52 protein-coding genes and 1 riboswitch (2 of these 53 cut by a window edge) are annotated in these 57,671 nt (G+C 37.1%); of the genes, 30 read left to right on the top strand and 22 right to left on the bottom strand.

The genetic code is table 11. The features are described 5' to 3' along the window. A protein-coding gene (locus tag N0B48_RS13850; protein WP_259839377.1) for an RDD family protein crosses the window boundary here: on the bottom strand, positions 1-236 show its start. It extends 514 nt beyond the left edge of the window; 236 of the gene's 750 nt are visible here — the first part of the coding sequence; it begins with the start codon at positions 234-236; the stop codon falls past the left edge of the window. Positions 237-263: 27 nt separating this feature from the next. Between N0B48_RS13850 and N0B48_RS13845 the strand changes: the two genes are divergently transcribed. The 8 genes from N0B48_RS13845 to N0B48_RS13810 all read left to right on the top strand — a co-directional run bounded on the left by N0B48_RS13845 (position 264) and on the right by N0B48_RS13810 (position 7,684). Continuing rightward, the gene (locus N0B48_RS13845; protein WP_259839376.1) at positions 264-1,247 is read left to right on the top strand and encodes a stage II sporulation protein M; all 984 of its coding nucleotides are present in this window, start codon (positions 264-266) and stop codon (positions 1,245-1,247) included. Further along, positions 1,231-2,193: a DUF4013 domain-containing protein gene (locus N0B48_RS13840; RefSeq protein WP_259839375.1), complete on the top strand. Its 963-nt coding sequence runs from the start codon at positions 1,231-1,233 to the stop codon at positions 2,191-2,193. Before N0B48_RS13845 ends, N0B48_RS13840 begins: the two co-directional genes overlap by 17 nt. Then, complete coding sequence (locus N0B48_RS13835) at positions 2,186-2,983, top strand: DUF4129 domain-containing protein (RefSeq protein WP_259839374.1); 798 nt, start codon at positions 2,186-2,188, stop codon at positions 2,981-2,983. The genes N0B48_RS13840 and N0B48_RS13835 overlap by 8 nt, the downstream gene beginning before the upstream one ends. A 14-nt stretch (positions 2,984-2,997) precedes the next feature. Further along, the gene (locus tag N0B48_RS13830) at positions 2,998-4,155 is read left to right on the top strand and encodes a DUF4350 family protein (RefSeq protein ID WP_259839373.1); all 1,158 of its coding nucleotides are present in this window, start codon (positions 2,998-3,000) and stop codon (positions 4,153-4,155) included. Positions 4,156-4,354: 199 nt separating this feature from the next. Then, the gene (locus N0B48_RS13825; RefSeq protein ID WP_259839372.1) at positions 4,355-5,386 is read left to right on the top strand and encodes an AAA family ATPase; all 1,032 of its coding nucleotides are present in this window, start codon (positions 4,355-4,357) and stop codon (positions 5,384-5,386) included. A gap of 84 nt (positions 5,387-5,470) precedes the next feature. After that, on the top strand, positions 5,471-5,821 hold the full coding sequence (locus N0B48_RS13820; RefSeq protein WP_259839371.1) for a four helix bundle protein: 351 nt from the start codon (positions 5,471-5,473) through the stop codon (positions 5,819-5,821). 49 nt (positions 5,822-5,870) lie between these two features. Next, positions 5,871-7,193, top strand: coding sequence for a DUF58 domain-containing protein (locus N0B48_RS13815; RefSeq protein ID WP_259839370.1), 1,323 nt, complete (start codon positions 5,871-5,873; stop codon positions 7,191-7,193). Between the two features lie 71 nt (positions 7,194-7,264). Further along, the gene (locus tag N0B48_RS13810) at positions 7,265-7,684 is read left to right on the top strand and encodes an OsmC family protein (protein WP_259839369.1); all 420 of its coding nucleotides are present in this window, start codon (positions 7,265-7,267) and stop codon (positions 7,682-7,684) included. A 53-nt stretch (positions 7,685-7,737) separates the two neighbouring features. Here N0B48_RS13810 and N0B48_RS13805 read toward each other — a convergent pair whose 3' ends face one another. Further along, positions 7,738-10,353 (bottom strand): MGH1-like glycoside hydrolase domain-containing protein, encoded by a 2,616-nt coding sequence (locus tag N0B48_RS13805; protein WP_259839368.1) that lies wholly within the window; start codon positions 10,351-10,353, stop codon positions 7,738-7,740. A 187-nt stretch (positions 10,354-10,540) separates the two neighbouring features. Beyond that, positions 10,541-10,647, top strand: a riboswitch (SAM riboswitch). A 61-nt stretch (positions 10,648-10,708) separates the two neighbouring features. Between N0B48_RS13805 and N0B48_RS13800 the strand changes: the two genes are divergently transcribed. The 7 genes from N0B48_RS13800 to metF all read left to right on the top strand — a co-directional run bounded on the left by N0B48_RS13800 (position 10,709) and on the right by metF (position 20,785). Beyond that, positions 10,709-11,701: an alpha/beta fold hydrolase gene (locus tag N0B48_RS13800; protein ID WP_259839367.1), complete on the top strand. Its 993-nt coding sequence runs from the start codon at positions 10,709-10,711 to the stop codon at positions 11,699-11,701. A gap of 5 nt (positions 11,702-11,706) precedes the next feature. Next, positions 11,707-13,245, top strand: coding sequence for an ACT domain-containing protein (locus tag N0B48_RS13795; protein ID WP_259839366.1), 1,539 nt, complete (start codon positions 11,707-11,709; stop codon positions 13,243-13,245). A gap of 131 nt (positions 13,246-13,376) precedes the next feature. After that, positions 13,377-14,537: an O-succinylhomoserine sulfhydrylase gene (locus N0B48_RS13790; protein WP_259839364.1), complete on the top strand. Its 1,161-nt coding sequence runs from the start codon at positions 13,377-13,379 to the stop codon at positions 14,535-14,537. Positions 14,538-14,640: 103 nt separating this feature from the next. Next, a complete protein-coding gene (locus N0B48_RS13785; RefSeq protein WP_259839363.1) occupies positions 14,641-15,651 on the top strand; it encodes a homocysteine S-methyltransferase family protein in 1,011 nt (336 codons plus the stop codon). 118 nt (positions 15,652-15,769) lie between these two features. After that, positions 15,770-18,451 (top strand): methionine synthase, encoded by a 2,682-nt coding sequence (metH, locus tag N0B48_RS13780; RefSeq protein WP_259839643.1) that lies wholly within the window; start codon positions 15,770-15,772, stop codon positions 18,449-18,451. A gap of 28 nt (positions 18,452-18,479) precedes the next feature. Next, entirely contained in the window at positions 18,480-19,826 is a 1,347-nt protein-coding gene (locus N0B48_RS13775) for a Fic family protein (RefSeq protein ID WP_259839362.1), read from the top strand. Beyond that, positions 19,826-20,785 carry a methylenetetrahydrofolate reductase [NAD(P)H] gene (metF, locus tag N0B48_RS13770; RefSeq protein WP_259839361.1) on the top strand — a complete coding sequence of 320 codons (960 nt, stop codon included), beginning with the start codon at positions 19,826-19,828 and terminating at the stop codon, positions 20,783-20,785. Before N0B48_RS13775 ends, metF begins: the two co-directional genes overlap by 1 nt. A gap of 50 nt (positions 20,786-20,835) precedes the next feature. On the opposite strand, the gene N0B48_RS13765 is transcribed toward metF, so the two are convergent. Continuing rightward, positions 20,836-21,990: a hypothetical protein gene (locus N0B48_RS13765; protein ID WP_259839360.1), complete on the bottom strand. Its 1,155-nt coding sequence runs from the start codon at positions 21,988-21,990 to the stop codon at positions 20,836-20,838. A gap of 89 nt (positions 21,991-22,079) precedes the next feature. Here N0B48_RS13765 and folE point away from each other — a divergent pair, with 89 nt between their 5' ends. The 8 genes from folE to N0B48_RS13725 all read left to right on the top strand — a co-directional run bounded on the left by folE (position 22,080) and on the right by N0B48_RS13725 (position 31,672). Next, positions 22,080-22,748 (top strand): GTP cyclohydrolase I FolE, encoded by a 669-nt coding sequence (gene folE, locus N0B48_RS13760; protein ID WP_034725871.1) that lies wholly within the window; start codon positions 22,080-22,082, stop codon positions 22,746-22,748. A gap of 7 nt (positions 22,749-22,755) precedes the next feature. Beyond that, positions 22,756-23,187, top strand: coding sequence for a DinB family protein (locus N0B48_RS13755; protein WP_259839359.1), 432 nt, complete (start codon positions 22,756-22,758; stop codon positions 23,185-23,187). Between the two features lie 121 nt (positions 23,188-23,308). After that, positions 23,309-24,775 carry a cysteine--tRNA ligase gene (cysS, locus tag N0B48_RS13750; RefSeq protein ID WP_259839358.1) on the top strand — a complete coding sequence of 489 codons (1,467 nt, stop codon included), beginning with the start codon at positions 23,309-23,311 and terminating at the stop codon, positions 24,773-24,775. Between the two features lie 551 nt (positions 24,776-25,326). After that, a complete protein-coding gene (locus N0B48_RS13745) occupies positions 25,327-26,493 on the top strand; it encodes a T9SS type A sorting domain-containing protein (protein WP_259839357.1) in 1,167 nt (388 codons plus the stop codon). 149 nt (positions 26,494-26,642) lie between these two features. Then, positions 26,643-29,297 (top strand): 4-alpha-glucanotransferase, encoded by a 2,655-nt coding sequence (locus N0B48_RS13740; protein ID WP_259839356.1) that lies wholly within the window; start codon positions 26,643-26,645, stop codon positions 29,295-29,297. Between the two features lie 139 nt (positions 29,298-29,436). Next, the gene (locus tag N0B48_RS13735; protein WP_259839355.1) at positions 29,437-30,408 is read left to right on the top strand and encodes a hypothetical protein; all 972 of its coding nucleotides are present in this window, start codon (positions 29,437-29,439) and stop codon (positions 30,406-30,408) included. Positions 30,409-30,586: 178 nt separating this feature from the next. Continuing rightward, complete coding sequence (locus N0B48_RS13730) at positions 30,587-31,036, top strand: DUF4890 domain-containing protein (RefSeq protein WP_259839354.1); 450 nt, start codon at positions 30,587-30,589, stop codon at positions 31,034-31,036. A gap of 126 nt (positions 31,037-31,162) precedes the next feature. Then, the gene (locus N0B48_RS13725) at positions 31,163-31,672 is read left to right on the top strand and encodes a ferritin (RefSeq protein WP_259839353.1); all 510 of its coding nucleotides are present in this window, start codon (positions 31,163-31,165) and stop codon (positions 31,670-31,672) included. A gap of 255 nt (positions 31,673-31,927) precedes the next feature. On the opposite strand, the gene N0B48_RS13720 is transcribed toward N0B48_RS13725, so the two are convergent. Further along, a complete protein-coding gene (locus N0B48_RS13720) occupies positions 31,928-32,476 on the bottom strand; it encodes a hypothetical protein (protein WP_259839352.1) in 549 nt (182 codons plus the stop codon). Positions 32,477-32,607: 131 nt separating this feature from the next. Continuing rightward, positions 32,608-35,763 (bottom strand): UvrD-helicase domain-containing protein, encoded by a 3,156-nt coding sequence (locus N0B48_RS13715; protein ID WP_349644558.1) that lies wholly within the window; start codon positions 35,761-35,763, stop codon positions 32,608-32,610. Positions 35,764-35,931: 168 nt separating this feature from the next. Between N0B48_RS13715 and N0B48_RS13710 the strand changes: the two genes are divergently transcribed. From N0B48_RS13710 to N0B48_RS13695, 4 genes are all read left to right on the top strand, one after another. Next, positions 35,932-36,678, top strand: a complete 747-nt coding sequence (locus tag N0B48_RS13710) for a carboxypeptidase-like regulatory domain-containing protein (protein WP_259839350.1) — start codon at positions 35,932-35,934, stop codon at positions 36,676-36,678. Between the two features lie 6 nt (positions 36,679-36,684). Beyond that, a complete protein-coding gene (locus tag N0B48_RS13705; protein WP_259839349.1) occupies positions 36,685-37,491 on the top strand; it encodes a hypothetical protein in 807 nt (268 codons plus the stop codon). Between the two features lie 10 nt (positions 37,492-37,501). Further along, the gene (locus N0B48_RS13700) at positions 37,502-38,341 is read left to right on the top strand and encodes a carboxypeptidase-like regulatory domain-containing protein (protein WP_259839348.1); all 840 of its coding nucleotides are present in this window, start codon (positions 37,502-37,504) and stop codon (positions 38,339-38,341) included. 334 nt (positions 38,342-38,675) lie between these two features. Continuing rightward, positions 38,676-39,410 (top strand): SIMPL domain-containing protein, encoded by a 735-nt coding sequence (locus tag N0B48_RS13695; protein WP_259839347.1) that lies wholly within the window; start codon positions 38,676-38,678, stop codon positions 39,408-39,410. 270 nt (positions 39,411-39,680) lie between these two features. Here N0B48_RS13695 and N0B48_RS13690 read toward each other — a convergent pair whose 3' ends face one another. The 8 genes from N0B48_RS13690 to N0B48_RS13655 form a co-directional block, all read right to left on the bottom strand. Then, a complete protein-coding gene (locus tag N0B48_RS13690; protein ID WP_259839346.1) occupies positions 39,681-40,193 on the bottom strand; it encodes a GNAT family N-acetyltransferase in 513 nt (170 codons plus the stop codon). Between the two features lie 2 nt (positions 40,194-40,195). Beyond that, positions 40,196-40,417 (bottom strand): PspC family transcriptional regulator, encoded by a 222-nt coding sequence (locus tag N0B48_RS13685; protein WP_034725857.1) that lies wholly within the window; start codon positions 40,415-40,417, stop codon positions 40,196-40,198. Between the two features lie 116 nt (positions 40,418-40,533). Continuing rightward, positions 40,534-41,001 carry a hypothetical protein gene (locus tag N0B48_RS13680; protein ID WP_259839345.1) on the bottom strand — a complete coding sequence of 156 codons (468 nt, stop codon included), beginning with the start codon at positions 40,999-41,001 and terminating at the stop codon, positions 40,534-40,536. Positions 41,002-41,225: 224 nt separating this feature from the next. Then, positions 41,226-42,497: a DUF2851 family protein gene (locus tag N0B48_RS13675; protein ID WP_259839344.1), complete on the bottom strand. Its 1,272-nt coding sequence runs from the start codon at positions 42,495-42,497 to the stop codon at positions 41,226-41,228. A gap of 381 nt (positions 42,498-42,878) precedes the next feature. Continuing rightward, positions 42,879-43,526 (bottom strand): HD domain-containing protein, encoded by a 648-nt coding sequence (locus N0B48_RS13670; protein WP_259839343.1) that lies wholly within the window; start codon positions 43,524-43,526, stop codon positions 42,879-42,881. A gap of 65 nt (positions 43,527-43,591) precedes the next feature. Beyond that, a complete protein-coding gene (locus tag N0B48_RS13665; RefSeq protein ID WP_259839342.1) occupies positions 43,592-44,431 on the bottom strand; it encodes a helix-turn-helix domain-containing protein in 840 nt (279 codons plus the stop codon). 47 nt (positions 44,432-44,478) lie between these two features. After that, entirely contained in the window at positions 44,479-45,627 is a 1,149-nt protein-coding gene (gene bshA, locus N0B48_RS13660; protein ID WP_259839341.1) for an N-acetyl-alpha-D-glucosaminyl L-malate synthase BshA, read from the bottom strand. 4 nt (positions 45,628-45,631) lie between these two features. Then, positions 45,632-47,365, bottom strand: a complete 1,734-nt coding sequence (locus tag N0B48_RS13655; RefSeq protein WP_259839340.1) for a glycoside hydrolase family 3 protein — start codon at positions 47,363-47,365, stop codon at positions 45,632-45,634. 115 nt (positions 47,366-47,480) lie between these two features. On the opposite strand from N0B48_RS13655, the gene N0B48_RS13650 reads away from it, so the two are divergent. Together N0B48_RS13650 and N0B48_RS13645 are read left to right on the top strand one after the other, a co-directional pair. Continuing rightward, on the top strand, positions 47,481-47,996 hold the full coding sequence (locus N0B48_RS13650) for a hypothetical protein (RefSeq protein ID WP_259839339.1): 516 nt from the start codon (positions 47,481-47,483) through the stop codon (positions 47,994-47,996). A 141-nt stretch (positions 47,997-48,137) separates the two neighbouring features. Next, entirely contained in the window at positions 48,138-48,527 is a 390-nt protein-coding gene (locus N0B48_RS13645; RefSeq protein ID WP_259839338.1) for a hypothetical protein, read from the top strand. A 62-nt stretch (positions 48,528-48,589) separates the two neighbouring features. Here the strand turns inward: N0B48_RS13645 and ribA are convergent, their stop codons facing one another. The 8 genes from ribA to N0B48_RS13605 all read right to left on the bottom strand — a co-directional run bounded on the left by ribA (position 48,590) and on the right by N0B48_RS13605 (position 55,678). Further along, a complete protein-coding gene (ribA, locus tag N0B48_RS13640; RefSeq protein ID WP_259839337.1) occupies positions 48,590-49,186 on the bottom strand; it encodes a GTP cyclohydrolase II in 597 nt (198 codons plus the stop codon). 16 nt (positions 49,187-49,202) lie between these two features. Further along, complete coding sequence (locus N0B48_RS13635; protein WP_259839336.1) at positions 49,203-49,661, bottom strand: hypothetical protein; 459 nt, start codon at positions 49,659-49,661, stop codon at positions 49,203-49,205. Next, positions 49,658-50,272, bottom strand: coding sequence for a DUF4254 domain-containing protein (locus N0B48_RS13630; RefSeq protein WP_259839335.1), 615 nt, complete (start codon positions 50,270-50,272; stop codon positions 49,658-49,660). The genes N0B48_RS13635 and N0B48_RS13630 overlap by 4 nt, the downstream gene beginning before the upstream one ends. 15 nt (positions 50,273-50,287) lie before the next feature. Then, complete coding sequence (locus N0B48_RS13625) at positions 50,288-50,506, bottom strand: twin-arginine translocase TatA/TatE family subunit (RefSeq protein ID WP_259839334.1); 219 nt, start codon at positions 50,504-50,506, stop codon at positions 50,288-50,290. 32 nt (positions 50,507-50,538) lie between these two features. Further along, entirely contained in the window at positions 50,539-52,101 is a 1,563-nt protein-coding gene (locus tag N0B48_RS13620) for a peptidoglycan DD-metalloendopeptidase family protein (RefSeq protein WP_259839333.1), read from the bottom strand. Beyond that, the gene (gene lolB1 / locus N0B48_RS13615) at positions 52,098-52,943 is read right to left on the bottom strand and encodes a lipoprotein insertase outer membrane protein LolB1 (RefSeq protein WP_259839332.1); all 846 of its coding nucleotides are present in this window, start codon (positions 52,941-52,943) and stop codon (positions 52,098-52,100) included. The genes N0B48_RS13620 and lolB1 overlap by 4 nt, the downstream gene beginning before the upstream one ends. 108 nt (positions 52,944-53,051) lie before the next feature. Beyond that, a complete protein-coding gene (locus N0B48_RS13610; protein ID WP_259839331.1) occupies positions 53,052-54,068 on the bottom strand; it encodes a sugar phosphate nucleotidyltransferase in 1,017 nt (338 codons plus the stop codon). Positions 54,069-54,223: 155 nt separating this feature from the next. Then, entirely contained in the window at positions 54,224-55,678 is a 1,455-nt protein-coding gene (locus N0B48_RS13605) for a lipopolysaccharide biosynthesis protein (RefSeq protein WP_259839330.1), read from the bottom strand. A gap of 217 nt (positions 55,679-55,895) precedes the next feature. On the opposite strand from N0B48_RS13605, the gene N0B48_RS13600 reads away from it, so the two are divergent. After that, the gene (locus N0B48_RS13600) at positions 55,896-57,233 is read left to right on the top strand and encodes a dihydroorotase (protein WP_259839329.1); all 1,338 of its coding nucleotides are present in this window, start codon (positions 55,896-55,898) and stop codon (positions 57,231-57,233) included. Positions 57,234-57,458: 225 nt separating this feature from the next. Here the strand turns inward: N0B48_RS13600 and N0B48_RS13595 are convergent, their stop codons facing one another. Beyond that, positions 57,459-57,671 carry the final stretch of a GH92 family glycosyl hydrolase gene (locus N0B48_RS13595; RefSeq protein ID WP_259839328.1) on the bottom strand. Its footprint extends 2,085 nt past the window's final position, so 213 of the gene's 2,298 nt are visible here — the last part of the coding sequence; its start codon lies beyond the right edge, outside the window; it ends in the stop codon at positions 57,459-57,461.

The raw sequence follows: 57,671 nt of genomic DNA, 5'->3' as shown, positions 1-57,671 counted from the left end.
GGATAAATGTAAACCGGAAAAGTCAGGATAATATAAACAGCCATGATGGACCACTGATCCAGCCCTTCCAATAAATACCCAAGATCCAAAATGTTGAAGAAAAGATAGAGTACAATAATGACATAAGCCACCTTGATAAGGAAATCTATAATAAAGGCAAGCATTCTTTCTCCGACACTTGCAATATTAAAGTTAATATTTACATTTTGTGAGGTATTTATCGCAATTTGAGACATAATTTTTATTATTTTAGCCTTACAATTATGAGAGAAGTTTATTTCATTAAACAAAATAAAGAAAAATGGTTGGGAATTGAACAGGTTATTCAAGGGAAAATAAAAAAAAATCCTGATGACCTGTCTTCGTTGTATATCAACCTGATCAATGATCTTTCATTTGCACAGTCCTATTATCCTAAAAGTAACACTACAGTTTATCTGAATCATTTGTCTTCGCAGATGTTCCAGAAGATTTATAAAACCAAAAGAGTAGAGGAGAACAGGCTTACCTATTTTTTCAAAACAGAAGTTCCTCTGTTGGTATACCAGTACAGGAGATATCTTTTGTATGCTTTTCTATTCTTCATTCTTTTTACGGCGATAGGCGTGCTTTCCGGAGCTTACGATAAAGATTTTGCCAACATCATTCTTGGTGAAGAATACGTAAACGAAACCATCGAAAATATAAAAAAGGGAAATGCTGTAGGAGTTTATCAGAGCGGTTCCACATGGGGAAGTACCATTGGAATTATTTTCAATAACATCAGAGTGGGTGCGAAATTGTACATTTATGGAGTTACCGGAGGCGTAGGAACTTTGTATGCTCTGCTTTCGAACAGCGTTATGCTCGGTTCTTTCCAGTATTTTTTCTATGATTACGGAGCTTTGAAAGACAGTGCAAGAGGAATTTGGCTTCACGGTGTTTTTGAAATCTTTGCGATGGTGGTGGAAGCGATGTGTGGATTGATTTTAGGCGCAAGTATCCTGTTTCCGAGAACTTTTTCAAGATTTAATTCCTTTAAAACAGGCTTTAAAGATTCGTTTAAGATTTTCCTGAGTACCATTCCATTTACCATCTGCGCCGGAATTATTGAAGGATATGTCACAAGACATGCTTTAAGAATGCCACTGGTCATCAATTTAGCATTAATCATCACCTCACTGGCCATTATAGGATTTTACTATTTTGTTTATCCTTCACTGGTTCATAAAAAAATTAATACCCACACCAATGATGCAGTTTTATAAAAAAAGAGAATTTGGAGCTTTCATCAGTGACAGCTTTAATTTTTTCAAATTATACGGAAAAAATTATTTTAAAAATTATATCCTGATCAACGGGCTGCTGTTAATCCTGACAATCGCTGTGGTGATTTTTGGGTTCAGAGAAATTTTCGGACAGTTGATTGGGGGGAATATCAGTGGTGAAAGTTATTATTTTGAAAAATACTTTTCAGATAATGCAGGAATGCTTACCATAGTGGGAATATTGGTTTTTGTACTTTTTGTCCTTCTGGGAATTGTCAATTACCTGTATCCTGTTTTTTATATGAAAAGGATCGCTGAAGGAGCTCAAAAGGTGAAAACAGATGAGATCCTGAGTGATTTCAAAACCAATGCAGGACGAATCTTTAAAATGTGTCTGGGAATGCTGTTGATCGTGTTTCCGGTGACAATGATTGTCCTTGGATTTTCCTATCTGCTGCTGTTAATCGTTATCGGGTTTTTCCTGATCCTGCTTGTGTATCCTACGGCATTCAATGTTTCGGCATTTCTGATGTATGATTATTTTAATACAAAACGAGGCTTTATAGAAAGCTTAAGTTATTCCATAAGATCCCAGTTTTCCTACCCGAATGGAAATGAAAAATCTCCGTACTGGAAGTATTGGGGAGCCTCTATCATTATGTTCATCATTATGTACATGATAACCTCCGTATTTACATTCGTTCCGATGATATTTATGTACGGCTCCATTCTTACCTCTGCTCCGGACGGGAATTTTGAAGAAAATCCTTTTACGGGAGCGATGGGAATTATTTTCTTTTTATTTTATGGCGTTTCCATTTTAGCATACTTAATTCTTTCCAATCTGATGTATATCAATGCGGGGCTAATGTATTATGACAGCAGAACAGACCTTCACACGAAAATTGAACTTGAAGAAATAGAAACTATCGGTATTAATGAATAAAATCTTACTTTTTCTACTGATTTTTTTTTCCATTTGTCCTGTTTATGCACAGGATGACGATGGAGGTGAAACGGTGGAAGATTATATGGTAGATTCTTTAGGAACGGGACATTACAGGAATATGCTCCGTGCGGATTCTGTACTGATCCTAAAGCCTGTTTCAGAAAATATCCTCCACCCGAAAAAGTTTAAAGAAAATATTCAATCCAGATATAAGGGAAACGAATTTGATTATTCGGTATCAAAACCGAAAGAGTCTTTCTTCCAAAAGCTAATGCGCAGGATTGACAGAATTTTACAAAGCTTTTTTGGAGAAACCGTTTTTAACAATTCTGCAAAAATTACCACTGTCCTCATCCGTCTCTTTGCCATTATTCTGGTAGGATTTCTTCTTTATTTTATCATTAAATTCCTACTTGGGAAAGATGGAAATCTCTTCTTCGGAAAGAAAAATAAAAAAATAGACATTAATGCAGAAGAGCTTCATGAGAACATCCATGAAATCAATTTCCCGGAAAGTATCGCTAAATTTGAAAGGGAAGGAGATTACCGCTCGGCAGTCCGTTACCAGTTCCTGTTTATCCTTAAAAAACTGAGTGATAAAAAACAAATCAACTGGAATCCTGAAAAGACAAATAAAGATTATGTTGCAGAACTAAAAGACGGAAATCTGAAAAGTGAATTTTCAGGTCTGTCTTATATTTTCGATTATGTATGGTACGGAGAATTCAGTATTGATGAACAGAGCTATCTGAAATTTAAAAACCAATATCAGGCATTTAAGCCTTAATTAAACTATTAATCATGAAAAAAACCTTCAAAATATATGCTGTGATATTCATCGTTGTGATGGTTATTCTGGCGTTGTTTGAAGTCAATAAAAAGGAAAGAATAAGCTGGCGTAAGAATTTCAGTATTGAGGAGAAATCTCCTTTCGGCCTGTTTGTTTTCAATAATGAAGCCAAAGACCTTTTTAAAAATAACCTGAGAAAAATAGAAGAGGCACCTTACGACTATTACAGCAGGAACAAAAAGGAAGCACACAATATCGTTGTCATTGAAAAGGAACTGGATAAACAGTCCTGGAAAAAGATCCTGGATCAGGTGTCAAACGGTTCGGATGCAATGATTCTGGCGAGCCGTGTACCAAAAGATATTTCAGACACCATCGGTTATCATAGTGCAGATATTTCGTTTGCAGAGGAAAATGTATTGAAGCTTACAGATAAAGAATACCAGAATGATTTTATTAAACTGGATAAATTTCCGTCAGGCAGAGGATTTTCGTACATCAAACCTCAAGTGGAAGTACTGGGGAAAACGGTAGAGAAAGATAATTCGGATCAGGCTAATTTTATTAAAGTAAGCTTTGGAAGAGGAACGATCTATGTTCACAGTGAACCGCTTTTCCTTACCAATTATTATCTGTTGAAACCCGGTAGCATAAAATATGCACAGGATGTTTTTTCGTATCTCCAGGATAGGGAAACCATCTGGTTTGTAGAAAATGACACCAAAGTTTCTCGCTTCTTTATGAGGTTTGTACTTTCCAATCCGGCATTGAAATATGCCTGGTGGGTACTTTTGGGAGGACTTGTCCTGTTCATTTTCTTTAATGCTAAAAGAAAACAACGGATCGTACCTGTTTTAGAGCCTTTGAAAAATACTTCTCTGGATTTTGTAAAAAGTATTGGAAATCTTTATCTTCAGGAAGGAGATTTTCATGATATGATGGCTAAGAAAGGGCAATATTTCCTGAACAAAGTAAGAATGGATTTCCTGATTGATACCCAACACCTGGATGAAGAATTTGCTAAAAAACTTCACCTGAAAACCGGGAAAACAATGGAAATGATCCATGAAGCCATAGTCCTGATCAAAAAAGGTCAGGATCCTTATGCCAACGTCATGAAAGAAGACCTCGCGAGAATGAACAAGCTTCTTGATGAGATTTTGAGATAAGTTATTAATGTAACAATGTAACAATGTAACAATGTAACAATGTAACAATGTATATTGGTAAACTGCCAGACTGATACATTGGTACATTATAAAAGAAATAAAAGTCCCAACGGGACGATTTAACAAAAAATCGGATGAAGTCCGATTAAACTCATACAGATAAGACATACGATAGACTAAAAACCACAAATAGAAAATTATGGACAACCTTGAAAATCAAAACGTAGAAAATCAAAGTTCTATAAATCTAAATAAACAAGAAGATCAGTTTCAGTCGAGAATTGATATGATCGAGCTTCGTGCCAGCTTAGAAAAAGTAAAAGCTGAAATCGCTAAAGTGATTGTTGGGCAGGAAAGCATGATCGAACATCTCATTGCGGCGCTTTTATCAAACGGGCATGTCCTGATTGAAGGAGTTCCTGGAGTGGCAAAGACCATTACGGCAAAGCTCCTCGCCAAAACAATAGATGTAGGTTTCAGCAGAATCCAGTTTACACCGGACCTTATGCCTTCAGATATCCTGGGAACTTCAGTTTTCAGTGTGAAAAACTCTGAATTTGAATTTAAAAAAGGCCCGATTTTTTCCAGTTTTATATTAATTGATGAAATCAACAGATCCCCGGCGAAAACCCAAGCTGCCTTATTTGAGGTCATGGAAGAAAGACAGATCACAATGGATGGAATCCGTTATATAATGGATGAACCATTCTTAGTAGTGGCAACTCAAAACCCAATAGAACATGAAGGAACTTACAGACTTCCTGAAGCACAGCTGGACCGTTTCCTATTCAAAATCAATGTAGGATACCCGACTCTTCAACAGGAGATCACAATCATCAAAAACCAACACGAAAGTCGGAAAGAAGATAAAACAGAAGGAATAAACCGTGTTATTACAGCAGAGCAATTAAAAAGCTATCAGAATCTTGTAAAAGAGATTATTGTAGAAGCTCAATTGATGGAATATATCGCGAAAATCATTGTCAATACAAGAGAAAACCAGTTCTTATATCTGGGAGCTTCTCCAAGAGCTTCTCTGGCATTGCTTACAGCTTCAAAATCTTTCGCAGCCATGAGAGGAAGAGATTTTGTAACGCCTGAAGATATTAAAGAAGCAAGCTACGCTGTATTACGACACAGAGTGATCGTTTCTCCCGAACGCGAAATGGAAGGCTTAACGGCAGATGAAATTATACGTCAGATCTTAGAGGGAATAGAGATTCCTAGGTAGGTTGCAGGTATTAGGTAGCAGGTCGCAGACTATAGCTGCCAGTGATGAGGGATTAATTATTTTCAATAAATTTTGTGTAGTATTATGGCAAATTTTAAGGAACTTTTGGTTTGGCAGAAATCTATTGATTTTGTTACAGAAATTTACAAGATTACCGGATCTTTTCCGAAAGATGAAATGTATGGACTTATTTCACAAATCAGGAGAGCCTCGGTTTCTATACCATCAAATATTGCTGAAGGAAACTCCAGAAGAAGCAAACCTGATTATCTGCAATTCTTAAAGATAGCAAGAGGAAGCTGTGCTGAGGTTGAAACTCAATTAATCATCTCTAAAAACCTTAATTATTTCAGTGAAGAAAATTATAAAAAATTAAATGAGGACATTATCGAAATTTCAAAAATGCTGAACGGTTTAATAAACTCTCTAGAATAAGTATCACCAACAACCTGCAGCCTATCATCTGCAACCTGCTACCTAAAAAATGAAAAACCTATACATCAATACACGATTCTTCTTTTCGCTCATCGGAGTGGGAGTACTGTATGTCCTTGCTTTTTTCTTTCCTGTTCTGATGTGGGCGGCTCACATTGTTCTGCTGATTTGTTTTCTGGCGGCAATGGTAGATTATCTTTTATTGTTTAATCAGAAAAAAGGAGTGCTTGCTCAAAGAATACTTCCGGAAAAATTATCGAATGGGGATGAAAATTTTGTAAAGATTGATATTAAAAATAACTACAGTTTTAAGATCAGCACAAAGATTATCGATGAGATTCCGTTTCAGTTTCAGAAAAGAGATTTTTTAATTACAAAAAATATAGAACCCGGTAGAAATACTTATTTCCAGTACAGTCTGGAACCCAAGGAAAGAGGAGAGTACAGTTTCGGAAACCTGAATGTGTATGTTTCTTCGCCATTAGGGTTCGTTTCAAAGAGATTTAATTTCCAGAAAGATGCAATGCTGCCTGCCTATCCTTCTTTTGTACACCTCAGAAAATATGAATTGATGGCGCTGCAGAGCGAATTTATGCTCGGTGGAATCAAAAAGATCAGAAAACTGGGGCACACCATGGAATTTGAGCAGATCAAAGAATATGTTCCCGGAGATGATATCAGAACGATCAACTGGAAAGCTACATCTAAGACCAATCGATTAATGGTTAATCAGTTTCAGGATGAGAGATCTCAGCGGATTTTTATTCTGATCGATAAAGGAAGGACGATGAAGATGCCTTTCAACGGACTGAGTCTGCTGGATTATTCGATCAATGCTGCAATGGCTCTGTCTCATATTATCCTTAAGAAGGGTGACCGTGCCGGAATGATGACCTTCTCTAAAAAGACAGAGAATAAAGTTGCTGCAGAAAACAAATCCGGGCAGCTGAGAAAGATCTCCGAAGCTTTGTATAACATTAAAACGGACTTCTTTGAAAGTGATTTCAACCGCCTTTATCAGGATGTGAAATATTCTCTGAATCAGCGAAGTCTTGTCCTGTTATTTACTAATTTTGAAACACTTGATGGATTGAACCGTCAGTTGAAATACCTCCGCGGAATAGCGAAAAACCATCTTTTGGTGGTTGTATTTTTCAAAAACTCAGAACTGCAGACCCTTATTCAGAAGAATCCTGAAAATATGCAGGAAATTTACGATGAAATCGTTGCCGAAAAATTTGAATTTGAAAAGAAACTGATCATTCAGGAACTGAGGAAGTATGGGATTTACACGGTGTATACCCTGCCTGAAAATTTAAATATCGACGTTATCAATAAATATCTTGAGATAAAAGCTCGGGGAATTTTATAATTTTGCATTCATAAATCTAATCAGTCCGGTTTTATTCAGAGAGCCGGAAAATCTTACAACAAAATTCGAAAATGAAAATAACACTAAACAGAATTAACGACGATTTTTTATTTGAGTGTACCAATTCCCAGGGGAATTCAATTCTTTTGGACAATACCTCACAGCCCGGGGCCAAGGGCGTTTCTCCAATGGAAAGCGTGTTGATGGCTGTTGCCGGATGCAGTGGAATAGATGTCGTAGCTATTTTGAAAAAACAACGCCAGGAAATCACAGGTTTCAAGGCAGAAGTAGAAGGAGAGAGAGTTCAGGTAGAAGATGCAAAACCTTTTAAATCTATTAAGGTGAGATTTCTTTTAGAAGGAGATATAGATCCTAAAAAAGCATTAAAAGCTGCTCAGCTATCTTTTGAGAAATACTGTTCCGTATCAAAAACTTTAGAGCCGAATGTAGAAATCGGATATGAAGTTCTTGTAAACGGAGAAAAAGTTTAAATATTTTTTTAATTGATTATAAGCGGCCGGCCCATTCGGGCCGGCCGCTACCTTTATACCGTTAATCTTGGTTTCATAAGTTTGGCTACCGTTGCCGTCCATCCTGTCTGATGAGAAGCGCCTACGCCACGTCCGTTGTCTCCATGGAAATATTCAAAGAAAGTAATGTAGTCCCGGAAATGTTCATCATAATTAAACTTTGCATTTCCTCCGTTGAAAGGTCTTTGTCCGTCTTCATCTTTTAAAAATAACGAACAGAGTCTCCGGCTGATATTCTGAGCCACTTCGTCAAGATTCTTCTTCTCACCGCTTCCTGTCGGGAATTCTACTTTTAAGCTGTTGCCATAATAAAAATGGAAACGCTGTAAACTTTCTACAATCAGGAAATTGATTGGGAACCAGATCGGTCCGCGCCAGTTACTGTTTCCTCCGAACATACGGCTGTCGCTCTCGGCAGGTGTGTAGTAAACCACATTTTCAGTACCATGAACCGAGAATACAAATGGGTTTTCCTCATAGACTTTTGACATCGCCCGGATTCCATAAGAACTCAGGAATTCATTTTCATCAAGCATTCGTCTCAAAACCTTTGTTAGTCTGTTCTTACGCAGAATACTCATCAGATGTTTTCTGCCTTGTCCTTCCTCATCCCAGTGGGAAACCAGCTTTGTAAGCTCAGGTTTATTTTTTAAGACCCATTCCATTCTTGCCTGAAAATTGGGCATCTTATCCAGTAATTTGTGATCTATGATTTCAACGGCAAACATAGGGATCAATCCCACAATGCTTCTTAATTTTAAAGAAACGCTCTCTCCGTTACCTAGCTGCAGGACATCATAGAAAAAGCCGTCTTCCTCATTCCATAAACCTTCTTTACCTTCTCCAAGGTTTTCCATGGCTTCCGCGATATACAAATAATGTTCAAAAAACTTGATCGCCATATCCTCATAAACCTGATAATATTGAGCAAGTTCCATAGCGATTCGCATCATATTCAACGCGTACATAGCCATCCAGCTGGTTCCGTCTGCCTGTTCCAGATGCTGTCCGTCTTTTAGTTCCATATTCCGGTCAAAAGCTCCGATATTATCCAGTCCGAGGAAACCGCCACCAAAAATATTATTACCGCTTTGGTCCTTTCGGTTCACCCACCATGTGAAATTCAGGAGAAGCTTCTGGAAAACTTTCTCGAGAAATAAAAGATCGGGTTTGCCGTTTTGTTTTTCATCGATTTTAAAAACCCTGAAGCAAGACCATGCATGTACGGGTGGATTCACATCGCTCAGATTCCATTCATAGGCAGGAAGCTGGCCGTTAGGGTGCATATACCATTCTTTTGTTAACAGTAGAAGCTGTCCCTTGGCAAATTCACCGTCAATGATGGAGAAAGGAACACAATGAAATGCCAGATCCCAGGTTGCATACCATGGATACTCCCATTTATCGGGCATGGAGATGATGTCTTTATTGTGAAGGTGGTTCCATTCCGTGTTTCTTACATAATCATTGAAATTTCTTGGAGCCTGATGATTGGGGTCACCTTTCAGCCATTTTCCAACGTTATAGTGATAGAATTGTTTATTCCAGAGAAGTCCTGCAAACGCCTGTCTTTGTACATTTCTTTCATCCTCGTTCGTGGTCTCACTCTGAATTTCTTCGTAAAACTCATTAGTCTCGGCGGCTCTTGTCGCGAAAATTTCGTCAAATGTTTCAAAAGGTTCATCCACCTCATCAGGACATAATCTGAAATCAAAAGTCTTTGACTGCCCCGCGCCAATGATCTCATCAATAATAAATGAAGCTTTTGTCCCTCTCTTTTCCGGATTTACCGTATTGCTTCCGTAAATAATATGATCATTGATGCCATCCTTAAAATAAGTATTCCCGGTGTAGGGCGTCCCATATAATTTTGGCGTATTCGTTTCATTTTCGCAGAAAGCACTTTTAGCAGCCGAATTTCTTGAATAAAGCTTTTTAATAGAAATACTGTCATGACTGATATCGATACATCCGTCGTAAGAAGCATTCAGCTGTGCTTTGTAGGTATTATAACCCCATTTCCAGTTGTTTCTGAGCCATGCAGTCGGAGCTACAACGATCGGAGCATCCTGCTGACTTCTGTTATGAACCGTTACTCTGGCCAGGATATCATTGTGATCTGCTTTACAGTATTCAATGAAAATATCGAAATATTCATCATTGTCAAAAATTCCCGTGTCAAAAATTTCATACTCAGGTTCATTTTTGCTGCGTCGGCCGTTTTCAGCAACGAGATCATCGTATGGAAATGAATTGATCGGATATTTATACACCATCTTCATAAAGCTGTGAGTAGGTGTATTATCTAGGTAATAAAAGATTTCTTTGATGTCTTCCCCGTGATTCCCCTGAGGGTTGCTCAGTCCGAAGAAACGTTCTTTTACTATTTTATCTTTTTTGTTCCAGAATGAAAAAGCAAAACAGAAGATCTGCTTCACATCAGAGATCCCGGCGATACCTTCTTCTCCCCATCGGTAAGCGTAGCTTTCTGCATTATTGTGATTCGCGTAGTGCCAGGCATTGCCGTTCGGGCTGTAGTCTTCGCGGACGTTTCCCCACTGTCGGTTACTGACGTAGGGCCCCCAGTTTTTCCATTTAGAATCTTGTAATCTTTCTTTCTCAACAGTCATATTTCATCATTTTTTCAATACGAAGTTAGTTTTTTTGAAAAATAATTCCAATTCCTTTCATCTGAAGAATTCTTAACATAGCCCTGAAACACTTATGATTAGAGGCTTTTTTAATATTAAATATTTTTTCTTTTAAAATTTAAAAGAAAAGACATATCTTTGCAGAGCGTTCATTCAAATATTGAAAATGTTATCAAGAAAGGTTGAGGGATTAGACCCTATGAAACCTTAGCAACCCTTTGTGCAAGCAGAGAAGGTGCTACGTTCTACCAATTTATTTTGGACAGATAACTTACTGAAGTTCTTTTCAGCCATTTCCTGTGGCATTTTCAATTGTATTAAAATAATAATAGAATTGAAAACAGAACTAAACTATATAAATCTTTCGTATCAGACTTATTCCCAAAAGGAATACCATATCCCGTTGACTTATCAGATCTTCGGGAAAGACCTGTTTACAGCACCCATTATATTGATCAATCATGCCTTAACCGGAAATTCAAATGTTTCCGGAGAAAAAGGGTGGTGGAAGCATTTGATTGGTGAAAATCAGGTGATTGATACGAATCAGTACACAGTTCTCTGTTTCAATATTCCCGGAAACGGATTTGATCATTTTTTAATTGACGACTACGAAGACTTCATCCCTTCAGATATTGCTGAAATATTTCTGAAAGGCCTTGAAGCTTTACATATCAAAAATATATATGCCATTATTGGAGGCTCTCTCGGAGGAGGAATCGCCTGGGAAATGCTTGCCAAGAAGCCAGAGCTTGCAGAGATTTTCATCCCGATTGCCTGCGACTTCAGAACGCACGACTGGCTTCACGCACAATGTCTGGTTCAGAAATTTCTATTAAATGGAAACGATGAACCCCTGCAGAAAGCGAGAATACACGCCATGTTGTGCTACAGAACTCCACAGTCCCTAAACGACAGATTTCAAAATAGATACCATCAGGAAAACAAACGATTGGAGTCAGAAGACTGGCTCGTTTATCATGGAAATTCATTAAACGATAGATTTAGTTTAAAATCTTACAAGCTGATGAACCATCTCCTGATGAATATCAATACCTATGAAAACCAGCTGGAAAAGATCAGCGCACGAATGCACCTGATCGCTGTAGATACAGATTTATTTTTCCCTGCTTCAGAAATTCGAATGTGCTTTGAACAGCTGAAAGAGAAAAATAAAGAGGTTTTCTATCATGAAATACAGTCAATTCACGGGCACGATGCCTTCTTAATGGAATACGAACAATTAAATAATATCATCAACAATATTTTCAGAATGAAAGGAAGCGAAAGTGAAACTCCATCTGATAATAACAAACAAAAAGTATAGAACAGATGAAAAATGCGAACGAAATAAAGTTTTTAAAAAACAGATCAATCATCAAGTTTGAAGGAGAAGATTTCTTAGGGGAAATAGGAATCGATGGAAGAATTTTTAAGGCGCTTACCTTAGCGCGAATCAGTGTAGGAGTAATTTCCCAGCAGGCTATTGAAAATGGTCTTTCTATTCTGGTCAATGAGGCTGACGCAGAAAAAGCAGTTTCCTGCCTGATTGACGAATTTGAAGCAGAAAGAAAATCAGGAAAAGTGTCACAGATTTATAGCATCAATAATGTTTCCGTACTTGGATTCGTAGCGGAAGATTTCAATAAAGTTTTAACGGAACTAGCAAGAAACAATGTTTTTCCACTTTTATTAAACCAGGTTTCAGGAGAAAACAGAGTCAATATTGTAGTGACCTCCTCCCAGGATGAAAAGACAAAGAATGTTATCGAATCTGAAATTTTCAAAAAGCCTAAGACTGTTCATCTGGCCATCATTGGTCACGGAAATGTAGGAAAGACTTTAATAGAGCAGGTTCTACAGTCTTCAGAAGAGATTAAAAGACGTAAAAAGATAGACCTGAAAGTAGTGGCAGTAGCCAATTCAAGAAAAATTGCTTTCAATAAAAAAGGTTTTAATGCAGACTGGAATGATGAGATTTTAACAGCAGAACATCCGTCAAATGTTGAAGAACTGATCAATTTCTCAAAAGAAAATCAGTTGGAAAACCTGATCGTAGTAGACAACACGGCGAGCAAGGATTTTGTGAAAAACTATCACGCCCTGGCTGAAAATGGTTTTGACCTTGTTTCTTCTAACAAGATTTTCAATACCCTTCCGATAGAAGAATACCGTAAACTAAGATATACGTTGAGTAAAAACAACAGACGTTATCTATATGAAACCAATGTAGGAGCGGGACTGCCGTTAATTGATACCATCAAATTATTACACCTTTCAGGAGAGAATATTACCAGAATCAAAGGGGTGTTCTCCGGTTCATTGAGTTATATCTTCAATAATTTCTCGGTAAGAAACGACAAGTTTTCAACCATCATCGGGGAAGCAATGGAAAAAGGATATACAGAACCGGATCCACGTGAAGACCTTTCTGGAAACGATGTAGCAAGAAAACTTCTGATCCTTGCCAGAGAATTGGACCTGATCAATGAATTCCAGGATATCAATATTCAGAATTTAATTCCTGAAGATCTTTTAGCCGTAGATAAAAATGAATTTATCTCAAGATTGGATGAGCTGGATGAGGAATATAAGAAAATCAAAGAAGGGCAGGAGCCGGGTCACGTGCTTCGTTATGTAGGGGATCTTCATGGAGATCTTCAGAAAGAAAAAGGTCAGCTTGATGTGAAACTGGTTTCTGTACCGGGAAGTTCTGCCTTAGGTCAGCTGAAAGGTTCAGATTCTATCTTTGAAATCTACACAGAAAGCTACGGTGAAAACCCAATTGTGATCATGGGAGCCGGAGCCGGAGCTCAGGTAACAGCGAGAGGCGTTTTCGGCGATATCTTAAGAGTAAGTGAAACTAAATAAAAAATAATTTAACAATGTATCAGTGTAACAGTTTACCAATAAATATTAATACAACTGTCATTCTTAATTCAATGGAGAATTTCATTGGTAGATTGGTATACTGATATATTGGTACATTTTATATTAACTATATGGAAAATTTTGAAACCTCCGCAATAAGAACCCAGACTGAAAGAACGCAGTTTGACGAACATTCCACTCCATTATATCTTACATCCAGCTTTATTTTTCAGGATGCGGAAGATATGAGAGCGAGCTTTGCCGAAGAAAAATCTAAAAACCTGTACAGCCGTTTTTCAAATCCGAATGTAACGGAATTCACAGATAAGATTGTAAAAATGGAAGGTGCAGAAGCAGGATATGCATTTGCAACAGGAATGGCGGCTATTTATTCTACTTTTGCCACTTTATTGGATGCGGGCGATCATATCGTAAGTTGCCAGTCGGTTTTCGGTTCTACCCATACCTTATTTACGAAGTATTTCCCGAAATGGAATATCGAAACAACCTATTTCAAAGCTGAGGATGCGGAGAATGTTGAACAATATATTAAACCTAACACCAAGATCTTATACCTTGAAACACCTACCAATCCGGCTATTGAAATTCTGGATCTAGAGTTTTTCGGAAAGATCGCGAAAAAGCATAATCTTATCTTTATTGTAGATAACTGTTTTGCAACACCTTATCTGCAGCAACCGATAAAATATGGTGCAGATGTTGTTGTACATTCTGCAACGAAATTAATTGACGGACAGGGAAGAGTACTGGGCGGTGTAGCCGTAGGAAAAGAGGACCTGATCAGAGAAATTTATCTTTTTGCAAGAAATACAGGACCCGCGATGTCACCTTTCAATGCATGGGTTTTATCAAAGAGTCTGGAAACATTGGCTATCCGTGTGGAAAAACATTGTGAGAATGCTTTGAAGGTTGCTGAATTTTTAGAAAGCCACCCGAATGTAGAATTGGTGAAATATCCGTTTTTAAAATCACATCCGAGTTATGAAGTTGCGAAAAAGCAGATGAAACTGGGTGGAAATATCGTAGCCTTTGAAATTAAAGGTGGAATAGAGGGCGGAAGAAACTTCCTGGACAAAATAAAAATGTGTTCCCTTTCTGCCAATTTGGGAGACACAAGAACGATCGTGACACATCCTGCATCCACAACCCATTCAAAACTGACTGAGGATGAAAGAAATGAAGTAGGCATTACAGCAGGTCTTGTCCGTTGTTCCGTAGGTCTGGAATATATAGATGACATCATTGCAGATCTGAAACAAGCCCTAGATTAATTCAAGAGAGTTCAGATTATTTGTTTGAAATAAATCAAAGAGTCCCAACGGGACGATTTAACAAAGGATAGGACATCGTCCTATTTATCATAACAAAAAACATATGAAAAATTCAGAACAATTATATAAAGCAATATCCGAGAGAATTTTAATTCTCGATGGTGCAATGGGAACCATGCTTCAGCGTTACAAATTCGAGGAAGAAGATTACCGTGGTGAGCGTTTCAAAAACTGGGAACATCCGGTAAAAGGAAATAATGACCTTCTTTCCCTGACACAACCTCAGGCCATTGAAGAAGTTCACAGGAAATATCTGGAAGCAGGAGCAGACATTCTAGAAACCAATACATTTTCGGGAACTACCATTGCGATGGCAGATTATCACATGGAAGAACTGGTGTATGAGTTGAACTACGAGTCTGCAAAAATTGCCAGAAAAGTATGTGATGAATTTACCGCTCAAAATCCGGATAAACCAAGATTTGTGGCAGGCTCCATCGGACCTACTAACAGAACGGCAAGTTTAAGCCCTGACGTTAATGATCCGGGATACAGAGCAATCACTTTTGAAGAATTGAGAGTGGCTTACAAACAGCAGTGTGAAGCTTTACTGGATGGAGGTTCAGATATTCTTTTGGTAGAAACCATTTTCGATACCTTGAATGCAAAAGCGGCTCTGTTTGCTATTGATGAACTTCAGGATGAAAGAAATATAAAAATTCCGATCATGGTTTCAGGAACCATTACCGATGCTTCAGGAAGAACGTTGAGTGGACAAACTGCAGAAGCTTTTCTGATCTCTGTTTCACACCTGAATTTGTTAAGCGTAGGATTTAACTGTGCTTTAGGTGCAGATCAGCTTACTCCTTATCTGGAAACCCTGGCTCACAATTCAGAATTTTATGTTTCCGCTTACCCGAATGCGGGACTTCCGAATGCTTTCGGGAAATATGACGAGACACCGGAAGATATGGCCAGACAGATCAAAGAATATGTGGAGAAAGGATTGATCAATATTATCGGTGGATGCTGTGGTACAACTCCGGATCATATCAAAGCCATTTCAGACTTGGTCGCACAATATCCGCCAAGAAAAACGAAAGAGTTTGTATAATCAGGGAGTTTTAAATTAAAACAAGAAATAGAAGCTGGTTTATAAAAAGTTTCCGCTGTTTACAACTTGAAGCAGAGCTATTGATCTGCCGGGACAGAACACAAACAGGACTATTATAATTGAGCAGAATAAAAAATTAATGAAATATTTAAGATTATCAGGCCTTGAGCCTCTTATCATAACGCCGGAAAGTAATTTCATCAATGTTGGTGAAAGGACAAACGTTGCCGGTTCCAAAAAGTTTTTAAGACTGATAAAAGAGGAGAAATTCTCTGAAGCACTTGATATTGCCCGAAATCAGGTAGACGGTGGCGCGCAGATCCTTGATGTCAACTTCGATGACGGATTAATCGATGGAAAAGCATCAATGATCAAATTCCTGAATTTAATTGCCTCAGAACCGGATATTGCAAGGATTCCGGTGATGATAGACTCGTCCAAATGGGAGATTCTTGAAGCTGGACTTCAGGTAGCACAGGGTAAATGTGTGGTTAATTCCATTAGTTTAAAAGGGGGTGAAGAAGAATTCATCAAGCAGGCCAAAGCAGTTAAAAGATATGGTGCTGCTGTGATTGTGATGGCCTTTGATGAAGATGGTCAGGCAGACAATTACGATCGCAGGCTTGAGATTTCAAAACGGTCGTATGATATATTGGTAAATCAAGTTGGTTTTCCGGCAGAAGATATTATTTTCGACTTAAATATTTTCCCTGTAGCAACGGGGATGGATGAGCACAGAAGAAATGCCATTGATTTTATTGAAGCTACAAGATGGGTAAGACAGAACCTTCCTTATGCCTCAGTAAGTGGTGGAGTAAGTAATGTTTCCTTCTCCTTCCGTGGAAATGATACCGTGAGAGAAGCGATGCACTCCGTATTCCTTTACCACGCCATTCAGGCCGGAATGAATATCGGGATCGTCAATCCTTCCATGCTGGAAGTGTATGATGAGATCAACAAAGAACTTTTAGGTCTTGTAGAAGATGTAATCCTTGATAAGAGAGAAGACGCTACAGAAAGACTTCTTGATTATTCCGAGAAGCATAAATCTGTCAAGAAAGAAATCGTTGAAGATTTAGAATGGCGTACAAGACCTTTGCAGGATAGAATTACCCATGCTTTGGTTAAAGGAATCGACCGTTTTATTGAAGAAGATGTAGAAGAAGCGAGACAACAGGCAGCGAGACCGCTTCATGTCATTGAAATTAACCTGATGACCGGAATGGGCGTTGTCGGAGATCTTTTCGGCAGCGGAAAAATGTTCCTTCCACAGGTTGTAAAATCCGCGAGGGTAATGAAGAAAGCCGTTGCTTACCTACAACCCTTTATTGAGGATGAAAAAGACGGCGCGAGACCAGCCAATGGAAAAATTCTGATGGCCACAGTAAAAGGTGACGTTCATGATATCGGAAAAAATATTGTGAGTGTTGTTTTGGGTTGTAATAACTACGAAATCGTTGATCTTGGAGTAATGGTTCCAGCTGAAAAAATTATTCAGGCTGCCATAGAACATAAGGTTGATGTCATTGGTTTGAGCGGATTGATTACGCCAAGTCTTGACGAAATGGTATACATTGCTTCTGAATTAGAAAGACAAAATCTCAATTTTCCATTATTGATCGGTGGTGCAACGACTTCAAAAGCACATACCGCTGTGAAAATTGATTTAAAATATAAAAATGCAGTCGTTCACGTGAATGATGCTTCCAGAGCTGTGAATGTAGTGAGTTCGCTCTTAGGTGACAGAAATAAAGAATATGTGGATGATTTAAAAAGTGATTATTCTGATTTCAGAGAAAAATTTTTAAACAGACAAGTTGACAAAGATTATGTTACCATTCAGGAAGCAAGAGAAAGTCACTTCAGTATTGATTGGGAAAATGAAGAGATCTTTACGCCGAATAATTTAGGCGTAACCGTACTGGAAGATCAGGATCTGAGAGAATTGCTTCCGTTTATCGACTGGTCTCCGTTCTTCAGAAGCTGGGATCTGCACGGGAAATACCCGAATATCCTGGAAGATGAGGTCGTGGGAGCTCAGGCTAAAGAATTGTTTAAAGATGCACAGGTTATTTTAAAGAGAATTCTTGATGAGAAATTACTGAAGGCAAAAGCCATCTTCGGAATTTTCAAAGCGAATTCAAATGAGACTGATGATATTTTAATCTTTAACGAAAATAATGAAGAGCAGGCTAAGTTTTTGACCTTAAGACAGCAGGCCCAGAGATCAAAAGGCAAAGAATATTTAGCGTTAAGTGATTTTATAGCACCACAGAGTTCAGGAAAAACTGATTATGTTGGGGCTTTTTGTGTCTGTACCGGATTCGGAACAGATGAACTTTCGGATGAATATGAAAAAGCTAATGATGACTATAATGCCATCATGGTAAAAGCCCTTGCCGACAGATTCGCAGAAGCCTACGCTGAATTTTTACACAAAAAAGTAAGAACGGAATATTGGGGTTATGCCAATCAGGAAAATCTGAGCAACGAAGACCTTATCGCCGAAAAATATAAAGGAGTCCGTCCTGCACCGGGGTATCCGGCATGTCCTGATCATTTGGAAAAGAAAACCATCTGGGATCTATTAAAAGTAGAAGAAAATACAGGTGTATTCCTTACAGAAAGCCTTGCCATGTTTCCGACAGCAGCAGTTTCCGGATATTATTTCGGCAGCCCGCACGCAAAATATTTCGGTCTCGGAAAAATTACAGAAGATCAGCTTAAGGATTATGCAAAAAGGAGAGGATGTACGCTTCAGGAAGCCAGAAAATGGTTATCACCCAATTTAGCAGATTAAAATCTATTTTTGTAAATAAAATAGCATCATGAAAAATATCAAAATATTAGAAAAATTAGACGGAATAAAGACAATTGATAAGCAGAAAAAGTCAATAGATTCCCATCGCCCATTCTCTAAGGAATTGGAGAATAAGATTTTTCAAAAATTAAAATTAGACTGGAATTACAATTCAAATGCAATAGAAGGTAATCAATTAAGCTATGGAGAAACTGTTGCTTTTCTAAATTTCGGATTAACAGCAAAAGGAAAGCCTTTTAAAGATCATTTGGATATCAAAGGACATAATGAAGCTATAGAATTTATGCTACAGCTGATTAAAGAAGACCGTCCACTTTCTGAAAATGATATAAAAGATTTACATAAAATTATTTTAGTAGAACCCTACCTTTCAAAGACTGTTTCTCCTGAAGGTGTTGAATTTCAGAAAGAAATAAAAATCGGACAATACAAAACATCGCCTAATCATGTGAAAACGGTTTCAGGGGATATACATTATTACACAAATCCCGAAGATGTGATTTTTGAAATGAACAATCTTTTGCAATGGTATAAAGATGCTGAAAAAGAAAACCTTCATCCGGTAGTAATTTCCGCAATTTTCCATCATAAGTTTACATCCATTCATCCTTTTGATGATGGTAACGGAAGATTAGCGAGAATCTTAAGCAACTTTATTTTACTGAAACATAATTATCCTGTCATTGTTATCAAAAACAAAGATAAGATTCAGTACTATTCTACATTGAATATTGCGGATAATGGAATTTATGAAGATTTGGTGAATTTATTCGCTGAAAATATAGCTCACAGTTTTGAAACTATGCAAAAGGCAATTAATGGCGAGAATATTAATGAAGTGGATGATTTGGATAAAGAAATTGAGTTATTTGTAAAATCTCAAATTAATTCTTCTAATAGTTTAGATTTAGAAAAAAATCAAGATTCTATAGTTCAAAAGTATGTAATCAATTTACTAAATTATTTGTTACCTAAATTAAATAAGTTTGAGAGTCTTTTTCAAGAGTCTTATTATTCATTTTCTGATTTAAGATTTTCTATTGATGACTATAAATCTTTAACTGATAATATAAAAAATGATAATACATTATTGTTAGGCGAAGAGTTGGATGTACTTATATCTTTTAATGATCACATTAAAGATGAATTTAATCTGAAACTTTTTTTAGTTATAACTATAAAGAAAAGGACTGTTAAATATGAATTGCAAATAAATGATTCTATTTTTAACTCTACTGAATATTCAAAAATGTACTCATATGATTATGATGAAGCCCTAATTTACAATGAAGTAACAACGGAAATTGTTAATTACATCATAGATTTTATAAAAAAGAAAACTAAAAAAGATTAATGAAGATCACTGAACACATTAAGAACGCCAACGGCAAGACCTTATTCTCCCTGGAGGTGGTTCCGCCCCAGAAGGGAATCGGAATTGAAGATCTGTATACCAATATAGATCCGCTCATGGAGTTTAAGCCACCTTTTATTGATGTAACTACTTCCAGAGAAGAATATATTTATCTTGATAAAGGGAACGGGTTAATGGAACGTCGTATCACCAGAATGCGTCCCGGAACCTTAGGAATTTGTTCTGCAATCCAGCATAAATATAATGTAGATACTGTTCCTCACCTTCTTTGCGGAGGTTTTACCAAAGAAGAAACAGAATACCTTCTCGTAGACTGTATGTATCTGGGAATAGAAAATATAATGGCTTTGAGAGGTGATGCGATGAAAGGACATCAATACTTCGAACCAACGCCGGGAGGTCACCCCAGTGCCATGGATCTCGTTCACCAGATTAATGATTTAGGAAGAGGAAAATATCTTCATAATGATCAGGAAGCCTGTGATGAACTCAACAAATTCTGTGTTGGAGTAGCCGGCTACCCTGAAAAGCATATGGAGGCACCTTCCATGAATTATGATCTGAAATGGTTAAAGCAAAAAGTAGATGCCGGAGCAGATTATATTGTAACGCAAATGTTTTTTGACAATAAAAGGTTTATTGAATTTGTGACAAAGGCAAGAGAAATGGGGATTACAGTACCTATTATCCCGGGTATTAAACCTATTGCAACCAAAAAGCATTTAAAAATTCTTCCGCAAATATTCAAAATCGATCTTCCGGAAGAGCTGATCAATGAAGTGGAAAAAGCCAAAAACAACGAAGCCGTAAAACAGATCGGTGTAGAATGGGCCATTAACCAATGCAGAGAACTGTTGGATTTCGGAGTTCCTGTGCTGCACTTTTACTCCATGGGGAAAAGTGATAATATTAAAAAAGTAGCTGGAGAGCTATTCTAATAGAGTATCTAATGAAAGGAGCCCTGTCATTCAATGGCAGGGTTTTTTATTTAAAGGATAGGATGTCTTTCAAATTCTTTAGTGCGGTCAAATAAATACCGGTATGTAGCCAGTTTTCTGGTCACAGTCGTATCAAGACTTTCTGCAATTTTTATCATTTTAGGATTAAAATCTCCGATCCACTGAAGTTCTGTCGTTTTGAAATCCGTATGTTTTCTCAGGTGCTGCGTCCCTTCCCAGATCATATACCCATCAATCCCTTTCTTTTGCCATTCCGGAATAACGCCGAAAACCAGACCAACCATTTTCTCATTCTTTGTGAATTGTTTTATCCACAAAAACTTGAGTTTTTCCACAATCCCAAATCGGCCGTTCAGATATTTGAACCACTGGTTCACATCCGGAAGATTCATCCACATCGCAATAGGTTTTTCATTTTCGTACACAAACCACGAAATATGTTCATTGATGATAGGTTTCATCGTGTTAAACATTTTCAGAACTTTTGTTTCCTCCAGCTGTTTGCCTTCTCCATGACAGGCCCATGCCTGATTATAAATTTCCGTAAAATCTTTAGCGAATTTAGGCAGATCATTCTTTTTCATCGGTCTTGCAGAGATCGCCGGATTTCTGCTGTGCTTGGTATGCATAAGCGTGAAAATCCTTGAAACTTCTGCAAAAATGGGTCTGGAAAAACAAAGTTGTTCGAAATACATTTTGAAACCGTAATTTTCAAACAGATCTTTGTAATAAGAAAAATTATAATTCATTCCAAAGAGAGGTTCAGCAAAACCTTCCGTTAAAAGTCCCCAGAATTTATCCCGTTCTCCAAAATTAATCGGGCCGTCCATGGCTTCCATGCCTCTTTCCTGAAGCCACATCTTGCAGTGATCGAAAATAAAATCAGCGGTTTTCTGATTATTGATACAGTCGAAAAAACCAATTCCTCCTGTAGGCTGGTTCTGTTCGTAAAGGGCTGAGATGAAAACAGCCACTTTTCCTACCGTTTCATTCTGTTTGTTCTTAAATAGAAATCGGGCACATGATCCTTCTTTGAAAGATTTGTTTTTTTTAGGATCAAAAACCTCTTCGATGTCCTGATTTCGGGGTCTTATATAGTTTTTGTCGTGCCGGTAAAGTTGGGCGGGGAATTCTAAAAAGTCCTTTTTCTGTTTTTCGTTCTGTACTTCTTCGACAATAATCATAGGCTAAGTTGAGAATGGACAATGTTTTTCGTTCAAATTGAAATCGATGAACAGATTTTATCCGTATTTTTGTTGCAAATTAAATAAAAATGGTTGATTTTACCGATAACGACGATGATATTTTCACTGGAAAAGAACATACGCCTATTAGGAAAGATGCATTTGATAAATCGCCACAGGAAAAAATAGAAAAAATTACCGAACTTTTCGGTGAAATTATGGAAACACTGGGGATGGATATGACGGATGATTCTTTAAAGGATTCTCCGAAGCGTGTTGCCAAAATGTATGTGAATGAAATTTTTGGAGGTCTTCTTCCCGAAAACAAGCCGGGAATTTCCACATTTTCAAATAAATATAAATACCGCCAGATGCTGGTGGAAAAAGATATTACCGTGTATTCTTTCTGTGAACACCACTTTCTGCCGATCATCGGAAGAGCCCATGTAGCCTATATTTCAAATGGTGAAGTGATTGGTCTTTCGAAGATCAACAGGATTGTGGATTATTATGCAAAAAGACCGCAGGTTCAGGAAAGACTGACGATGCAGATTGTAGATGCCTTAAAAGAAGCACTAGGCACCAAAGATGTAGCCTGTATCATCGATGCAAAACATTTGTGTGTGAACTGCAGAGGAATAAAAGATACGGCAAGTTCTACCATTACGGCAGAATTGAGCGGTATTTTCAGAACCAATCCTATCACAAGACAGGAATTCCTGCATTATGTGGGAAGTCATGCGAAATTAGATTATTAGTAAACAGATGAACTATCAGATTCTTAAAAATATTGTGAATGCCGAACTTCAGAGATTTGAGGCTATTTCTGAAGAAGATTGGAACTATAAAATTTCACCCGAAAAATGGTCGAAAAAAGAAATTTTAGGCCATCTTTGTGATAGCGCACTCAGTAATATCAGACGATTTGTAGTCACTCAGTATAAGGAAAACGATAATATTGTATATGATCAGGATTTTTGGGTAAAAGCACAGAATTATCAGAATATTCCGGTTTCAGAGATCATCGGTCTTTGGAAATCGTTGAATTTTCAGATTGTGCATACCGTAGAAAATATTCCCGATGAAGCTTTGCAGAGAACCTGTGACACCACAAAAACGGTTCCTCAGACTTTCACACTGGAATATATTATCCAGGATTATATTGATCATCTTCAGTATCACTTAAAAGCAATTTAATAATGGTCATATTTAAAAAAGTTTCAAATAAAATTTTTCTCACAACGATTATTTGTTGTGGATAGAATTATTTTAACTAATTTTTAAATCCTTTAATCATTGAATCTTTTAATTTAAAAAAATGCAATTAAAATTATATAACTCTCTTACCGGAGAAAAAGAAATATTTAAACCCATTTTAGAAGGAAACGTAGGAATGTATGTCTGCGGACCTACCGTGTACAGCAATGTGCATTTAGGGAATGTAAGAACCTTCCTTTCCTTTGATTTTATCTATCGTACCTTGATCCACTTAGGGTATAAAGTAAGATATGTGAGAAACATCACTGATGCAGGTCACCTTACAGACGATGGAAATGTCGATAATGACAGATTCGTAAAACAAACCCGTCTGGAAAAGCTGGAACCTATGGAAATCGTACAGAAATATACGGTGGATTTTCATAAAGTTTTGGAAATGTTCAACCTGCTTCCTCCCAATATCGAACCTACAGCTACAGGTCATATCGTAGAGCAGATCGAGCTTACACAGAAGCTTATCGAAAGAGGTTTTGCCTATGAAAGCAATGGTTCTGTCTATTTCGATGTTTTGGAATACAATAACAGAGGACTGAACTACGGTGAACTTTCAAAACGTAATATCGAAGAACTTTTTGCCAATACACGTGATCTTGACGGACAGGGCGAAAAGAAAAATCCACAGGATTTTGCCCTATGGAAAAAAGCATCTCCTGCTCATATTATGAGATGGAATTCCCCTTGGGGCGAAGGTTTCCCGGGATGGCACCTTGAATGTACTGCTATGAGTACAAAATATCTTGGTGAAAAATTTGATATTCACGGTGGAGGAATGGACTTGAAATTCCCACACCACGAATGTGAAATCGCACAAGGGAAAGCCTGCAATGATACGGCTCCGGTGAATTACTGGATGCATGCCAATATGCTGACGATGAATTCCCAGCGTATGAGTAAATCTACAGGAAATTATATCCTTCCGATGCAGTTGGTAACAGGTGAAAATGATTTCTTTGAAAAACCTTTCCATCCTACCATCGTACGTTTCTGCTTCCTGCAGGCGCACTACAGAAGTGTGCTGGATATTTCCAATGATGCGATGATTGCGAGCGAAAAAGGTTTTATCAGATTAATGGAAGCTATTAAAGTATTAAACTCAATCACTCCGGATAATGAAAAACAGTCCGGTTTTGATCTTAAAGAGTGGAAAACTAAAGCTTATGATGCCCTAAATGATGATTTCAATTCTCCGATTCTGATCGCTCATTTATTTGAAGCTGTAAAATATATTTTCGCTTTAAATGATGAGAAAGAAACGATTTCTTCTGAAGATCTTGAAGACTTAAAAACAACGCTGAATGCTTTTGTATTCGATGTTTTGGGACTGCAGAATATTGAGGAAAACAATAACGAGAAGCTTGATCAGACTTTAAAAGTTTTGATTGAACTGAGAAATCAGGCCAGAAAATCAAAAAACTTCGACCTGTCAGACCAGATCAGAGACAAACTGCTTGCTGAAGGCATCGAATTAAAAGACGGAAGAGACGGAACCACCTACGTTCTGAATTAACCTCAAAAATAAATAGTACAGCTCCCGCAGCTCATATAGATTCTACAGCTCATAAAAATCTGTTGTAATCTGTGTGATCTGCGGGAGTTTTTTATGTTCATACTTCAGTAATTTCTTTCTATATCTCTCGCAGATTTAATCCGAAAACCTCACTCACGTCGGCAGAACCGGCCATCTTTGGTAAAACAAAACAGCAAAAATTTTAAGGCTTTATTTTATTCTAAAAATCGTATTTCGGAAATAAGTGAAACGCCTTTGTTTATCTTATTTTAAAGTAATTAAAGTCAATTCTTTGTTTTTCTTTGCGTTAAAAAAGACAAATTCTACTCATCTTTCTCACCAATAACACGAATGTTGCAGTCTTTCAATAGTGGCATTTGTGAAAATATTTGTGCTGTTTGTGTTAAAAAAAAAATTATTTATCGAAATATCAACGTTTAGATTAAATGATTGTAAATGGTATGTAAATACTGCTATTTTTTTATGATTCCATTTTTAAATTATGTAACTTAGTCATACTAAAATCATTACGAATCTAAATTCTACATTGTATGAAAAAACATTTATTCCCTCTTTTCCTGCTTGTGTTAGGTACCAACGCCTATGCACAGCAGGATTTTTTCGCGATTGCCGGAAAAGATACTTCCAGTATTGTTTTCAGTGATTTCCGTGTGATGGATGCGGCCAATGGCACTTCAGGAGATAAACTATTCGCAGCTGATGCTGTGGCAAAAGTATTTTCTCAGGAAAGAAAAGGTAACGTGTCTGAAGATAAAAATTCCTATAATCACTCACAGGCGACTGCCATGGCGGCTCTGGCTTATGATCCGATGAACAATAACCTGGTATATATGCCGATGTTTTCGTCCAATATTTATATTTTGAATGCGAAGACAAAGGAAATTACGCTGGTAGAAAATACTTTTGCCAAAGTAACATCGTGCGATATCAATTCTCATATCACCAGAATGACCGCTGGATATGACGGAAATATTTATGCCCTGAACAACGCTGGATCACAACTTTTGCAAATCAGCAGAAAAGGCAGCCAGTACACCGTTAATGATCTTGGGATTATTAAAGATGATGCTTCCAACGGAAAGAATTCATTCACAGCTCTTGAAACAGGCTTCGGAGGTGATATGATTGCGGATGCTGACAATAATTTCTATGTTTTTTCGGCTTCTGGAAATGTCTTTAAAGTGGTGCCCAAAGAACTGAAAGCGAAATTTGTAGGTAAGATCTCCGGTCTTCCTGAAAATTATTCAGTAAACGGATCTGCAGTTAATGCCAGCGGGAAAGTAGTGGTCGCCAGTGCTAAAGGAGACAGTTTGTATGAAGTAGATTTAAATACCCTTCAGGCCAAAGTGCTTCCTGGTGGAGAAAAACCACATATTTACGACCTGGCGAGTAAATATTTTGCCAATGACAGAGCGACTTCAGCCAATGCATTGGCGAATATCGATATCTATCCGACGAAAGTAGATGAACATTTCATTAACATCAATGTCAATGATCAAAAGATAAAAGGAAATATTCACCTGAATGTTTTCGATATTTCCGGAAAAAATGTGATGAAACAGAAACTGTCCGTAAAAGACGGTTCACTCAATCAGCAGGTCTATTTGAAAAGTCTTGTCAACGGAGCGTACATTGTCAATATTACAGATGAATCCGGTAAAGCTTTACTGAACAAAAAGATCCTGGTTACGAAATAATGGGTTTAAATTAAAGATAAATATTTTATTAAACCTTGTTAAAATTTAAAACCTTTTCAACTTGTTTTGGAAAGGTTTTTTAATGATTATTTGATCTTCAATAAGTTTTATTTTTCGATATTAAAATGTATTTTTATAAAAAAATATAGATGAAGTTATACTTTAATGTAGGATATAATGCAAAGGCCGGGCAGAATCTGCAGCTGTTGATTGTAGATGATAAAGGAGCTGCTGTCCAGACTCATACCCTATTTTATGCAGAAAACGGCATTTGGAAATGTGAGGTAGATTATTTCTCAAAATCAGTTTCATATAAATACCAGGTTTCAGACGAAAAAGGAAATATCCTCAGAGAAGAATTTGTCCTGCATCATCTTAATTTTCCACATAACTACAAGGAGTTTATTATTTTCGATGAATGGAGTAATAAGAATTTTCCTGAAAACTATTTAAACAATAAAATTCTTTATAATAAGCTCAATCAGTTTGTTCCTGAAAAAGCGACGGTTTTAAAAAAGCACACCCATTTATTCAGAATAGAAGCGCCTGTTTATAACCCGGACTGGAAAATTGCACTGTTCGGCAGTACGGCATCTCTGGGAAACTGGAATTACGAAAAAGCGATCCATCTTTCGCAGACCGATTTTGGAATCTGGGAAGCTTCCGTTGAAATTCCTGAGAACGAATTTATTCAGTTTAAATATTGTCTTTACGATTTAAAAGAAGGAAGAGTGATTGATGTGGAGACTGGTGAAAACAGGTTTACCCTTGCCAATCCGCTTCCGGATGTCCTGCAGATTGTTTCCAATCATTATTTTAAGTTCAGGTCCTATCAGATGTATCATGATGCCGGAGTAGCGGTTCCTGTCTTTTCTTTGAGAAGTGAGAATGGTTTAGGAGTTGGAGAATTTTCAGATCTTAAAAACCTCGCTGACTGGACCCGTGAAACCAATCTTGGAATTATCCAGATTCTTCCGATTAACGATACCACGGCCAATTATTCCTGGACGGATTCTTACCCTTACGCGGCTGTTTCTGTTTATGCACTGCATCCGCAGTATATTTCACTGGAAAACCTTGATTTTCCTTTGCCGAAAGAATTAGTTTCTGAGTATCAGTCTGAGAAAGAGGCATTAAATGCTTTGGACTTGATTGATTATGAAAAAGTAATTGCCGGCAAATGGAAATTTTTAAAAACAGTTTTCAATGCAGAAAAAGAAAAAATCTATAAAGACAGAGGCTTCAAAAAATTTATAAAAGATAATGAGCACTGGCTGGTTCCTTATGCCGCTTTTTGTGTGTTGAGGGATAAATATAAAACGCCAAACTTCAACGACTGGAAAACCCACAAGAAATATATTGCTGGTAAAATTTCACAATTCTTTGCCGTAAAAAGTAAAGATTATGATGCTTCGATGCTTCATGCATGGGTGCAATATCAGCTTCACTTACAGCTGAAAGATGCTGTAGATTATACCCACAGTTTAGGTGTTTCATTGAAAGGTGACCTTCCGATTGGTATTTACAGGCATTCTGTAGAAGCCTGGACAGAACCTGAACTTTTCGGAATGGATTTCCAGGCCGGAGCACCGCCGGATCAATTTACAGAACTGGGGCAAAACTGGGAATTCCCGACATACAACTGGGAAGCGATGAAGGAAGACGACTACCGATGGTGGAAAAACAGATTTAAAGCATTGGAACAGTATTTCGATGCGATGAGAATCGATCATATTTTAGGATTTTTCAGGATCTGGAGAATGCCAATATCTGCTACACAGGGGATTTTAGGGTATTTTTATCCTGCTGTTCCGATTGTTGTGGATGAATTTAAAGCCAGACATATTCCGTTTGATTTTAACCGGTATTGCAAGCCTTTCATCAATGATAAAATTCTGTGGAAATATTTCGGTGAAGAGAGTAGCGCTGCGCTTGAATTTATTAACAATAATAATGATGGGACCTATTCATTTAAAGAAGAATTCGATACCCAGAGAAAATTAACCGATTTTTTCAAAAAGAATCCAAAAGGTGCTATTGAAGAAAAACTGGTTTCACTCTGTGCCAATGTTTTATTCCTGGCTGAAGAGAGAAATGGAGAAACGGTCTATCATCCAAGATTTAACGTTTACAATACAGATTCTTATCAATATCTTCCTGAATGGGAGCAAAAAGCAATCTATGACCTATACCACGACTATTTCTTCAGAAGACAGGATCATCTGTGGTATGAAAAAGCAATGGAAAAGCTTCCGGTTATTCTGAATGCTACAAAAATGCTGATCTGTGGGGAAGACCTTGGAATGGTTCCAACATGTGTCCCTGTGGCAATGGATGAGCTGGCGATTATCGCGTTAAAAGTTCAGCGTATGCCGTCAGATAATATTCCGTTTTATAATCCTAAAAATGCAGATTATATGAATGTGGTCACGGCTTCTTCCCATGACAGCTCTACACTGAGACAATGGTGGAAAGAAGATCCGGCTTTGACCCAAAAATATTTTAACCAGCAGCTGATCCAATATGGAAAAGCCCCTGAAGAAATGGATTCTCACTTAGCTGAAATTATCATGAAACAACATCTTTACAATGATGCGATGCTGGCTATTTTCCCGATTCAGGAGTTTCTAGCGACTGATCCGGAACTTACCAATCCGAATGTAGATAATGAAAGGATCAATAATCCTGCGGTTTTTCCACACTACTGGCGTTACAGAATGCATCTGAACCTTGAGGATCTGAAAGGAATGAAAGAATTCAATGAAAAAATCGCTTATTGGATAAAAGATAGTGGAAGAGCGTAAATTTAACATTTGATTATCAATTGGTTAACGATAAATTAAAAGAAGTTTGATCTTAGGATTTAACTTCTTTTTTTTATTTATATCCAAAAGATAGAATAGAGATATTCTACTATATACTAACCAATTAACGACTATAGAGATGAAAAAAATACTTTTGGGATTTGCCTTGGGACTGGCAGCTTTGTCTTCCGCCCAGCAGTATCCAAATAACGGATGGGGAGATGACGGGTATTACCAGAACGGAGGCTATACCGATGAAGATGACAGGAATTATTTCCCGGACGATTATTATTACAACTATCCGCAGGACTATTATCCAGGCGATTACTATCAGGGATATTACAATGATTACAGAAACAGTGTCACCAATATCAACTGGAATGTCTTCTTCAGGGAAAACAGACTGAACCGTTGGCAAATGGACCAGATCATGAGTCTGAATAATTTATATGTGAATTTCTCTACATGGGATAATTTTTACAAATATAACCCGGACAGATGGTATTATGACAGATTCTATGCGTTGGAAAGAATTTTAGGACCAAGGGTATTTGTTGTTTTCCAAAACAATTATTACCGTGGATCAAGCCCGATCGTTTACTTCCAGAATTACAGAAGAACGTATTATGTGCCAAGATATGCCGTAATGCCGAGGTACAGAAATGTAAATATCAATGTGTACAGAGTAGACAGATCAAGATTCCGCAGAATGGATAACCCAACCTTTAATGTGATCCGTACCAGCGATAGACCGAATAACGGATTCAGAGGACCGGTAAGAGATGGCAGTAATTCCGGAGGTTTCAGAAATCAGGCTGGAAATAATGACAGAAGATCTGAAAACTCAGGAGGTTTCCGTAACGAAAACAATAGAGAAAGAAACAATGGTGGTTTCAGAGGAAGTTCTGAAAATAACGGGACAAGAGAATTAGGAAATAATGGAGGCTTCAGAGGAAGCGGTGAAGTGAAAAGAGAAAGTGCTCCACGAAGAGAAAATAACAGCGGAGGATTCAGAGGAAATGGAGGAAGCTCAAGATCTGAAAGTCAGCCTTCGAGATCACAGAACAGCAATGGGGGTGGTTTCAGAGGCAATCTGGTAAGCAATAAATAATTTTCATATATTATATTTAAGTGGTGTGAAGGACAGGTTTTAGGATCTGTCCTTTTTTATTTTTCAATTTTATTATTTTAATAGTATAATTTAACATTTTTTATGAATATTTCGGTTTAACTTATCTTTTAACTAATAATCAAAGATATGTATAACAATTAATTAAATATTTTTTAAGATGAAAAAACTAGTTTTAGCAATAGCATTTATCGGAATAGGAGGTCTTGCCATGGCGCAACAGACAACAACTCCACAGGACAAAGAAGCAAGAAAAGCAGAGATGCACCAGAAAATGGAGCAGAAGCACCAGAAGCACCTTGATGAAATGAAAAAAGATCTGAATCTGAACGACTCTCAGGTTGCACAGATAAAAAGCCTTCATGAAAAAAGAAAGTCTGAAATGAAAGCCGACTTCGATAAGAACAAAGAAGCAAGACAGGCAAAAATGGAGGATATGAAAACTAAAAGAGCTCAAATGGATGCCGATATGAAGAAGATTCTTACTCCTGATCAGTATGATAAATGGCAGGCCGACAGAAAAGCTAAAATGGAGCAGAGAAAGACGGCAATGAAGGATGGGAAAATGATGAAGAAGCCAATGAACACTGCAGCTCCGGAAGCTAAATAACAGTTCGTAATTTTGATTTTTTAATGTGAGAAGGATGGGGAAATACCCGTCCTTTTTGTATTAAATTTCATTAAAACTTTTGATTTCGGGCTTTTATTCCTTATTTTTGAATATAAATTTATACTTATGATCAGCGAAAAAATTGCAACGTTAATTAACGAACAGATAGCTCACGAACAATATGCTGCACAATATTACCTTTCAATGTCTGCCTGGTTTTCAGGAAAAGATCTTGACGGGATTGCGAATTACTTCAGAGTTCAGAGCAAAGAAGAATTGATGCACGCAGATAAAATGTTTGACTTTTTAAATGACGTAGGCGGAGACATCATCATCGGAGAGATTGCAAAACCTCCTCATGAATTCGAAAATGCAACAGATATCTTCGAAAAAGCTCTGGAGCACGAGAAAAAAGTAACAAGAAGCATCTTTAACATCGTAAAAAATGCAAACGACGAAGGTGATTTTGCGACAACTTCTTTCATGCAGTGGTTCATCAACGAGCAGGTAGAAGAAGAAGCCAGCGCTTCACAGTACGTTACAAAAATCAAGATGGTTTGCGACAATCCATCTGCATTATATCTTTTTGACCAGGAATTGTCTCAGAGAGTTTTTGTACCGGCTGCAACAGCTTAAGTACATATAAGGTAAAAAGCCGCCCGGCCGTTCGAAGAACGGCCGGGCGGCTTTTATCTTGATGGATATCCTGATTTCGAAGTTATCCACAAATATGGGTGAAATTTTCTTCTGATTGTTGGTAATATCTGTAGTTTTAAATCTTATAATTACCTTTTGTTACAGATGTTTAACAGGTGTTTTAAAAGTTATCAACATTACTTTGTGGAAAACTATTGACAAGTAGTATCTTTCTATGATGTTCCTTTTTTTTTATCAGAGATCTGACTGTTTCTCTATAAAAGCTTCTCTCCATTCCTGCTCTTTTTGACTCTCTGAAGAATTCTTAATACTCATGGAGTCTATTAATTCCCATTGATTTCCCTTATATGTAAATAGCTTTTCCTTATAAATCTTATTTTGATAGTATACAGGATCTCCAGTAGCATTATAATTTAGAAATTCTTTTGGGATTAAATAAACATAGATTTCAAAATTCTCTTTGAATTTTTCAATATTTAAATGATTTATTCTGTCTACTTCCTTATCTATTTCACTGTCCTTAAGATTTAATTTCTTTTTTGGGAGTAAATAAATGATAAGATTTCCAAAAGTATTTTTCTCTTTAGGGTTGTAAATACAGCCATAGTCTGCGGTTAGAAAATATTTTTCACCGTAAGAATAATCACTGCATTTTAATAAATGATCAAAGCTAACTTTAGTGTTTTTTCCTATTGTATTCTGTGATGTACTGCTTTCAATTTTTTTTTGAGCGGACATAAAAAGAGCTTGGCTCAGCGCAATTAGGGTTAATATTTTTTTCATCTTATTGTTTTATTGAGTTGAAGTTGCTTTATGGTCTTCCTACTGTTAGTAATATTTAAAAGTAGATTTTTTTTTGAAAATATTGAGTTATTTGTTGTTAATTCTTGTTCAATTCGAGCTCTTCTGGAAAACTATAAATAAATAAGCTGCGTCTTTAAAACCTTTCTTCCCAGGCTTTCCAGGATATTTTTATACCTTTCGATCTGGTATTCATTTTTTTCCGTTTGTTCACCGGTTTTAAAATCAACAATGATATAGCCTTCATCACTCTTTAGAATACGGTCCGGTCTGAAAATATGACTTTGACCTCTGTCCGAGATCATGATGTCTTTTTCATTGATCACTTCCCACTTCTCGTCAAAAAATTCGGCATATTTCTGAATAATTTGAGTCAGGGTTTCCTGAATCTCATCTTTCTCCTCCCTCGTAATCTGTCCATCCAGCACGTAGCTCTCCAGAACTTTTTCTGTATCTTTTTCTGTATTGATTTTCGACAGTAATTCATGCACAAAAAGCCCGATTCTTACCTTTTCATTCCGTACCTGATAGTTTTTGGATGGCGTAGCAATTTTTATAGAAGACCTGTTTTCATTAATATTTTTAAGGTTTTGAATATCCTTGGTTTTAAATAATGAGGTTTTATCTTTAGAATGCTTTTTCAACATTTCAGGATGCACTTCATACAGATCAAATTCATCAGCTCCCTCGATGTTTTTTCCGTTAAAAAATTCCAGCAGTTCAAGATTGTTAGATGTTTTATTCGCTTTCTGAAGATAGAAAAACAGCTGCTCTACAGGACGTGTCGTAGCTACATACTGAAGACATAGCCTGTCGATGAGGTTTTTGTAGGAATTCTTTTTGTTGAATGCTTCAATTTCCTGATCATACACTTCAAGGTTTTTATTGAACTGATTGATGTTGACCGATTTCAGAGCATCGTCATTATTGGTGTCAAACCAATTGGTAAACTCACCGTCCCGGTTTTTATTCATCATCGGGATAAATACAATCGGAAATTCCAGTCCCTTTGATTTGTGAATCGTCATGATCTGAACGGCATCAATATTTTCTGAAGCCTGAATCGTATACGCAGAAGCCTCTTCATCCCAATATTTCAGAAATTCTTTCGTGCTGGCTCCCGCATTTTGTGTAAAATTGAAAAGCATTTCCAGGAAATTCAGAAGGAAATCTGTTTCCTTATTATCTACAGCGAATTCATTGATGTAATACTCTACAAAATTATACAGGTTGAATCTTGGGAAATTTTCCTGCTTCAGCTTTAATGAATATTTGTTCTGGATGAACTGAAGAATTTCTTCATGCGATTCAAGTTCCAGAACTTCTTTCATTTCCAGCGTAAAATCTGCCATATGAATTCTTCCCAATGTATTCAGATAATACATCATCATGATCAGATTGGGTTTATTCTTTGGATTGATTTCCCATCGCAGAAATTCAATAACTGCTTTCAACGTGTTGGAAAGTTCAAGTGTCAGACCTTTGTCGGAAATTGTTTTGATATTGGTTTCTTCTCCGCGGTATTTTACTTTCAGATTTCCCAGTTTTTGAGAATAACTGAAAATATCAAAATTGCCCCGGCATAAAATCGTGATGTCTGAAAATTTAAAACCGTTATCCAGACTTTCCTGAATATCGTTCCGCATTTTCTCAGAAGTATCATTATAAAAATCTTCATTCGTGAGATTTTCGATCAGACTTACTTTTACACGTCCGTCAATCTGGGATCTTGGACTCTGTTCAGCATCTTCCCCGAAAATATTACGGTGCTCTTCCTCCAGATTCAGAGAATGATAACGATACAGCTCATTATTGAACTGTACAATGTTTTTGGCACTTCGCCAGTTATCTTTTAAAACAAGAAGACTTGCCTGCTTGGGAGAAAATTCCTTTTTGTTGATAATATCCAGCATCAGCTTACTTTCTCCACCACGGAATCTGTAAATACTCTGTTTGGGATCACCTACCAGCGTAAAAGAGGTGTATTCCGAGGAAACACTGTGGTCCCGCAACGGAACAAAATTCTGCCACTGCAATTCCGAAGTATCCTGAAATTCATCAAAGAAAAAATGTTGAAACTGCGCACCCACCTTTTCATAAATAAAGGCTGATGGCTCGTTCTTAAGATTTTCATTGATCAGGATATTAAATTTCGAAAGCAGAACCAGATCATTCTCTTCCTCGATTTTTTTTAATTCATCCTGAATATCTTTGTTCACCTTTAGCGGAAGAAGGGCAGATAAAATCTTTTCCTTCTTTTGCGTTTCAATATAAAGAAGAATCAGCTGCATCCTGTTGTCCAGAAGCTGATCAAGTATTTCCAGTATTTCGGGTTCTTTACTTTTAGATTTCGTGGCGGCCCCCTTTCTGTAATTGTTGACTACAGATTCTTCCTGCGTGGTAGGAAACGGAAAACCGGGTCTTTTCTGGTTATAAAAATCCTGAACCTTCGTGAAAAATCCTCCGATTCCGTTTTTGCCCTGAGCAAAATCTTCGATCTCAATATTTCTGGATCGGAAGAGTTCCACAGAGTTTGTAGCAAGCTCTGCAGACTTCTTTTTATTCTGTACGATCTCTTTTCTGAGCGTATTTTTTATATTTTCATAATTCGTATCATCAAAGCTTTTGTTGCTTTTCAGATGTTCGTAGTGAATATCTTTTACAAACTCCTTGGCGGAATCATAAAGGCTTTTATTCAGATTGATCCTTTCATTGTTTTCCAGACTGTAATCTACATAATCCATAAAAGAATTGGAGATATTGTCATTTTCACCGATCTGGTCGAGCATTTTATCTACAGCTTCGATCAGAAACGGTTCTGCATCGATCTCAAGATTAAAATTTTTCGCTAAACCCAATTCATAGGAGAAACTTCTTACCAACCTTGAATTAAAACGGTCAATCGTTCCGATATTCAGGGTTGAATAATTATGAAGAACGTAATCCAGCAGTTTTTTGGAACGGTTGTGAAGCTCATCAATAGTAATTTTTAAACCATCAGCTTCAAATGCTTTCTGAATGTTTTTCAGATCCCCGTTTTCTGCAAAATTATCGGCTGAAAAATTCCCCAGCCACGACAGAATTCTCTCCTTCATCTCATTCGCTGCCTTATTGGTAAAAGTCAGTGCGAGAATATTCCTGATCGACTGCTGCTGATTGGGATACCGGAGACAGATCATCAAAAGCCTCTGGACAAGGGCATATGTTTTCCCCGACCCGGCTGAAGCATTGATCACTGTGTAAGAATTTTGCATTGCTGAATTTAGAATTGAGACTGCAAGTTAGCTAATTTTTAAGTGAAATTTTAACAATTCAGAGCATCGATTTAACAGTTTAATCCGCAAAAATCAAAAAGAAATCCCAAAACGCGTTAACTGTGGTTAAACTTGTAAATTAATTTAAAAATAATTTTAGATTTGCTTAATAAAAAACTGTCCGTGAAACTTAAACTACTCTTTTTTTTAACCACCCTTTTTTTCATTAATACCAATGCCCAAAATTACATTTTCGGAAAAGTAATTTCTGAAGACAGTGCAGAGATTCAGGATGTGACAGTCATTAATATCAGGACAGATGAAAGAACGGTCACCAACCGGGACGGACATTTCATGGTTTCGGGAAGGGCAGGGGATGAACTCAGGTTTGTTAAAGCCGGTTATGAGCGTATCGTCAAAAAAATTTCCAAAGAGATTATAGATGCTCCTATCAATATTATTTTAAAGAGAGAAACCATCCTAATCCCTGAAGTGGAAATTAAGCGGGGACTCACGGGTGATCTGAAAATTGATACCAAAAACCTTAACCGTCCTAAAAAAGTGGAAAAACTCATCAAAGACATTGATCAATATATCGCTCAGAAATCAGATCCACGGATCCTGGCAGCAAGACCTGGAGAATTTGTACAGCCGAAAGGGCAAGGATTCTCCATTGGAAAAATAAAAAATAAATGGGATGATATTGATTTGATGGGCTACCTTCATTCAGCCCTGGGAGATGAATATTTTATCAATCTTAAAATAGAGAAGCCTCAGATTGAACATTTTATAAGTTATGTACTTGCAGGCGGTTTTGAGCGGAAAAGTATCCTGAAATATGGGTTCTGCAGTGATGCAGATCTGTACAGATTTCAAAGATTTGTGCTGACAAGAATTTCCTCCTACCGCGCTCCACAGACTCAAAGATAAACACAGATGAGAACATATATTAAACAAAGCCTTTACGCAGTTCCGCTATTTATGTCTGCTGAACTTTTTTCCCAACAGCAGGTGACCGGAGTTGTAACAGATAATAGTAAAACCAATATTAATCCGGTTTTAATTGTCAATATTTCCAGCCAAAAAAGTGCTCTGAGTGATACTTCTGGAAAATTTAGCATAGAAGCCTCTGAAAATGATGAATTACGTTTTGTAAAGGAAGGGTATTATCGTATTGATAAAAAAATGAAAAAGGAAGATTTCAGTTCTCCCTTAATGATCAGTTTTGAAAGGGTAGAAATAGAAATACCGGAAGTGAAGATCGTATATAAACCTACTGGCAATCTGGAAAGAGATAACAAGCATCTTAATGAATCACGAAAAATGGTTTCTTTAAGATCGGAACTGGATGAATATATGAAAAGTCCGATGAACGAAGCGGTACCGGATAATGCGATTTCTAAAACCTTCAAACCGGATTATAATGCGGGGCAGGTAAGTATTTTAGGGGTTCTGGATGCTGCTGTGGGTTTGTTCAAGAAAGCGACGGAACTTAAAATTACCAAAGCCAATTATAAGGAAACCCAGGATTTTATCCAAAGAATAAAAAACGAAATAGATTTACAGTTTCTGAAAAAATACGGCATGGATGAGGAACAGATTGATGCATTCCTGATTTATGCCAATGATACAAGAACTATGGCAAAAAAATTCAGGAAAAACTTTAAGGCAGATGTCGTGGAATATGAACTAAAAGTAGCGTTTGCTGAATACAAAAAGACGCGCAAAGTGAGTAATATTTAGTTTTAAAAACATGAAGATGAATGTTGGATGTAGAAATATGACTATTGCTGGTTGGAAGAAAACTTTCTTTCTTCTGATTTTCGCGTTTAACAGCTTCATTGCACAGCAAACAGTTAGTGGGCGCATCACAGATGATGACGGGGGATATTTAAGCTCAGTCCTTATTATCAATATGTCTACCGATCAGAAAACATCTTCCAATGCCTTGGGAATATTCTCCATTGAAGCCTCTCCGAATGACGAACTGAGATTTGTAAAAGAAGATTTCAACAGAGTGTCTACAAGAGTTCTCACAGGGGGAAACAATCCTCAGCTGATGGTCACTATGATTCCGATACCGAGAGATGTCGGAGAAGTAAAAATCGTTAAAAAACCCACCGGTGATCTTGAGACCGATTCCCGGTTAGCCACAAAAATAAATAAAGGAGAGATTGTACAACAGGCGGTGGGCTTACCACAACCTGTCGGGAAGATGCGTGAAAAACCTGCAGAAGTAAAAAAGGTTCTTCTTCCGATACTTTTGGGAAGCTTAGATGTACAGGGAACTTACGATCTGATCAGCGGAAAAGCGAGGCGTCAGAAACGACAGTACAGGTATGACGATCTGCAGGAGCATATTATGTGGGTGAGAAACCGGGTAGATAATGAATACTTTACGAATGCCGGAATTCCCGAAGAACGGATTTCAGAATTTATCCAGTATTCTTTTGAGGTTAAACCTCAGGTAAGAACCTATGTGAAGGCGAAAAACCTTTCCGGAGTATTACTGAGAATGGAAGAAACCATGCCTGTTTATCTGGAAAGATTAAAGCAAAGGAAAAACGGATCAATTTCAAAACTTGGGGAGTAAAATAAATGCAATCAAACCTATAAGAGCCTGTTTAAAATTGATCTTAATTTTTTTAATCTCAATAAACTTTAGTTTATTTCTTAATTTTAAACATTAAGGATTTAAGCAGTATGCTTATTGTTATGAATGAAGAAATCAATAAATTGATTTTTTTAAGTTCTTTAAGCACCCCATTTTTTTAGATCTTAATTTCTTAATGTTTATAATGTTTCTTTTTGCCTAGTTCTCTCAAGTGTTGAAACTGAGCCGGAAAAACCAGGAATAATGTTAAAGAATTCTTAAAAAGCGGAATAGAAATTGATGTACTGCTACACAGAATAAAATCACAATTTTTATGAATAAAAATATTATTGCAGTAGCAGTAGGAGCACTAGGATTTGTCCTTGGGCTTGGCTTTTTAGGGAATGCTATTAAAAACAGAAATAAATCTGAAAACACCATTTCCGTAACCGGATTGGGAACCAAACATTTTACTTCCGATCTGATCACATGGTCCGGAAGTTTTTCCAAAAATAATTCCGATTTAAAAGCCGCTTATGACGAGCTTGCGATAGACAGAAAGGTCATCAACGATTATCTTGTTTCAAAAGGGATTAAGCAAGGTGAGATCGTGTTTTCTTCCGTAGATATCCAAAAGCAGTTCAGAAGTTATAATGATTCCAATGGAAATTACGTACAGGGTGAATTTTCCGGGTACAATCTTACCCAAAAAGTTTCTATTGAAAGCAAAGAGGTCGTAAAGATTGAAAACCTTTCGAGAAATATTACGGAGATCATCAACCGTGGAATTGAATTCACTTCATCATCACCATCCTATTTTTACACCAAATTGGCCACAGTAAAGCAGGAAATGATTGCCAGTGCAACGAAAGATGCTAAAGAAAGAGCAGAGAAGATAGCTGAAAATTCAGGAAGCAGTCTGGGAAATCTTAAAAAAGCAACCATGGGTGTAATTCAGATTACAGAACCTAATTCCAATGAAGATTATTCCTACGGTGGAACATTCAATACTTCTTCGAAAGAAAAAGAAGCGAATATCACCATCAAATTGGAATATCAAGTGAACTAAACACATCATCTGTGAATGTCATTATCAATTGTTGGAAAAATATCAACCACAAAAGTTTTTTAACACTTAAGTTATTTTGAAGTTTAATACTTTGACAATAAGAAGTTCACCTAAGTCTTTTTAAAAAAAAATCATAGATTTTTATACAGAGTAATGTACATCATCATCTGTGAAAATCTGTGAAATCAGTGGTGAAAAAAAAACAGAATAAAGATTTTACAAGATGCAATAAAAATAAACCGCCGGAAATCTTCCGGCGGTTTTTATATTTTAGTGATACACAACATCATAAATTTCGTCCTTCACACTCTTCAGATGTTCGGGAGTGTAATTGGCCAGCAGCCAAAGATCCAGCGGTTTTTTCCCTTCACCATAACTCGGCTGTACATACATTTCGTCGATCAGGGTAAATCCGTTTTTCTGATAGAAAGAATAGCGTCTTTTGGCATCTTCTCCCAAATGATCAGGCTCTATTTCCAGAATAATTCTCGGATAATTTTTAAACAGATATCCTGTAATATGCGATCCCAGTTTCTGGCTTCTGAAGGCTTCAAAAACTTCAAAATGTTCTACGAAAACATAAGAACTCAGTTCCCAAATGATCAGATACCCTATAGACTGAGATTCATGAAGTACAGATATTACCTTCACATGAGGGTTTGAAAATAAAGCGGTAAATTGGTTCCAGTCCCTTTGCTCATCTGCGGGAAATGTGCTGGAATAAGACGCATAGATGTCCTGAACTCTATAGTCTTCTGCAGAAGTAATCGGTAAAAATTCCATAATTATAAATCAAAAACGCTGGGCCTTCTTGTGATAAAAATATCTTTGATCCAAAGCGTAAATGCCAGTCCCAGATAGATCAGAAAGAAAAAGCCGGCAGTGGCAAAAGTAGAATAGATAAAGAAGATCCTTAATTTAGATACAGGAATCCCCAGTTTGGCTCCCGTTCTCGTAAGAACACCGAACCATTCTCTTTCCATTTTGTGGCGGATATTATCAAACATTTGAAGATTCTTTTAAAAGTTTAAATCCAATACCGCAATTTAAGCAATTTTTTTCTACCTATCCGATTCGTGATAAATAAATTGATCTTGATCAGGACTTTAGTTTTTATCAAAGATTAATCAAACTCCAGGCTATACATTACACTGATAATTTTCCACTGTCCATTGACTTTTGCCAGCTGCCAGAATTCCTTACCATAATTGGTGACTTTGTTATTCAAAAGAAAAGAATAATCAAAAGTAACCGAGCCTATTACATCATCGTTTTCAATATGTACATTTTTAAACAGCTCATCCTGGTTACCTTTATCCATAAGAAACAGATGAAAATCCTGAAAATTTTTTGTGAATACATTGGAAGGATTTGGCGTTTTATTTTTCAACCTTTTTTGCTGGGTTTTATCTTTAATCACAGCAGTCCAGTTAAAGGAATCTTTTGTAAATAAGGTCTTAAAAGCTGCAGTATCCTTTTTAATGATATATTGTCTGACTTCTTTTACAAGGTTTTGAATTTCATTTTTTTGTTGTATATAGCTCTGTGCACGACAAAAAAACGTAAACAAAACACAAAATAGTACGCTCATGTTTTTCATAGAATTTTATTTTAAGAATAAATTTCGAAAAGCAGATCAGCTTTATATTCAGAAATAAAACCTTTTCCACCATTATTTTTTCTGTAAATATTCGAATAAAACCACAGTATTTAAGAAAGAAATGATAGACGAATCGTTATCCGATGTAGAAAGTATTGTTATTGATTTAAATATAAAATCAGGCTATACAGTGTAATGGTTCGATTGGAAAAATATCAGCTGTCCAAAGTCTGTTTCAATAGATTAAATCCTATACCGCAGTTCAGACATTTTTTTTCTGTACATAAATTTTTATAGTGATAAATCAGGCTTTGGCTTTCCAATGCATTATTCACTTTCAGTCCCAATTTTTTCCAACCGGCAGTGACGGAATTCTTTTCTGCAGCGCTGCTTCTGTAGAGTTCTACGAGTTCATCGGTAATTTCTTCGCGATGGTATTTGTGATAAGTATATTTTAACGGAAGTACCGTATTGAGGATAATTAATTCAATGAAATCAGGACTTAATGTTTTAGGCTGAAACTTTGAAATAGTTCCAAAGTTAAAATGAAAACCCCAATATTCTGAGGCTTTTACAGGTTCAAAAACTTCGTACAACTGATCCGTATTATTTACCCGTATAATTTTTGAAAATAAATTCTGATGCCTGGAATAAAGATTTGCCAATTGGGAAAGGCGGATCGTGGGGAAGTTGGGTGGGCGCAATCTCAGAAACTTAGGATGAAGTGTGAGGTTGGGAATACTGAACTTTTTTCTGATGAATTCAAATTCCCTTTTCCAGATCATCATTTGTCCGTCTTTCGGATGATCCAGCCATCCTGAAATACCAAACAGAAGGGCTTCCAGCTGTAATTCATTCTGCCGGACCTTATTGATAATGCCAAAATCTATTGATTCTGCAATCTGCCTGAAAATATGGGCATTTACTTTTAATCCGAAAGAGTAGGCGAGGCTGTGAAAGAGTACAGCTTCAAAATTATTTTTGTACTGTTCCAGGCTTTTCTCCAGCTCTTGAGATTTTTCGTCCAGCTTTTTAAGCACATTGGCTTCGTGAAAATGAATAGGGATTTTATTGGGATCAAAAATATTTTCGCAGGGAATAAATTGAGTTCCGTTGATCAGCTTTTCATATTTCCACAGCATATTTGAGTCGATATGATCTTTAAGCTCCAGAGTCGGAACATTTTTTTTGATGAGGTCATCAATCTCTGTGTCATTTTGATACACCACATGAAGAATAATATTCTGATAATTAGGATCCTGGGAATGGTTGTGGAAAATCCAGTCTGAGGTACGGATGTGAAGTTCTATATGTCCGGCAATGATCAGTTCTTTTGTTTTGATTTTTGCATTGAGAAAATCCGGTCCTGCATCGGTATTCCATTTTCCAAAATGGATGATTTCAACGGGATTTCCTTCAATATCCTTGAAGTCATAATTTTTGAAAACCTTATAGTTCCAGAGATATTGAAGCAGTTTTTCCGTCATAGGTGTGATGATAAATATAATGGAAATCCTGTACTTTTATTAAGTTTGGTATTAAATTTTCCGTCTCTGTTCTACACAATTTTCCTTCCATAGAAATCCAGTTTTTAAAATTGAAATTTATGTTCTGTTCATTCTATTTTCGTGCTGTTTTGACTAAAAATATAAAAATACCTCCCATACAATGACGGAAGGTATCGTGTCTAAATTTAATGTATTATTTTAGATGTCAGAGATTGAGAAACGTCAATGGTCAATTTTGCTTCGCAAGTGAATGGTGAATTTTTTAAATTTTCTAACTCCGGGACCTGCATCACAAAACTTATAATTCATAATTCATAACTTCCCCAAAGTCGCAAATCCTTATCTCTTTACCCCGAACCTTTACTCCGACCACGGCGAATGCAGAATACAGTCGCAGAAATTTTTTCGTTGAAAATTAGGAATCATAAAAGCACAGACATCAGCTTTAATATTTCCGAATGTGGTTTCAGTTTTATGCTCAAATCCTGAGAAAAATGCTGGAATAATCTTTTTCTTAAAATCTGTTCTCGGGAAAAATCCTATGATCTCTTCACGATCTGCTTCAGACAGATGCTCATATCCTTCACCCATCACATCCAATCCTACTCCTGAATACATTAGTGCGACTTCCGCTTCTTTATGTTCGGCAATTCCTATCGTGGTATGCAGGGCAATCGTATCCCATACAAGCTGAAGACTTTTCTCGGGAAGTCCGTGTCCTTTGAGAAAATCTCTTGCAGCATTCGCTCCGTCTACTTCAAATCTGAGATCAGTACTGCTGTAATGTTCTGTCAGACCCAGATCATGGAACAGGGACGAAACATACAATAATTCGGAGTCGTAGGAAATTTCTTTCCGTTTAGCATTTAAAGATGAAAAAAGAAATACCCTCATCGAGTGATTGTATAAAAATTCATTGCCATGCTCCAAAAGAAGTTCTCTGGCCTGTTCTGCAATAGTACTGTCAGGGATTATGATGCCTGCGGCTGATTTTAACTTTGCTGTCATAACTTTTTTTACAAAATTAAATCAATTAAAGCGCGTGGATAATATCAGTCTTTTCCTTTCACATGTCAAAATTGACCTAAATTCCGATAAGCCTGAGGTGACAAAGAAGTTTGTTTTTTGAAAAAATGACTGAATTGTTCTGTTGACGAAAAATTAAGGACAGAAGCAATTTCTTTTACAGGTGATGCAGAGAAATACAGCATTCTTTTAGCTTCGTTGATGATCATGCCTGCAATTAATTTTTTAGGTGAAATACCGCCCTGTTTATTGCAAATATTGGAAAGCTGCTTATTGGTTATATTCAGGAATCCTGCATAGGCTGAAACTTCGCGGGTCTTCTGATAATTTTGTGAAACGAGTTCCAGGAAATGCGTGTATATTTTTCTGTCGGAATTGTTATAGCGATCCTGCAGAGAAAAATTGATATTGGCAGTCTTGATCATGATGATCTTGAGATAGGCGGCCAAAGCATCTGTTTTATTGATGTAATTTTCAGTCTGGTATTCCCGGTTCAGCATGGCTGCTACAGAAAAAAGTTCTTCGAGATCATATTTTTCCGCTGCCAGTCCCTGATTGTCTGCATTCAGATTGAACAGGACAGATTTGCAGTTGCTTGCACTTTCAGGGGCTTTCTCCCAAAATGCATCGGTAAAAGAAATTTCATATCCTGCTAATGAAGAATCTTCGGAGAATAAAAAGATTTGTCCCTTAGCCATAAGGAGAACCTGATATTTTTCCAGATGGAGAGACGTTTTGTCGATGGTCACAGATCCTGTACCATTCTGATAAATATAGATCCGGTTAACGGCAGTTCGTTGCGGTTGGCGATTATAATCAATATTCCCGTCGAGACTGGTGATAGAAAACTCAACTTCAAATCCTTTCGTATTGTCTGTCAATTCCATATCTGGCCTGCGGGAATATTAATTAAACTTTTATCTGTTTGGTGGAGTTAAGCTTTTGTCAACTCCTTCTTGAAATTTTCTATAGTTGTTCTGTACATCTCTTCATAAATAGGAAGAATATTTTTCAGATCAAATTTGATAGCCTGGTCTTTTGCATTCTGCTTCATGGTAGCTAAAAGCTCATCATTGCTCAAAAGTTTGATCGTGTAATTGCTCATGGCTTCTACATTTCCGATCTCAGCCAGGAATCCAGTTTCTCCCTGGATATTCACTTCAGGAATTCCTCCTGCATTGGAGCTGATCACCGGAGTGTAAGCTGCCATAGCTTCAAGCGCTGCAAGACCGAAACTTTCCTGTTCCGAAGGAAGTAGAAATACATCGGAAAGCTGTAAGATTTTATACAGATCGTTTACTTTTCCTAACAGACGGATTTTTGAAATAAGCTCAGGGTTTTCTTCCAGGAACTGGTTGACCTTTTCCATATCCGGCCCTTCACCGATGATGATCAGTTTTGACTTCACCTTTTTCTCAACGCTTTTGAAAATCTGTAGAACTTCATCTACACGTTTTACGGGACGAAGGTTTGAAACATGGATCAGAATTTTCTCATCCGGATTGGCAAATTGTGTTCTCTGGCATTCCGTTAAGTCATCAAATTCAGAATTATCAATAAAGTTGGTAATCACCTGAATTTCTTTTTTAATGTTGAAAAACTGAAGCGTATCTTTTTTAAGGCTTTGAGAAACGGAAGTGATGGCATCCGACTGGTTGATTGAAAATTCCACGGCATGCTTATAGCTCGGATGTTGTCCCACAAGAGTAATATCTGTTCCGTGAAGAGTCGTTACCAATGGAATGTCATTATTATCTTCCTTCAGCATCTGTTTTGCAGTAAATGCGGCATATGCGTATGGAATGGCGTAATGAGCGTGTAATAGATCCAATTTATAAAGATTCACTACACGGTAAATCATCGAGCTTAATGCAATATCATAAGGCTGATACTGGAAAAGCGGATAAGTCTGTACATTCACTCTGTGGAAGAAAATGTTCGGATTGGTAATGTCCAGTCTCGCAGGGAGCGCAGAACTTATAAAGTGAACCTCATAGCCTTTGTTGGCAAGAGACATTCCCAGTTCTGTTGCTACGATTCCGCTTCCTCCGTAGGTCGGATAGCAAAGTATGCCTATTTTCATTAGATTATTGTTGTTTTGGTGTTGTAAAAACTGTTGTGTTCACATTTGGAGCAGAAGAAGGAGTCTTTTCAATTCCCATTCCTGCTTTTAGCTGGTCATTGACCAATACAGGCAGTTTGCCCGATATTTTTGTTTTTCCGTTCAGCGCAGTGGCTGCAGCGGTCATAGAGTCGTCATTGTTTTCGTAAGAGACCAATACGGTAGATACTTTTGAAATATCGATATCTTTTAAAGCGTATGCACTTCCGAATACATTTAAAATAACATTCTGATTTTTGGTGAGATCAGCAAGAACTTTCTTGGATTCTGCTGAAATTTTATAAGGTTTATAAGCTGTTGAATTATCCTTGTGAAATCCTACGATTACTGTAGAACCTTCAGGGATAGTATTAATCTCGTTGGCTTTTTTGGTGATCACATTAGATCCTAATTGATTCGCGAAAGTCTGATAAGGTGCTTCTTCCAGAGGAACATAATAAGTCTGTTTTCCGTTGATTGGAAGCAATTTCTGATCATCTTTTAACAATGTCAAAGCATTGGCGTATAAATTTTGCACCAATGTTTTGTGAGAATCGTTATTCAGATCGCTATTGATATTGTCTGGATTTTTAGGGGTGTATTGCGTAAGACCCAGGAAATATTTTGTCAGTAGAATTTTCTTTACACTTTCCTCAACTCTTGATTGAGAAATTTCACCTTTTTCAATTCCTTTCTGAATTAATTTTTTCCCTTCTGAAACACCTTGCGAGAAAAGCATAATATCATTTCCGGCTTTAAATGCCAGTGCATCCAGCTCGCCTGGTTTATATTTATTAGCTACAGCTCCCATATTTAGGGCATCTGTAATGATTAAACCTTTGTATCCCAACTGATCTTTTAATATTCCGGTAATGATGTTTTTAGAAACCGAAGCAGGAATTCCTTTTCCCGATTCAAGGCTTGGTACATATAAGTGAGCCACCATCACACCACCGATTCCTTTATCCATCAAAGCTTTAAAAGGAGCCAGTTCTACGGTATTTAATCTTTCTAAACTATGCGAAACTACCGGCAGATCCAGGTGCGAGTCTGTACTTGTATCACCGTGTCCCGGAAAATGTTTGATGGCAGCAAGGATCGTATTATCCTGAAGTCCGTTGGAATAAGATAAAGCTGAACTGATCACATTATCCACCTCTGAACCGAAACTTCTGTTCCCGATAATAGGATTGTTAGGGTTGGTATTCACATCGACTACCGGTGCGAAATCCCAGTTGATTCCCATTCTGTGGCAGTCTTCCGCTATTTTGGCGGACATTTGATAAATAAGGCTTTTATCCTGTATCGCTCCAAGGGTCATTGCCCATGGAAATTTGTGCGCGGTAGCAATTCTCTGAAAAATTCCCCATTCTGCATCCATCCCGATCATCATCGGAATTTTTGATTTCTGCTGAAATTCGTTCACCAGATTAATTTCTCTGGCTGCATCATCCTGCATTAGAATAAGTCCTCCGATTTTGTCATTAACCACAATGGTTCTGATCTGGTTAATATAGTCTTCCCCTTTGTTTGTATAAAGGGCTACAATAAACAGCTGACCCAATTTTTCGTCCTGTGAAAGTGATCCGTAGGTTTTGTCTACCCACTGATGAGCCTTTTTCAGGTCTTCTTTCGAAATGTTTTTAGGCTGGTATTGAGCTTTGGCTGTAAAGCTTATTAATGAAAAAATAAAGAGGGAAGTATATAACAATTTCTTCATGATCTTTTGAATAAGAACAAAAATACAATTAAAAAAATGATGAAAACAAAGTTTTTGCAACTTTTGGTATATGATTTGAATACGCTTTATAAATAATAACTAAACTTTTCTAAAAATGAAAAAAATTCTTCCTTTTCTATTCCTTGCATTTGCATCATTATTTATATTCAGTTGTAAAGATGATTCAGATAGCGACACCTATTCAAGAATGAGAGACGTAACAGGATCATTCACCAATGGAAATGGGTATGCATTTACGCAGGGAATCGATATTAACCAGACAGATGTGGTTTTAGTATACAGAGCGGCAGGTAATGCATGGCAGCAGATTCCAAAGTCTATTTATTTGCCGAATTCAGGAACTTTACCAACAAACAGAGTATTTGATTATAATTTTGTTTTTGATTCTCAGAATGTACAGATCAGAATCGACGATCAGAATTTTGATCTTGGAACACAAATGACACAAGCTGAGGCAACAAGTTATTTAAGTAATCAAAGATTCAGATTAGTACTTGTTCCGGCAGAAGCTACTAAAAATGCAAGTTCTGTAGATTACAGTGACTACAATGCTGTAGTGAAGTACTACCATCTTGATGAAACTAAGGTACCTACTACCAAAGTGAACTAATTAAGAAATATCTTTTCAGTTTTTTATAATTATTAAGAGCTTCGGGAGCAATCCCGGAGCTTTTTTATTGTATTCTTTAAAACCACTTTTGAGGATCATAAAAAAGATTAATTTTACCATCAAACTATGAATAATAAAACCATGATAAAGAATCAATATTTTAAACTTTTAATCATTGCTCCCTTATTCCTGTTGTCTTCATGCAGTGAGATTGTAGATAATGTTCATCAGAATAATGAACAGGAAAACTATGTTTCTCCCTATATGGGAAAGTGGGTGGGGACCTATTCTGGTGAAGTCAGTGGAACTTTGATCCTGAATATCTCAAAAAGTGGAAGTATGGAGGTAACAAGAACTGTAAATAATAATGTGGAGGAAGTTTATTATACCAGCCTTCAGGGAGCAGAAAATGGATCTCTAAGCCCTTCTCCTTCTCCAAAAGGTTTCACCCTATACGGAAGCTTACATACCAAGTCCGGAACCTGGAAACTGCAGAACTGGAGTGGCAGCTGGTCTGTGACGAAACAATAATATGGACAAATTCCAATATAACTAAAAAGCTCCCGGATTTCTCTGGAAGCTTTTATGTTTATCTAATTGTCATTATCATCGAGTAAATGACCGAAGAAATCTTTTTTTGTCTGCAGATAGCCTCTGCTCATCTCATTGGCCGGAATCTGTAAAGGTATCCTTGAATTGAGATGAATGTTGCTTTCTACTACATATTTTACCTTTTCCGGATTATTGGTTAAAAGATTAATATCTTTTACATCTAGCAGGTTCAGGATATCAATAGCAACACCGAATTTTCTGTCATCAGCAGGAAGTCCCAGTTCCAGATTGGCCTGAACGGTATCACGACCTTTTTCCTGAAGAGAATAAGCTTTCAGCTTGTTGATGATCCCGATATTCCTTCCTTCCTGACGAAGGTAAACAATAATGCCTCCGTGCTCATGGGTATATTTCATTGCGGCATCCAGTTGCTGCCCGCATTCACATTTTTTTGAATGGAAAACTTCTCCGGTAATGCATTCTGAGTGGAAACGTACGTTCACCGGTTTTGAAAAATCTGTATTTTCTGCAACGATGGCCATGTGTGGCATCCAGTCGTTTTCGTTTTCGGAGAAAGCGATCATTCGGAAAGAGCCGTGTTCTGTAGGAACATTAGCTTCTGCCTGAATTTTAATCATTAATAGTGGTTCGTTTTTAATTTCCTTTTAAAGAATCTTCTATGACAGAAATATTGGTTTTTAGACGTACCAGATATCTGTTGAGAACTTCATCATCATCTTTATCAAGCTGCTGTCTGAGTTTTTGAATTTTCTTGTATGATTTTTCGAAGCTTTTAACTGCTCTGTTTTTCCCCGCCGAGTTGTTGGCATCTATGGCATATAAATAATTCTGCAGGCTGTATTTCAAGCTTGTGACTTCATCATTTAAACCGTTATTCTTAAACTTTGGAAAAGTAGAAATCAGATTTGAAATTTCAGAAGCATTTACATTTTCTTTGATATTGATATCAAAACCTTTCTTTGCCCCTCTGTCGGAATCAGAACCTTTAGTTTCGCTGTAAAAATTATTAGACAACGGGGAAAGGTTGAGCTTCTCCGTTGCGCAGGAAGTTATAATTAGTAGTAGTACTCCAAAAAAAAATAGTTTTCTCATTTCTGTTGCCCCTTTTGATAAAGGATCGGATTAAGACTATCATCGTTATACATTTTCATTTGTTTGTATACTTTCATCTTAATATTACCGTATTCAATATCAGTAAGCAACTGATCTATAGAAGTTGATAGGTCTTCTTTCTGAGTAAGCAGTACATCCAGTTTAGCCTGGCAGTTAGCACGGTGCTCTTCAGAAGCGGATTCTCTATTGGCCTCTAACGACATATGATAAACCTTTAATGCAAGAATTGATAGTCTGTCTACAGCCCAAGCGGGAGTTTCAGTATTGATTTTTGCATCAGGTCTAGGAGTTATATTTTCAAACTTAGTAAGGAACCAGCCGTCGATAAATTCTACCAGATCTGTTCTCTTCTGGTTAGATGCATCTATCGTTCTCTTCAGTTGAAGAGCTTCAGCGGGATCAATATTTTCATCTCTAATAATATCTTCTAAATGCCATTGAACGGTATCAATCCAGTTCTTTGCATACAAAATCCGTTCCAAACTGTCTTTTTCGAACGGGTTATTAATTAGAGAGTTAACGTCATCGGACACGTGATAGTCTTCAATAGATTGATTGAAGACTTTCCATGCAGTCTCGGTAAAATTCATTAATTCTGAGGAATTTTAGTTGCTGGGAGTATTATTATTGGTGTTGTTGGTAGAAGAGGCTTTGTCAGAACCTGGCTTGTCTTCTTCCTTCACCGCATCTTTAAATTCTTTGATTCCTGAACCAACTCCTCTCATTAATTCCGGAATTTTCTTTCCTCCAAAAAGCAATACCAAAAGTATCGCTACGATAAGGATGTGCTGCCAAGATAAGGCTAGTATTGTTAGTGTATTCATCTCTTAAGATTTTTGCAAAGTTAAAGCTTTTTTTAATACGAAATCCAACCTAATGGGTCAACTGGTGTATTTCCGTTCCATACTTGGAAATCAAGGGTATAAGAACCATCGAAATCCTGAGCCACCGTACCTACCGGAGTACCGGAAGAAACCTGCTGCCCTTTGGAGACACTAGCGTTTCCAAGGTTAGAATAGATCGTGAAATAGCTTCCATGTTTTACCATAACGGTTTTTGTTCCGTCGCTGTTTGCCAATACCGAAGAGACGGTTCCCGGATATACGGATTTTGCACGTGTTCCTGAAGGAACTGCAATTTTGATTCCTGTATTATCTTCAACAATATTTTTGAAAACCGGGTGCGGCTGTCTTCCAAATCGGTGGGTTACCTGTCCGGCTCTGTCCGCAGGATATCCAAGTTTTCCTCTGCTGTCTGCAAAACTGCTACCGGTAGAGGTTGTCACTCCGTAGCTGGTCATTGCTTTTGTTTCAGCGGCCTTTTTCTCTTCTTCTTTTTTCTTGTTCAGCGCAGCTTCTGCAGCTCTTGCGGCAACAAGCTTATCTGTAGCTTCTTTTGATCTTGCATTCGCTTCATCAGATGCTTTTTTAGCGGCCACTCTTCTGGCTTCATCTTTTGCACTGGATTCGGCTCTTGCAGCTTCTTCATTACGTTTTTTCTCCTCTTCAGCTCTTTTTGCAGCAAGATCGGCTGCTTTTTTAGCTTCAATTTCTGCCAGCTTTCTTTCTCTTTCCAGAGCCTCAGATCTGGCTTTAGCTTCAGCTTCAATTCTTGCTTTTTCTCTTTCTGCAATCAGTTTAGCCATACGGATTTTTTCAGCCTCGGCTTTTCTTCTGGCTTCTTCTTCAGCTTTTGCTATTCTGATTTCTTCCGCAATGATGGCTCTGATCTGTCCTTCCAAAGTTTTAGACTGAACCTGCTTCTGCTTAAGTTCTACGGTAAGTTTGGCTTCATTTTTCTTGAAATCAGACAATAACTGTTCCTTTTGGGCTCTTTCTGCATTGATGGTGGTCAGATCTTTCTGCTGGTTCACAAGAAGATTATCTTTTTCTCTTGCAGAGCTCTGTTTCTGTGCGATTGATTTTTTGATTTGAGCAGCTGCATTGCTTATTTCTGCAGCTTTTTTATCCTGAAAGTCAGCGTACTGTTTCAGGTATTGAACCCTTCTTATGGCTTCACCCAGATTTTTGGACGAAAGAATAAAAGTTACTTTGTTCTGTACCCCTTTGTTTTTGTACGCATTGACCAAAACCTGGGCATAATTCTTTCTCAGAACAATTAATTCTTTGTTCTGACGGTTGATTTCCAGCTGACGCAGGTAAATCTCATCTTCAATAAATCTTTTTTCTTTCTGAGTATTGGTGTACACCTTTTCTCGCAACGTCAGTTTCTTATTGACGTTGGTAAGATAGGCCACTGAAAGTTTAGATTCGGTTCTGGTTTTAGCCAGATCTGTATTTATCTGTACAATTTGTTTTTTAAGATCGGCATTCTGTTTCTGAAGCTGTTCCTTGTTCTGCTGTCCCTGATGCAGGCCGAACAGTAGAATACCTATTAAAAAGCTAAATTTTTTAATCATTTAATCTCAATTTTCTTATAACTGGATGGTACAGAATAAGGTGTTTCCATCCTCGAAAAGTCAAATTTCGTGTTTTCCAGTAAAATCTGACTAGATTTTGAGCCTTTTATAATTATTTTAACATTTTTCGGAAGTCGGATTCCATTGTATTCATTCCAGTTACTATAAGAGATTTCCAGTTCGTCGGTAGATAAAACATCCTTTAAATTCACGCTTAGCAGATCATAATTCGTATCATAGTTAAGCTCAATTTTATACTCTCTGGTTTTCTCATCCGTAGTAATTTTTTGATTAGCGTTGGAAACCATTTTAAAGCCCTGTGCGTTTTGGGTCAGGGTAAACTGAGAATCGCTGATCTTAACAAAAGTTCTGCCCATCAGTATTTTTTCCAACGATTTGTAATCGATGAAATTCACATTAAGCAGTTTATTCAGATAATCAAAATCGGAATCAATATAGGTTTTGCTGGTTTTGTCCTGTCCTTTAATTCCTTCAGGAGTTGCAATCCCTTTGGCTACATTGAAAAAAAACGCCTGAAGATTCATCCATACTTTTTTATCGTTTTCAATATAGATCACCGCATCAAGAGTCGGAATAAAGCTTCCGGTTTCCACATTTACTTTACTGTTGATCTTAACCTGGTCAAATTTCAGAGGAACCACCACGTGCTCATAGAACGAGAACTTGTCTCTTACCGCCTCGTTGGCATCTTTGGGATTGCGGTTGTCATCTGTAGCTACAGCAGTGCTATCCTGCGCTTTGCTGTTGTTTTTGGCCGCATTTCTAGTTTTACAGGAGGAAAGGGTAAGAAATAGTAAAAGTATCGGGATCCAGTTTTTCATGTATTTATCTTTCAATTAAAGAAAAAACGCTGCAATATTAAAGCCAAACCACACAAAAAATGTTGTGTGGTCCGGATGTATCTTGTTTTATATGAATTATTTCTGATCTTATTTAGATAAAAAATCTAAAACAGAGTAGTCACCTAATGAGATTTCTCTGGCCACTCCAAAGTATTGTGCGGAATTTCCAATCATAGAGTTGGAAAGGTTTCCGTGATTAATTCTTGTGTTTTCCTGGATCAGGGAGTTTTCGATATTGGAATTAACGATGATCGTATTGTTACCCAGTGAAACTCCAGGACCTACTTTTGAATTGGAGATCTTTACGTTTTCACCGATAAAACACGGCTGGATAATCAATGAATTTTCGATAACCGCTGATGCAGGATAATTATTCATTTCTTCTATCTCGTACGCAAGGATTTTGCTGTTGGTTTCTACGGTAGCATTTTTGTTTCCGCAGTCCATCCAGTCGTTTACTTTTCCTAGAGTGAATTTTGCTCCTTTGGCTCTCAGGTTTTCCAGTGCGGTTGTCAACTGGTATTCATTACCATTTTTTATATTATTGTCCATAATATAATTGATCTCTTCCATCAGTTTCTCAGCACTGTTGAAATAATAAATTCCGATGATGGCAAGGTCCGATACAAAGGTCTGAGGTTTTTCCACGAAGTCTGTAATGAAACCATAGTTGTCTAATTTTACCACTCCGAAAGCAGAAGGATCTTCTACGCTTTTCACCCAGATCACTCCATCCGAATTTTTATCCAGCTGGAAATCTGCACGGAAAAGAGTATCTGCAAAAGCAATCACCACATCTCCCTGCATGGAGTCTTCAGCACATTTGATAGCGTGTGCGGTACCCAGCGGATCGTTCTGGTAATAAATACTGCCTTTTGCTCCCAGTTTTTCGGCTATCAGAAGTAAAGATTTTTCAATCTCCGGTCCGAAATCTCCAATGATAAATGCTACTTCTTCAATTTTTTCACCTGCTACTTTAGCAATATCTTCTACCAGTCTCTGTACGATAGGTTTTCCTGCAATAGGAATAAGAGGTTTAGGAACGGTCAGAGTATGTGGACGTAATCTGGAACCGCGTCCAGCCATAGGAACAATTATTTTCATAGACTATATGACAATGTTTTTATTTGTTAGTTTTTATTTTGGTACGGCTAAAGGTAATAATTTAAATCATTGCTGATCGTAATATTTATCATCTTTGCAAGCTTCTGTTTAATTTTTTTTAAAGAACTCAATAGTATCAAATTAGAGGCCATATCCTAAGACTTTTTTAGTATTTTGGATACGATAGCCTTCTCTTTATAGACTACGAGGCCAATAAAAAGAAGTAAAAATAAATTTCCTACAAAGTAATTGGTTCTGAAAAAATAGAAGGATACCAAGGAACAGGAAATAGTAAAGACTAAATAGAGTGCTATTTTTCCGGTATTATAATGAATCGGATATTGTTTCTGTCCCCAGATGTATGAAATGACCATCATAGACATAAAGGTAATCAGCGCAGCCATGGCACTTGCCCAATATCCATATTCCGGAATAAAGAAGAAGTTAATGAAAACGGTAATACATGCCCCAATCACGGATATATATAAACCGACTCTGGTTTGGTCAGATAATTTATACCAGATCGAAAGATTAAGATAAATTCCCAGGAATAAGGCACCCAGCATCACAAACGGGATGATTTCAATCCCTTCATAATAAAGCGGATTGCTCAGATATTTTTCCGAAATCCACTGAAGGTTTACCATCAGTCCCATATAAATGACACAGCTGCAGATGACAAAAACATCCATCAGTACAGCGTAGGTTTTATGTGAATCCTTATTTTTAAAACTTGAGAAAAAATATGGCTCTATACCGAGCTGATAAGCCTGTCGAAAAACTGTAATAAAAGTAGCGATTTTATACACTGCTCCGTATACTCCAATCTGATGGCGGGCTTCGTCCGGAGGAAGTAAATATTTAAGAAACTGTCTATCCAACGTCTGGTTAACGATTCCTGCCAGTCCTGCAATCATTACCGGCCATGAATAATTCATGATTCTTTTCCATAACTTAAAATCAAATTTGGAAAGACTGAAGCTGAAAAATTCTTTTCCTACAATCAGTAATGTAATGATACTCTGTACTAAATTGGCGATGAATACATAACCTACGCCCAATTGAGGATCATATTTTAAACCGAAAATTCCTTCCGGATGTTTTGGAAGCCATCTGATGAAAAATATAACCAGCAAAAAGTAAACGACAGATCCTGCCACCTTGGAAAACATATACTTGAAAGCTTTCCCCTGCAGTCTTAGTATAGCCGAAGGAATGGTAGAAAATGCATCCAGAGAAAGGATAAATAGAAAGATGACAAGGTAGTTGACCTGGTCAGGAGTTTCAAATGCTATTGCGAGTTCGTTTCTGAAGACATAGCCTAAGCCCAGATAGATCAGGGCAATGCTGATAATACTTACCGAACATGTTGAAATCAATGTTTTTTTATCAATGCTTTCTTCCTGTGCAAAACGGAAAAAAGAGGTTTCCATACCGTGGGTAAGGAGAACCGTAATTACTCCTGCGATGGAATACCAGTCTACAAAGGGTGATGAAGCCGCAGGCCCGAAAGCCTTTGTCACGATAGGTGCGATGATGAACGGGAAAATACGGACTAATACTGAACTAAGCCCATATACGGCGGTCTGACCGAATAATTTCTTATACAAATTCGAAAATTTTATGCAAATGTAAATATTTAGAAATTGATTTATATTCGTCGACATTAAAATTCATTCATAAACCTTAATTTTGCTTTTTGTAGATGTTAGATATTAGAAGTTAGAAATTAGTGATTGCAGTTTTATCAAGCACTTATAATTTTTATCTTAAAAATTTTCTGACATCTAACTTCTAATATCTAACATCTAATTTCTAAAGTAAAAAATGAAGACCCTAATCAAAAATGTAAAGATCGTGAACGAAGGTAAGATCTTCGAAAGCGATGTCTTAATAGAAAATGACCTGATCTCCAGAATAGATTCCTCTATTTCCGAAGAGGCAGATCAGATCATTGACGGTTCCGGAAAATATCTTCTGCCTGGTGTCATAGACGATCAGGTGCATTTCAGAGACCCGGGACTGACACATAAAGGAGATATTGAAACAGAATCGAGAGCTGCCATCGCCGGTGGAATCACAAGTTTTATCGATCAGCCGAATACGGTTCCCAATGCGGTCACCCAGGAATTATTAGCGGACAAATATGTGATCGGTTCCCAAAAAGCATACGCCAACTATGGTTTTATGATGGGCGGAACGAATGATAATCTTGAAGAAGTTTTAAAGACCAATCCGAGAAATGTGCCGGGAATTAAATTATTCTTAGGCTCTTCTACAGGAAATATGCTGGTAGACAATCCGAAAACGCTGGAGAATATTTTCAGCAGTACAAAAATGCTGATCGCCGTTCACTGTGAAGATGAAGCTACAATCAGAGCCAATACGCAAACCTACCTTGATGAATATGGAGAGGATATTCCTGTGAAATTTCATCATCTGATCAGAAGTGAAGAAGCTTGCTATAAATCATCTTCGAAGGCAATTGAATTAGCAGAGAAAACAGGAGCAAGACTTCACGTTTTCCACCTTTCCACCGCAAAAGAGATGGAACTTTTCAGAAATGATATTCCATTAAAAGATAAAAAAATTACCGCTGAAGTTTGTGTTCATCATCTGACATTTACGAATGACGATTATGAAACCAAAGGTTCTCTGATCAAATGGAATCCGGCTGTAAAAACTCAGAAAGACAAAGATGCACTTTGGGAAGCGCTTCTGGATGACAGGATTGATGTGATCGCGACAGATCATGCACCTCATACAGCTGAAGAAAAACAGAATGTCTATACAAAATGCCCTTCCGGTGCTCCTTTGGTACAACATTCACTACCTGTGATGTTGGAAAATTACCATAATGGAAAAATTTCTTTGGAAAAGATCGTTGAAAAAATGTGTCACAATCCGGCCATCCTTTTCAGAGTGGAGAAAAGAGGTTTTGTGAGAGAAGGCTATAAGGCAGATCTTGTTTTGGTTGATGTGAATGCAGACTGGACGGTAGCTAAAGATAATCTTCTGTATAAATGTGGCTGGAGCCCTCTGGAAGGAATGAATTTACACTCTAAAGTAACCCAGACTTTTGTGAATGGACATTTGGTGTATGATAACGGGAATATTGCAGAAGAAAAATTCGGAGAAAGACTTCTTTTTGAAGTAAGAGAATAGTGCTAAGATAAAAATCAAAATAATAAAAAGGGCAAATAAAGCTATTTGCCCTTTTGTTTTCTATTAATTCAGGATTTGAAAGTAGAATCCTTATCTGAGAAAATTTTTAGTTATATTTTTTTGACCACAGATTTCTCAGATGTACACAGATGTTTGTGAATATTTGTGTACATCATTTGTGGTATTTGTGTTTAATCAACAGTGTGAAAATTTGTGTTTAAAGAACTATTTCTTCGCCTTCGCACTCATATAAAAAGTAAGTTTTCCACCGGCCACAATCTCAGAATGTTTTAAGGTGAAATTCTTAATCTCTTTTCCATTCAGAAGGATCTTTTCCACATATACATTCTTCGGACTTTGATTGATGGCTTCAATTTCAAAAGTCTTTCCGTTTTCAAGATTAAGAACCGCATGATCTATGGCCGGACTTCCAATCGA

Source organism: Chryseobacterium herbae (assembly GCF_025154075.1).
Lineage (GTDB): Bacteria > Bacteroidota > Bacteroidia > Flavobacteriales > Weeksellaceae > Chryseobacterium > Chryseobacterium herbae.
Note: the sequence above shows the minus strand (reverse complement) of the source record. Positions and strands in the feature narration are given on the sequence as shown.

What these genes read in the sequence shown, in the direction of transcription:
- N0B48_RS13845 (WP_259839376.1), top strand. Translation starts at nt 264, where the DNA reads ATGAGAGAAGTTTATTTCATTAAACAAAATAAAGAAAAATGGTTGGGA.
- N0B48_RS13840 (WP_259839375.1), top strand. Translation starts at nt 1,231, where the DNA reads ATGATGCAGTTTTATAAAAAAAGAGAATTTGGAGCTTTCATCAGTGAC.
- N0B48_RS13835 (WP_259839374.1), top strand. Translation starts at nt 2,186, where the DNA reads ATGAATAAAATCTTACTTTTTCTACTGATTTTTTTTTCCATTTGTCCT.
- N0B48_RS13830 (WP_259839373.1), top strand. Translation starts at nt 2,998, where the DNA reads ATGAAAAAAACCTTCAAAATATATGCTGTGATATTCATCGTTGTGATG.
- N0B48_RS13825 (WP_259839372.1), top strand. Translation starts at nt 4,355, where the DNA reads ATGGACAACCTTGAAAATCAAAACGTAGAAAATCAAAGTTCTATAAAT.
- N0B48_RS13820 (WP_259839371.1), top strand. Translation starts at nt 5,471, where the DNA reads ATGGCAAATTTTAAGGAACTTTTGGTTTGGCAGAAATCTATTGATTTT.
- N0B48_RS13815 (WP_259839370.1), top strand. Translation starts at nt 5,871, where the DNA reads ATGAAAAACCTATACATCAATACACGATTCTTCTTTTCGCTCATCGGA.
- N0B48_RS13810 (WP_259839369.1), top strand. Translation starts at nt 7,265, where the DNA reads ATGAAAATAACACTAAACAGAATTAACGACGATTTTTTATTTGAGTGT.
- N0B48_RS13805 (WP_259839368.1), bottom strand. Translation starts at nt 10,353, where the DNA reads ATGACTGTTGAGAAAGAAAGATTACAAGATTCTAAATGGAAAAACTGG.
- N0B48_RS13795 (WP_259839366.1), top strand. Translation starts at nt 11,707, where the DNA reads ATGAAAAATGCGAACGAAATAAAGTTTTTAAAAAACAGATCAATCATC.
- N0B48_RS13790 (WP_259839364.1), top strand. Translation starts at nt 13,377, where the DNA reads ATGGAAAATTTTGAAACCTCCGCAATAAGAACCCAGACTGAAAGAACG.
- N0B48_RS13785 (WP_259839363.1), top strand. Translation starts at nt 14,641, where the DNA reads ATGAAAAATTCAGAACAATTATATAAAGCAATATCCGAGAGAATTTTA.
- N0B48_RS13775 (WP_259839362.1), top strand. Translation starts at nt 18,480, where the DNA reads ATGAAAAATATCAAAATATTAGAAAAATTAGACGGAATAAAGACAATT.
- metF (WP_259839361.1), top strand. Translation starts at nt 19,826, where the DNA reads ATGAAGATCACTGAACACATTAAGAACGCCAACGGCAAGACCTTATTC.
- N0B48_RS13765 (WP_259839360.1), bottom strand. Translation starts at nt 21,990, where the DNA reads ATGATTATTGTCGAAGAAGTACAGAACGAAAAACAGAAAAAGGACTTT.
- folE (WP_034725871.1), top strand. Translation starts at nt 22,080, where the DNA reads ATGGTTGATTTTACCGATAACGACGATGATATTTTCACTGGAAAAGAA.
- N0B48_RS13755 (WP_259839359.1), top strand. Translation starts at nt 22,756, where the DNA reads ATGAACTATCAGATTCTTAAAAATATTGTGAATGCCGAACTTCAGAGA.
- cysS (WP_259839358.1), top strand. Translation starts at nt 23,309, where the DNA reads ATGCAATTAAAATTATATAACTCTCTTACCGGAGAAAAAGAAATATTT.
- N0B48_RS13745 (WP_259839357.1), top strand. Translation starts at nt 25,327, where the DNA reads ATGAAAAAACATTTATTCCCTCTTTTCCTGCTTGTGTTAGGTACCAAC.
- N0B48_RS13740 (WP_259839356.1), top strand. Translation starts at nt 26,643, where the DNA reads ATGAAGTTATACTTTAATGTAGGATATAATGCAAAGGCCGGGCAGAAT.
- N0B48_RS13735 (WP_259839355.1), top strand. Translation starts at nt 29,437, where the DNA reads ATGAAAAAAATACTTTTGGGATTTGCCTTGGGACTGGCAGCTTTGTCT.
- N0B48_RS13730 (WP_259839354.1), top strand. Translation starts at nt 30,587, where the DNA reads ATGAAAAAACTAGTTTTAGCAATAGCATTTATCGGAATAGGAGGTCTT.
- N0B48_RS13725 (WP_259839353.1), top strand. Translation starts at nt 31,163, where the DNA reads ATGATCAGCGAAAAAATTGCAACGTTAATTAACGAACAGATAGCTCAC.
- N0B48_RS13720 (WP_259839352.1), bottom strand. Translation starts at nt 32,476, where the DNA reads ATGAAAAAAATATTAACCCTAATTGCGCTGAGCCAAGCTCTTTTTATG.
- N0B48_RS13705 (WP_259839349.1), top strand. Translation starts at nt 36,685, where the DNA reads ATGAGAACATATATTAAACAAAGCCTTTACGCAGTTCCGCTATTTATG.
- N0B48_RS13700 (WP_259839348.1), top strand. Translation starts at nt 37,502, where the DNA reads ATGAAGATGAATGTTGGATGTAGAAATATGACTATTGCTGGTTGGAAG.
- N0B48_RS13695 (WP_259839347.1), top strand. Translation starts at nt 38,676, where the DNA reads ATGAATAAAAATATTATTGCAGTAGCAGTAGGAGCACTAGGATTTGTC.
- N0B48_RS13690 (WP_259839346.1), bottom strand. Translation starts at nt 40,193, where the DNA reads ATGGAATTTTTACCGATTACTTCTGCAGAAGACTATAGAGTTCAGGAC.
- N0B48_RS13685 (WP_034725857.1), bottom strand. Translation starts at nt 40,417, where the DNA reads ATGTTTGATAATATCCGCCACAAAATGGAAAGAGAATGGTTCGGTGTT.
- N0B48_RS13680 (WP_259839345.1), bottom strand. Translation starts at nt 41,001, where the DNA reads ATGAGCGTACTATTTTGTGTTTTGTTTACGTTTTTTTGTCGTGCACAG.
- N0B48_RS13675 (WP_259839344.1), bottom strand. Translation starts at nt 42,497, where the DNA reads ATGACGGAAAAACTGCTTCAATATCTCTGGAACTATAAGGTTTTCAAA.
- N0B48_RS13670 (WP_259839343.1), bottom strand. Translation starts at nt 43,526, where the DNA reads ATGACAGCAAAGTTAAAATCAGCCGCAGGCATCATAATCCCTGACAGT.
- N0B48_RS13665 (WP_259839342.1), bottom strand. Translation starts at nt 44,431, where the DNA reads ATGGAATTGACAGACAATACGAAAGGATTTGAAGTTGAGTTTTCTATC.
- bshA (WP_259839341.1), bottom strand. Translation starts at nt 45,627, where the DNA reads ATGAAAATAGGCATACTTTGCTATCCGACCTACGGAGGAAGCGGAATC.
- N0B48_RS13655 (WP_259839340.1), bottom strand. Translation starts at nt 47,365, where the DNA reads ATGAAGAAATTGTTATATACTTCCCTCTTTATTTTTTCATTAATAAGC.
- N0B48_RS13650 (WP_259839339.1), top strand. Translation starts at nt 47,481, where the DNA reads ATGAAAAAAATTCTTCCTTTTCTATTCCTTGCATTTGCATCATTATTT.
- N0B48_RS13645 (WP_259839338.1), top strand. Translation starts at nt 48,138, where the DNA reads ATGATAAAGAATCAATATTTTAAACTTTTAATCATTGCTCCCTTATTC.
- ribA (WP_259839337.1), bottom strand. Translation starts at nt 49,186, where the DNA reads ATGATTAAAATTCAGGCAGAAGCTAATGTTCCTACAGAACACGGCTCT.
- N0B48_RS13635 (WP_259839336.1), bottom strand. Translation starts at nt 49,661, where the DNA reads ATGAGAAAACTATTTTTTTTTGGAGTACTACTACTAATTATAACTTCC.
- N0B48_RS13630 (WP_259839335.1), bottom strand. Translation starts at nt 50,272, where the DNA reads ATGAATTTTACCGAGACTGCATGGAAAGTCTTCAATCAATCTATTGAA.
- N0B48_RS13625 (WP_259839334.1), bottom strand. Translation starts at nt 50,506, where the DNA reads ATGAATACACTAACAATACTAGCCTTATCTTGGCAGCACATCCTTATC.
- N0B48_RS13620 (WP_259839333.1), bottom strand. Translation starts at nt 52,101, where the DNA reads ATGATTAAAAAATTTAGCTTTTTAATAGGTATTCTACTGTTCGGCCTG.
- lolB1 (WP_259839332.1), bottom strand. Translation starts at nt 52,943, where the DNA reads ATGAAAAACTGGATCCCGATACTTTTACTATTTCTTACCCTTTCCTCC.
- N0B48_RS13610 (WP_259839331.1), bottom strand. Translation starts at nt 54,068, where the DNA reads ATGAAAATAATTGTTCCTATGGCTGGACGCGGTTCCAGATTACGTCCA.
- N0B48_RS13600 (WP_259839329.1), top strand. Translation starts at nt 55,896, where the DNA reads ATGAAGACCCTAATCAAAAATGTAAAGATCGTGAACGAAGGTAAGATC.